This is a genomic window from Streptomyces boetiae (assembly GCF_031845405.1).
In the GTDB taxonomy this organism is placed as follows: Bacteria; Actinomycetota; Actinomycetes; order Streptomycetales; family Streptomycetaceae; genus Streptomyces; species Streptomyces boetiae.
Genome location: NZ_JAVREN010000003.1, coordinates 1 through 55,168 on the forward strand (window position 1 = coordinate 1; position 55,168 = coordinate 55,168).

At 74.5% G+C, this 55,168-nt stretch carries 57 protein-coding genes and 2 pseudogenes (1 of these 59 cut by a window edge); 28 read left to right on the plus strand and 31 right to left on the minus strand.

The genetic code is table 11. The features are described 5' to 3' along the window. Window positions 1-212: 212 nt before the first annotated feature. Window positions 213-809 carry a helix-turn-helix transcriptional regulator gene (locus RM780_RS02265; RefSeq protein ID WP_311628706.1) on the minus strand — a complete coding sequence of 199 codons (597 nt, stop codon included), beginning with the start codon at window positions 807-809 and terminating at the stop codon, window positions 213-215. Between the two features lie 136 nt (window positions 810-945). Continuing rightward, on the minus strand, window positions 946-1,713 hold the full coding sequence (locus RM780_RS02270) for a helix-turn-helix domain-containing protein (protein WP_311628707.1): 768 nt from the start codon (window positions 1,711-1,713) through the stop codon (window positions 946-948). A 211-nt stretch (window positions 1,714-1,924) separates the two neighbouring features. Here RM780_RS02270 and RM780_RS02275 point away from each other — a divergent pair, with 211 nt between their 5' ends. From RM780_RS02275 to RM780_RS02300, 6 genes are all read left to right on the plus strand, one after another. Then, the gene (locus tag RM780_RS02275) at window positions 1,925-2,245 is read left to right on the plus strand and encodes a hypothetical protein (protein WP_311628708.1); all 321 of its coding nucleotides are present in this window, start codon (window positions 1,925-1,927) and stop codon (window positions 2,243-2,245) included. 130 nt (window positions 2,246-2,375) lie between these two features. Next, a complete protein-coding gene (locus RM780_RS02280; RefSeq protein ID WP_311628709.1) occupies window positions 2,376-2,684 on the plus strand; it encodes a UTRA domain-containing protein in 309 nt (102 codons plus the stop codon). Window positions 2,685-3,034: 350 nt separating this feature from the next. Then, window positions 3,035-3,604, plus strand: a complete 570-nt coding sequence (locus RM780_RS02285; RefSeq protein WP_311628710.1) for a DUF2589 domain-containing protein — start codon at window positions 3,035-3,037, stop codon at window positions 3,602-3,604. 171 nt (window positions 3,605-3,775) lie between these two features. After that, the gene (locus tag RM780_RS02290) at window positions 3,776-4,423 is read left to right on the plus strand and encodes a hypothetical protein (protein ID WP_311628711.1); all 648 of its coding nucleotides are present in this window, start codon (window positions 3,776-3,778) and stop codon (window positions 4,421-4,423) included. A gap of 30 nt (window positions 4,424-4,453) precedes the next feature. After that, window positions 4,454-5,086: a hypothetical protein gene (locus tag RM780_RS02295; RefSeq protein ID WP_311628712.1), complete on the plus strand. Its 633-nt coding sequence runs from the start codon at window positions 4,454-4,456 to the stop codon at window positions 5,084-5,086. Then, window positions 5,083-5,655 carry a hypothetical protein gene (locus RM780_RS02300; protein ID WP_311628713.1) on the plus strand — a complete coding sequence of 191 codons (573 nt, stop codon included), beginning with the start codon at window positions 5,083-5,085 and terminating at the stop codon, window positions 5,653-5,655. Before RM780_RS02295 ends, RM780_RS02300 begins: the two co-directional genes overlap by 4 nt. A 29-nt stretch (window positions 5,656-5,684) precedes the next feature. Here the strand turns inward: RM780_RS02300 and RM780_RS02305 are convergent, their stop codons facing one another. Beyond that, window positions 5,685-6,338 carry an HAD family hydrolase gene (locus tag RM780_RS02305; protein ID WP_311628714.1) on the minus strand — a complete coding sequence of 218 codons (654 nt, stop codon included), beginning with the start codon at window positions 6,336-6,338 and terminating at the stop codon, window positions 5,685-5,687. A 22-nt stretch (window positions 6,339-6,360) separates the two neighbouring features. Here RM780_RS02305 and RM780_RS02310 point away from each other — a divergent pair, with 22 nt between their 5' ends. The 4 genes from RM780_RS02310 to RM780_RS02325 all read left to right on the plus strand — a co-directional run bounded on the left by RM780_RS02310 (window position 6,361) and on the right by RM780_RS02325 (window position 11,979). After that, window positions 6,361-6,927, plus strand: a complete 567-nt coding sequence (locus tag RM780_RS02310; protein WP_311628715.1) for an AAA family ATPase — start codon at window positions 6,361-6,363, stop codon at window positions 6,925-6,927. Window positions 6,928-7,018: 91 nt separating this feature from the next. Further along, window positions 7,019-7,390, plus strand: a complete 372-nt coding sequence (locus RM780_RS02315) for a hypothetical protein (RefSeq protein ID WP_311628716.1) — start codon at window positions 7,019-7,021, stop codon at window positions 7,388-7,390. 180 nt (window positions 7,391-7,570) lie between these two features. Further along, window positions 7,571-10,228: a rifamycin-inactivating phosphotransferase gene (gene rph / locus RM780_RS02320; protein ID WP_394812869.1), complete on the plus strand. Its 2,658-nt coding sequence runs from the start codon at window positions 7,571-7,573 to the stop codon at window positions 10,226-10,228. A 242-nt stretch (window positions 10,229-10,470) separates the two neighbouring features. Then, window positions 10,471-11,979, plus strand: a complete 1,509-nt coding sequence (locus RM780_RS02325; protein WP_311628718.1) for an FAD-dependent oxidoreductase — start codon at window positions 10,471-10,473, stop codon at window positions 11,977-11,979. A 70-nt stretch (window positions 11,980-12,049) separates the two neighbouring features. On the opposite strand, the gene RM780_RS02330 is transcribed toward RM780_RS02325, so the two are convergent. The 4 genes from RM780_RS02330 to RM780_RS02345 form a co-directional block, all read right to left on the minus strand. After that, the gene (locus RM780_RS02330; RefSeq protein WP_311628719.1) at window positions 12,050-13,006 is read right to left on the minus strand and encodes a sigma-70 family RNA polymerase sigma factor; all 957 of its coding nucleotides are present in this window, start codon (window positions 13,004-13,006) and stop codon (window positions 12,050-12,052) included. A gap of 10 nt (window positions 13,007-13,016) precedes the next feature. Further along, window positions 13,017-14,240 carry an NAD(P)/FAD-dependent oxidoreductase gene (locus RM780_RS02335; RefSeq protein ID WP_311628720.1) on the minus strand — a complete coding sequence of 408 codons (1,224 nt, stop codon included), beginning with the start codon at window positions 14,238-14,240 and terminating at the stop codon, window positions 13,017-13,019. Between the two features lie 204 nt (window positions 14,241-14,444). After that, window positions 14,445-14,702, minus strand: coding sequence for a DUF397 domain-containing protein (locus tag RM780_RS02340; RefSeq protein ID WP_311628935.1), 258 nt, complete (start codon window positions 14,700-14,702; stop codon window positions 14,445-14,447). Between the two features lie 41 nt (window positions 14,703-14,743). Beyond that, window positions 14,744-15,616, minus strand: a complete 873-nt coding sequence (locus RM780_RS02345; RefSeq protein ID WP_311628721.1) for a helix-turn-helix domain-containing protein — start codon at window positions 15,614-15,616, stop codon at window positions 14,744-14,746. Window positions 15,617-15,873: 257 nt separating this feature from the next. Here RM780_RS02345 and RM780_RS02350 point away from each other — a divergent pair, with 257 nt between their 5' ends. Together RM780_RS02350 and RM780_RS02355 are read left to right on the plus strand one after the other, a co-directional pair. After that, complete coding sequence (locus RM780_RS02350; protein ID WP_311628722.1) at window positions 15,874-16,278, plus strand: ATP-binding protein; 405 nt, start codon at window positions 15,874-15,876, stop codon at window positions 16,276-16,278. Next, a complete protein-coding gene (locus RM780_RS02355) occupies window positions 16,275-16,895 on the plus strand; it encodes a hypothetical protein (protein WP_311628723.1) in 621 nt (206 codons plus the stop codon). Before RM780_RS02350 ends, RM780_RS02355 begins: the two co-directional genes overlap by 4 nt. 66 nt (window positions 16,896-16,961) lie before the next feature. On the opposite strand, the gene RM780_RS02360 is transcribed toward RM780_RS02355, so the two are convergent. Continuing rightward, window positions 16,962-17,366, minus strand: coding sequence for a cupin domain-containing protein (locus tag RM780_RS02360; RefSeq protein WP_311628724.1), 405 nt, complete (start codon window positions 17,364-17,366; stop codon window positions 16,962-16,964). Further along, entirely contained in the window at window positions 17,363-18,811 is a 1,449-nt protein-coding gene (locus RM780_RS02365) for an MFS transporter (protein WP_311628725.1), read from the minus strand. Before RM780_RS02365 ends, RM780_RS02360 begins: the two co-directional genes overlap by 4 nt. A 57-nt stretch (window positions 18,812-18,868) precedes the next feature. Between RM780_RS02365 and RM780_RS02370 the strand changes: the two genes are divergently transcribed. The 3 genes from RM780_RS02370 (at window position 18,869) to RM780_RS02380 (ending at window position 24,588) form a co-directional block, all read left to right on the plus strand. After that, window positions 18,869-19,537, plus strand: a complete 669-nt coding sequence (locus tag RM780_RS02370) for a TetR/AcrR family transcriptional regulator (protein WP_311628726.1) — start codon at window positions 18,869-18,871, stop codon at window positions 19,535-19,537. Between the two features lie 363 nt (window positions 19,538-19,900). Next, the gene (locus tag RM780_RS02375; protein WP_311628727.1) at window positions 19,901-23,392 is read left to right on the plus strand and encodes a DNA polymerase III subunit alpha; all 3,492 of its coding nucleotides are present in this window, start codon (window positions 19,901-19,903) and stop codon (window positions 23,390-23,392) included. Then, complete coding sequence (locus tag RM780_RS02380) at window positions 23,389-24,588, plus strand: DNA polymerase Y family protein (protein ID WP_311628728.1); 1,200 nt, start codon at window positions 23,389-23,391, stop codon at window positions 24,586-24,588. The genes RM780_RS02375 and RM780_RS02380 overlap by 4 nt, the downstream gene beginning before the upstream one ends. Window positions 24,589-24,694: 106 nt before the next feature. Here RM780_RS02380 and RM780_RS02385 read toward each other — a convergent pair whose 3' ends face one another. Both RM780_RS02385 and RM780_RS02390 read right to left on the minus strand, forming a co-directional pair. Continuing rightward, window positions 24,695-24,904: a hypothetical protein gene (locus tag RM780_RS02385; RefSeq protein ID WP_311628729.1), complete on the minus strand. Its 210-nt coding sequence runs from the start codon at window positions 24,902-24,904 to the stop codon at window positions 24,695-24,697. Between the two features lie 165 nt (window positions 24,905-25,069). Then, window positions 25,070-25,597 (minus strand): hypothetical protein, encoded by a 528-nt coding sequence (locus RM780_RS02390; protein WP_311628730.1) that lies wholly within the window; start codon window positions 25,595-25,597, stop codon window positions 25,070-25,072. Between the two features lie 78 nt (window positions 25,598-25,675). On the opposite strand from RM780_RS02390, the gene RM780_RS02395 reads away from it, so the two are divergent. Next, window positions 25,676-26,068 (plus strand): GntR family transcriptional regulator, encoded by a 393-nt coding sequence (locus tag RM780_RS02395; protein WP_311628731.1) that lies wholly within the window; start codon window positions 25,676-25,678, stop codon window positions 26,066-26,068. Window positions 26,069-26,653: 585 nt separating this feature from the next. On the opposite strand, the gene RM780_RS02400 is transcribed toward RM780_RS02395, so the two are convergent. After that, complete coding sequence (locus RM780_RS02400) at window positions 26,654-28,348, minus strand: glycoside hydrolase family 13 protein (RefSeq protein ID WP_311628732.1); 1,695 nt, start codon at window positions 28,346-28,348, stop codon at window positions 26,654-26,656. Between the two features lie 54 nt (window positions 28,349-28,402). Beyond that, window positions 28,403-29,485, minus strand: a complete 1,083-nt coding sequence (locus RM780_RS02405; protein WP_311628733.1) for a LacI family DNA-binding transcriptional regulator — start codon at window positions 29,483-29,485, stop codon at window positions 28,403-28,405. 390 nt (window positions 29,486-29,875) lie between these two features. On the opposite strand from RM780_RS02405, the gene RM780_RS02410 reads away from it, so the two are divergent. Beyond that, window positions 29,876-30,145, plus strand: coding sequence for a hypothetical protein (locus RM780_RS02410; protein WP_311628734.1), 270 nt, complete (start codon window positions 29,876-29,878; stop codon window positions 30,143-30,145). Window positions 30,146-30,312: 167 nt separating this feature from the next. On the opposite strand, the gene hmgA is transcribed toward RM780_RS02410, so the two are convergent. From hmgA to RM780_RS02475, 13 genes and pseudogenes are all read right to left on the minus strand, one after another. Continuing rightward, window positions 30,313-31,614 carry a homogentisate 1,2-dioxygenase gene (hmgA, locus tag RM780_RS02415; RefSeq protein ID WP_311628735.1) on the minus strand — a complete coding sequence of 434 codons (1,302 nt, stop codon included), beginning with the start codon at window positions 31,612-31,614 and terminating at the stop codon, window positions 30,313-30,315. Window positions 31,615-31,719: 105 nt separating this feature from the next. Further along, the gene (locus tag RM780_RS02420; protein WP_311628736.1) at window positions 31,720-33,027 is read right to left on the minus strand and encodes a hypothetical protein; all 1,308 of its coding nucleotides are present in this window, start codon (window positions 33,025-33,027) and stop codon (window positions 31,720-31,722) included. 323 nt (window positions 33,028-33,350) lie between these two features. After that, window positions 33,351-33,815, minus strand: coding sequence for a MaoC family dehydratase (locus RM780_RS02425; protein ID WP_311628737.1), 465 nt, complete (start codon window positions 33,813-33,815; stop codon window positions 33,351-33,353). A 93-nt stretch (window positions 33,816-33,908) separates the two neighbouring features. After that, the gene (locus tag RM780_RS02430) at window positions 33,909-34,259 is read right to left on the minus strand and encodes a DUF202 domain-containing protein (RefSeq protein WP_311628738.1); all 351 of its coding nucleotides are present in this window, start codon (window positions 34,257-34,259) and stop codon (window positions 33,909-33,911) included. Further along, on the minus strand, window positions 34,256-34,648 hold the full coding sequence (locus RM780_RS02435) for a YidH family protein (RefSeq protein ID WP_311628739.1): 393 nt from the start codon (window positions 34,646-34,648) through the stop codon (window positions 34,256-34,258). Before RM780_RS02435 ends, RM780_RS02430 begins: the two co-directional genes overlap by 4 nt. 76 nt (window positions 34,649-34,724) lie before the next feature. Beyond that, a complete protein-coding gene (locus RM780_RS02440; RefSeq protein WP_311628740.1) occupies window positions 34,725-34,997 on the minus strand; it encodes a gas vesicle protein K in 273 nt (90 codons plus the stop codon). Next, on the minus strand, window positions 34,994-35,194 hold the full coding sequence (locus RM780_RS02445; protein WP_394812875.1) for a gas vesicle protein: 201 nt from the start codon (window positions 35,192-35,194) through the stop codon (window positions 34,994-34,996). Before RM780_RS02445 ends, RM780_RS02440 begins: the two co-directional genes overlap by 4 nt. A gap of 23 nt (window positions 35,195-35,217) precedes the next feature. Beyond that, the gene (locus RM780_RS02450; RefSeq protein WP_311628742.1) at window positions 35,218-36,054 is read right to left on the minus strand and encodes a GvpL/GvpF family gas vesicle protein; all 837 of its coding nucleotides are present in this window, start codon (window positions 36,052-36,054) and stop codon (window positions 35,218-35,220) included. Window positions 36,055-36,287: 233 nt separating this feature from the next. Further along, window positions 36,288-36,641 (minus strand): annotated as a pseudogene (locus RM780_RS02455) (gas vesicle protein); the annotation flags it as partial. Further along, entirely contained in the window at window positions 36,638-36,895 is a 258-nt protein-coding gene (locus RM780_RS02460; RefSeq protein WP_311628743.1) for a gas vesicle protein GvpG, read from the minus strand. The gene RM780_RS02460 and the pseudogene RM780_RS02455, both read right to left, overlap by 4 nt. Before the next feature lie 2 nt (window positions 36,896-36,897). Continuing rightward, window positions 36,898-37,635 carry a GvpL/GvpF family gas vesicle protein gene (locus RM780_RS02465; protein ID WP_311628744.1) on the minus strand — a complete coding sequence of 246 codons (738 nt, stop codon included), beginning with the start codon at window positions 37,633-37,635 and terminating at the stop codon, window positions 36,898-36,900. Next, on the minus strand, window positions 37,632-38,072 hold the full coding sequence (gvpJ, locus tag RM780_RS02470; protein WP_311628745.1) for a gas vesicle protein GvpJ: 441 nt from the start codon (window positions 38,070-38,072) through the stop codon (window positions 37,632-37,634). The genes RM780_RS02465 and gvpJ overlap by 4 nt, the downstream gene beginning before the upstream one ends. Next, window positions 38,069-38,362: pseudogene (locus RM780_RS02475) on the minus strand (gas vesicle protein GvpO); the annotation flags it as partial. The pseudogene RM780_RS02475 and the gene gvpJ, both read right to left, overlap by 4 nt. Window positions 38,363-38,532: 170 nt before the next feature. Here RM780_RS02475 and RM780_RS02480 point away from each other — a divergent pair. Next, window positions 38,533-39,192, plus strand: coding sequence for a GNAT family N-acetyltransferase (locus tag RM780_RS02480; protein WP_311628746.1), 660 nt, complete (start codon window positions 38,533-38,535; stop codon window positions 39,190-39,192). Window positions 39,193-39,195: 3 nt separating this feature from the next. Here the strand turns inward: RM780_RS02480 and RM780_RS02485 are convergent, their stop codons facing one another. Both RM780_RS02485 and RM780_RS02490 read right to left on the minus strand, forming a co-directional pair. Continuing rightward, on the minus strand, window positions 39,196-40,923 hold the full coding sequence (locus RM780_RS02485; protein WP_394812870.1) for a BCCT family transporter: 1,728 nt from the start codon (window positions 40,921-40,923) through the stop codon (window positions 39,196-39,198). Window positions 40,924-41,086: 163 nt separating this feature from the next. Continuing rightward, window positions 41,087-41,554, minus strand: a complete 468-nt coding sequence (locus tag RM780_RS02490) for a MarR family winged helix-turn-helix transcriptional regulator (protein ID WP_311628747.1) — start codon at window positions 41,552-41,554, stop codon at window positions 41,087-41,089. A 187-nt stretch (window positions 41,555-41,741) separates the two neighbouring features. On the opposite strand from RM780_RS02490, the gene RM780_RS02495 reads away from it, so the two are divergent. The 8 genes from RM780_RS02495 to urtE all read left to right on the plus strand — a co-directional run bounded on the left by RM780_RS02495 (window position 41,742) and on the right by urtE (window position 50,529). Further along, complete coding sequence (locus RM780_RS02495; protein WP_311628748.1) at window positions 41,742-42,848, plus strand: substrate-binding domain-containing protein; 1,107 nt, start codon at window positions 41,742-41,744, stop codon at window positions 42,846-42,848. A 109-nt stretch (window positions 42,849-42,957) separates the two neighbouring features. Continuing rightward, window positions 42,958-44,436, plus strand: a complete 1,479-nt coding sequence (locus RM780_RS02500; RefSeq protein WP_311628749.1) for an MFS transporter — start codon at window positions 42,958-42,960, stop codon at window positions 44,434-44,436. A gap of 19 nt (window positions 44,437-44,455) precedes the next feature. Continuing rightward, window positions 44,456-45,460, plus strand: coding sequence for a cyclase family protein (locus tag RM780_RS02505; protein ID WP_311628750.1), 1,005 nt, complete (start codon window positions 44,456-44,458; stop codon window positions 45,458-45,460). Between the two features lie 289 nt (window positions 45,461-45,749). Further along, window positions 45,750-47,006 carry an urea ABC transporter substrate-binding protein gene (urtA, locus tag RM780_RS02510; protein WP_394812871.1) on the plus strand — a complete coding sequence of 419 codons (1,257 nt, stop codon included), beginning with the start codon at window positions 45,750-45,752 and terminating at the stop codon, window positions 47,004-47,006. 46 nt (window positions 47,007-47,052) lie between these two features. Continuing rightward, entirely contained in the window at window positions 47,053-47,949 is an 897-nt protein-coding gene (gene urtB / locus RM780_RS02515) for an urea ABC transporter permease subunit UrtB (RefSeq protein ID WP_311628751.1), read from the plus strand. Then, the gene (gene urtC / locus RM780_RS02520; RefSeq protein ID WP_311628752.1) at window positions 47,946-49,079 is read left to right on the plus strand and encodes an urea ABC transporter permease subunit UrtC; all 1,134 of its coding nucleotides are present in this window, start codon (window positions 47,946-47,948) and stop codon (window positions 49,077-49,079) included. The genes urtB and urtC overlap by 4 nt, the downstream gene beginning before the upstream one ends. After that, window positions 49,076-49,834, plus strand: coding sequence for an urea ABC transporter ATP-binding protein UrtD (gene urtD, locus RM780_RS02525; protein WP_311628753.1), 759 nt, complete (start codon window positions 49,076-49,078; stop codon window positions 49,832-49,834). The genes urtC and urtD overlap by 4 nt, the downstream gene beginning before the upstream one ends. 2 nt (window positions 49,835-49,836) lie before the next feature. Continuing rightward, window positions 49,837-50,529, plus strand: coding sequence for an urea ABC transporter ATP-binding subunit UrtE (urtE, locus tag RM780_RS02530; protein WP_311628754.1), 693 nt, complete (start codon window positions 49,837-49,839; stop codon window positions 50,527-50,529). Window positions 50,530-50,566: 37 nt separating this feature from the next. Here the strand turns inward: urtE and RM780_RS02535 are convergent, their stop codons facing one another. Next, window positions 50,567-50,992, minus strand: a complete 426-nt coding sequence (locus tag RM780_RS02535) for an ATP-binding protein (RefSeq protein WP_311628755.1) — start codon at window positions 50,990-50,992, stop codon at window positions 50,567-50,569. Between the two features lie 288 nt (window positions 50,993-51,280). Between RM780_RS02535 and RM780_RS02540 the strand changes: the two genes are divergently transcribed. Beyond that, a complete protein-coding gene (locus RM780_RS02540; RefSeq protein WP_311628756.1) occupies window positions 51,281-52,138 on the plus strand; it encodes a helix-turn-helix domain-containing protein in 858 nt (285 codons plus the stop codon). A gap of 5 nt (window positions 52,139-52,143) precedes the next feature. Next, on the plus strand, window positions 52,144-52,386 hold the full coding sequence (locus tag RM780_RS02545) for a DUF397 domain-containing protein (protein ID WP_311628757.1): 243 nt from the start codon (window positions 52,144-52,146) through the stop codon (window positions 52,384-52,386). 35 nt (window positions 52,387-52,421) lie between these two features. Here the strand turns inward: RM780_RS02545 and RM780_RS02550 are convergent, their stop codons facing one another. Next, on the minus strand, window positions 52,422-53,912 hold the full coding sequence (locus tag RM780_RS02550) for an MDR family MFS transporter (protein WP_311628938.1): 1,491 nt from the start codon (window positions 53,910-53,912) through the stop codon (window positions 52,422-52,424). Between the two features lie 235 nt (window positions 53,913-54,147). Next, on the minus strand, window positions 54,148-55,168 hold the 3' portion of the coding sequence (locus tag RM780_RS02555) for a cation:proton antiporter domain-containing protein (protein WP_311628758.1). Its footprint extends 458 nt past the window's final position; only the last 1,021 of its 1,479 coding nucleotides appear in the window; its start codon lies off the right edge, out of view; its stop codon occupies window positions 54,148-54,150.

Consider the following 55,168-nt stretch of genomic DNA (forward strand, 5'->3'; position numbering starts at 1 on the left):
CCCCCCGCCTCCTCGCCCCGACGGCCGCCCTCACCCCCCTCCCCGGCCCCGCCGCCCTGATCACGGCCCTGGCTCCCGACGCCCTGGCCCTCCATCACCTGCTGCACGCGGGGGCGGAGGCCCTGGGCGTGGCCTGAGCCGGTTCTCGCGCGGGCCATGGCCTGCGACGTACGCGCCCCGGCGTCCCCGCCCGCACCGCCGTCGCGTCGGCGCTACAGCAACCGCCAGCCGTTCCGCGTGAACACGGCAGAGGCGCCCAGGCGGTGAAGGGCGGAACGAACGGGCGGCCGGCCGAGCGGGCCGCCCGGCACCGCGCCGCCACCACGAGCGGGCCGTGCCGTCGCGCCGCCGGCGGACGGTGGGTCAGCTCCGAGCGCCGTGGGTCCCGCGGGCGGCGGACAGGTGCAGGGGAGCGGATCTCCGGTGGTGTTCTCCGTGGTGCCCCGCCCCGCCGGCGACTCGGCGGGAGGCCGAGCGGGTGGTGTGCGCGGCGGGCGGCCCGGCTCCGGAGCCGGTGGCGTGCCGGGGCCTTCCGACGCCGGAGCGCCGAGCGGGTAGAGGCGGCCCAGTCGCTCCAGCAGGCGGGCGTAGACCTCCCGGTGGGGCGGGCGGGGCTCGGTCCGCCCCGCCTCCCAGCTCACCACCGTGGTCCGGCTCACCCTGAGCGCTCCGGCGAGGTCCGCCTGAGTCAGCCCATGAGCCTTGCGCAGCCGCGCGCGTTCGAGAGGCGGCGGCAGCACCGAGTGACGTTCGATCAGCGTATGAACGGCGTCCAGGATTCTGGCCATATCGCCATCGGCGTGGGTCATGTTCACTTTCCAGGATTTCCAGACAATATGCCCTCTTTGGTGCGTACCGTACTCAGTGGGCGCGCCCCGCGGGCGGGACGCGCCTGACGGCTGCGAGGCGGTGTGCGGGTCCTCCCGGGCCCAGGCGGACAATCCGTCAGCGGCGGACCGGGCAGCAGGGCGCCGGGCAGGCCGTTCCGCCCTCGAACGCCGGGCGGTCGGAGGCCCGTTCCCCCGGCGGTGCCGCGGTCACCGGCTGCCAGCCCTGGGTGGTGAGCTCGAAGCGCAGCGGGCGCCCCGCGGGGAGAGGCCGTTCGGCCACGGCCGCCCGGTCACCGACGGCTCCCGCCGGCAGGTTCCTGCCCCGGTCCGCTTCCCCGTGCTGATGCCCTCGCTCATGGCCGGGGAGCGGGCCACGAGTGTGCTCGCTCACCGGGGAACGCCGCGCCGACGGCTCATCGGCCCGCGCCGGGCCACAGCCGTCGGCCGTCCCGAAGGCGTGCCGCGGGCACATGACGAGCTCTCCGCGCCGCTCCCCCCGGGCTGCCGCCGGGAGCTCGGACCGTTCGGTGTCGCCACGGGGAGCGGGGGGGCGGGGCCCCTCCTCGGCCGCCGCCCGCCGGCCCTCGGTCGCGCTCCCGCCCGGAGCGTACCGGGAAGGGGCCGGATGGATATCGGCGAGCCGTTCGAGCAGATGCGCGTAGGCCTCGCGCTGCGGCGGCTCCGGCTCGGCCAGGCCGGCCTCCCAGCTCTCCACGGCGTTCTTCGTCACGAGCAGTGCGCGGGCCACGTCATCCGGCGCGAGTCCATGGGCCACGCGCAGACGCCGCCGCTCGCCGGGCGGGGGGAGGAGGACGCGGCCCTCGATCAACGCGTCGACCGCGACGAACAGAGCCGACGCCAGGCTGGTCCCGGACTCGGACATTGCGGCACTCCAGCGGGCTTCTCAATCCGGGTGAACAGGGAAGGGTCATACCGTACGGGACACGGCACGCCCGGCGGTGCACGAGGAGACTCTCGCGCGGTGACACAGAGCGTGGAAGCCGCCTCGCTGCGTAGTATTGGGCCGCCCGGCAGCGGGGTGGCAGCCGGGCGCCCCGCCCGCCCCGCCTCCCCGCACTCCCGGAGGGAGCATCGTGATCCGCCGCAGTCGGCACCGGACCGGTGCACAGCGTCCTGCCGTGGTCGTTCACCCCTTGCCCCAGGAGGAACCCGCCTCGCCGCAGGGGCCGGCGAAGGCCGGCGCCGACTGCGATCAGGCGGAGCTGGAGGAGGCGGAACTCAAGCTCTGGCTCGACGCGGACGGCTGGCCCGTGATCAACGGCCATCGCGTCACTCCCGCCTTGTGCGCCGCACTGCGCAGGCGTCATCCGTGGCAGGCGGAGCACTTCCAGTACGAGGAGATCATCGCGCTGTCCCGCAGACTCGGCCGGCCACTGCCGAGTGACGCGCCATGAGGGCGACCGCTCCGCTCAGGGGCCACCGCCGCCGGAGCGCGTTCCCCCCGGCGCCGCGACGCGCGCCGCTCCGCGTACACCCGATGTGCCCCGGTCCGGCGCGGGCGCCCCACCACCAGGAGACCCGCACGTGCTAGCCAGAAGAAAGCAGCGCTGGGCCCAGCGGGAGAAGGCCGCGTTCACGTTCCAGGACGATCAGGCTCCCTCGGGCGCCATGCGGGTCGAAGAACAGGAGAACGTCCGCTTGCCGACACCGGAGGAAGCGAAACGCTACGCCATCTCCAGGGAAACTCCGCTGATGGAGATCGAACGGGTCTATTACGACGACGCCGGCGGCGTGGTCCGGCATTCGAGGCACATCCTCATGCGCGGCTCCGTCTGGCAGCGGAGCTACATGGTGTCCCCGGATCATCCGGCGGAGGCCGAGAACTCCCGATAGTTCTCGCGCGGACCGGTCACCACCTGGGCAATGACGCCTCATTGGCGGTGCACGTCCCTGCCGCGGGCAGACGCGTCGGGTGTCGGGATGACTGCCGGGTCTCCATCCGCTCGCACATTGCGCGGTCTTTTTCCCCTAAAGGGCGGGACTGCTGCTCGGCGCTTCTCGCATTTCGGCGACATTTCCGGGTGCCTGCGGAAAGGCGGCCGGTTTCTCGCGGTCGCGGGCGCGCGAGTGAAGATCGACTTTCGCGGCCGGAATTTCGCGTGCAAGGTGGAGGTACCGGACGGGAGCGGACATCCCCCAGGTCCGGTTCGCCCTTTCGTTTCGCATGCGAGGAGTTGATAGCCATGCCGGTTGGCGACGAGCTTTCGGGTCTTGATTTCTCCGCAATGATCGGCGGTCCGCTTTCGGCGGTCGTGAAGGCGCAGGCGCAGTCCGCGCAGACCTCGGTCGAATTCATCAGGTCCGTCGGGTTCGGGCAGGACGGGCAGCCGACGACGGTTCAGTTCAGCTACGAGAAGCCGGTCGAGAAGCGGGACGACAACGGCCGCGTCTCCGGTGTCGAGGTGAAGCCGTTCAAGCTGTCGGTGCCGATTCTGACCATGCTCCCGATACCGTTCATACGGATTCAGGAGACCACGATCGATTTCAACGCGAAGATCAACTCGGTCCAGGAGTCGAGCAGTACGTCCTCGCAGGACCTCGCGGCCTCTCTCGGCGCGAGCGGCGGCTTCGGTCCGGTGTCCGCGGAGCTGAAGGTGAGCTACTCCTCCAAGCAGGGGACGAGCGAGGGCTCCAAGGTCGAACGCTCCTACTCCATGGCCGTCCAGGTGAAGGCGACGCAGGAGGAGCTGCCCGCGGGAACGGAGCGAATCCTGTCCGTACTGGAGAACTGCATCAAGGAATCCCCTGCGTGAGGAAAACTCGAAGCGCCGCCGTCGAAGGCCGACCGGTTCCCCGGGCTCACCGGCCCGGACGCGCCGATCGCTGATCTCCACATCCGGCTGGGCCGCAAGGCCCGGGAGTGTTCACGAGGCAGGCATCACATGACGGATTTCTCCCAGACACTCGGCGCTCTTCTGGCCAGTGTGGCGCGAGCCAGGCAGATCGCGGACCTGCAGACCGCGGCCATCGCCGAACAGTACCGGGACAACCCCTTGCTGGAAGGGCTCAGTGTGCCGCGCGTGCGGATACCGGAACTCCGCATCGACCTGCCCATCCTCATCGAGGGCCAGACCGGGGGCGTTCCCGGCGCCCTCCGGGACCCGGAGCTGGTCGCCCGGGAGGTGGTGTCCGCGGTCGCCGACGCCCTGGCGGTCGCGGAGGAGAAACTGCCTCCCGGGCTCCGGCAGCGCCTGCAGAACCGGCTCACCACCGAACTCACACGCGCCGCGTCCCCCAGGACCGGGGAGCCGCTCACCCGGGAATCCCTCGCCCACCACGCCCAGACGGCCACGCGCGAACTGCTCACCGGCACCGCCGTGGGCAAACGGCTCGGGGCCGGCGGCCTGCGGACGGTACTGGACGCCGTACGCCACCGCGTCGGCGACGTCGACGCGGCCGAGGCGGGCAGCCCTCCCGGCATCTCCGTCAACGTCCTCTCCGGGCAGATCAAGGAGCAGGCGTCCCCCTCCATGGTCAGCAGACTCAGTATCACCGTCAGGGAGGAGGGGCTCGAATGGGAGACCTTCCGTACCGGAGAGGGCGCTGTGCGGAGCCGGCTCGGACCGGAATGACCACCCACCGAGCCCGAACGGGAGGACACCGTGCTCAGCGCGACCCGCCACATGCTCACCGCCCACCTTCTCGACCTCCCCCGCGTCCTCGACCGCTACGCCGCCGCCGATCCCGCCTTCGTCGGCGAGGCCCTCGCCTGGCTCAGCTCCGTCGAACAGACACTCCTCAAACTCCGCCGCCCCCTGGCGGGACAGGTCGCCTCCGCACGCGGCCGCATCCTCGGCGCCAAGGACGGCTACCGCCCGAACGGCGCCGTCTCCTCCGGTACCACCCCCCGCCAGGCCCAGCGCGCCGTCACCGCCGCCGCCCTCACCGAAACGGACAACGCCCTGCGCGACATCATCACCGGAATCGACACCCGACTCGACGGGTACCGCGAGAAGATCGCACAGCTTCTGGCCGTCGCCTCCCACGCTCGGCCACTCCCCACCCCCGGCGACCAGCCCAGGGACCCCTGGCTCCGGTCACTGTGGTCCGACCTGGCCACCACCCCCGACACCGCGGGCATGCACGCCTATCTCAAGGCGGCACTCGCCCCCGGCGACGCCCTCGACCTCCTCGGCGAACTCGTCGACAACCTCCTCGGACAAACCGACGACACGCCCCTGCCCGGCACGCGCGCGGCGGGCGCAGCTCCGGAAGGAGGAAGGATCACCCGATGAAGCGCAACGAAGAATTCCGCGACATCCTCGATGATGTTCTCCGGGAATGCCCGGCCGGCAGACAGCAGGAGAATTACACGGTCGGATTGACCGAGGGCAGGGCCCTCGTCATCAGCAAGGCGGGCGGCGTGAGAGCGGAAACGGCAGGGATGGACGAGTTGAGGGACGCGATTTCGCGGGCGGAATGGTGGACCACGGGCTTCATCCGGCACGTTTACCTGGCACAGACCTTCGGCGCAGGGGGCACGAGCAATCACGGGGAAATGTGCGTTCTCGCCGCTTGCAAAGCGCTGCGCGACCCGCTGGCGCTGATTGAATGCGCCGGCCAGAATTGCTCGGCATGTTTCGCCATGGTCGAAGATGTCACCCTGAACGAGGAATCCGAACTGCCGCAGCTGGGCTGGGTGCACCCTTGCGCGCCCATAGCCATGGGCACCCAGAGACCGGGAAGCTGGCGCGCTCAGGTCGCGTCCCTGCGGATATACAACGAAAGAGGCACTCGGGATGAGAATCTTCTGCCCTTGACCGCGTCCCCCCGGGGTCGCTGCGAAGTATTCCTTTCACACTGACTCTGATCGAACGCGCCGCGCGTCTCCGGTCACCCGGCGGTCAGCAGCTCCGGGAGTTTGCGCATGTCCTCGAAGACCACCGTGTCCGGGCCCGCCAGCCAGGCCGCCGGGGTCAGGCCGCCCGCGTAGCCGAACGACCGCATCCCGGCGGCGCGCGCGGCCTGGACGCCGTACTGGCTGTCCTCGACCACCGCGCACCGCTCCGGGGCAACGCCCATCCGCTCCGCCGCGTGCAGGAACAGGTCCGGGGCGGGCTTGCCGTGCGCCACCTCGCTGGCGCTGAAGATCCGGCCCGCGAAGTGCTCGTACAGCCCCGTGCGGGCCAGGGTGCGGCGCATCTTGTCGTGGCCGCCGCTGGAGGCGATGCAGTGCGGCAGGGTCAGCGACTCCAGCACCTCGCCGATCCCGTCCACCCGCGTCAGCCCCGCGTCCACGGCCGCCTCAAGCCGCACCCGGTACAGCTCCTCCCAGCGCCCGGCCGCCTCCGCGCCCAGCCGCTCGGCGATCTGTGCCCGCACCGCGCGTTCGGAACGGCCCAGGAAACGGTCCACGATCTCGTTCTCGGTCAGCGGCCACCCCAGCTCGGCGCCCAGCTCCACGCAGATGCGCAAGGCCAGCGGCTCGGTGTCCACCAGCACGCCGTCGCAGTCGAAGATCACCAGGTCAATGGGGGGATGCGTCACCCCGGCAGCCTAACCTGTGGCCATGCGGGAAACGGATGAGCGTGCGACCGGCGAAATTCTGTTGCTGACCGGGCCGCCGGGCGCCGGCAAGACGACGGTGGCGCGGCTGCTGGCCGGGGAGGTGCTGGAGGCGCCCTGCGTGCACCTGCATGCGGACGACTTCTGGGCCTGCATCGTGCGGGGCGCGCTCCTGCCCTTCCTGCCCGAGGCCCAGCCGCAGAACGAGACGGTCATCGCCGTCCTGGCCCACGCGGCGGCCGGGTACGCGGCCGGGGGCTACCGGGTCGTGGTGGACGGCGTGGTGGGCCCTTGGTTCCTCGGCCCCTTCCGCACGGCCGCCGACGAGTCCGGCGTCCCCCTCCACTACGCGGTCCTGCGCCCCGACGAGCCCACGACCCTGACCCGAGGTACCACCCGCCCCGGCCACCCCCTGACCGACCCGGGCCCCATCAGCCTGATGCATGCCCAGTTCACCGACCTCGGCCCGTACGAGCCCCACGCCCTGGACACCTCCGCCCAGTCGCCCCGGGCCACGGCCACCACCGTCCGCACCGCACTGACGGCGGGCCGCCTGCGCCTCCCGGCCTGACCCCCCACCCCGGCCGGGAACGCGGCGGCCCGCCCCGGACGTTCCACGCACGCCGCGCGACCACACCCGCGCCCTGCGAGGTCCCCTGCCGATGAATCGACCGCCCCGCCTGGCCTGGCTTCCCCCGGTCTGCCTGAACGCGGTCCTCGGCGTCCTCGCCATCGTCCCGTTCTTCGCGCTGGCGTTGTTCCTGAGGAACTTTCCCCTGCACGACCTGGGACTGACCCGCCGGGAGCCGACCGAGAACGACGGCATCCTCGGGTGGGTGATCCTCCTGGTGCCCCTCGGAGGCACGTCTCTCGGGATCTGGTTCCTCAGCAACTATCTGGTGCGGAACACCACCCGGGCGAGGGCCCTCCCCGCCCGCCGCTACTGGTTGCTGAGCACGGCGGTGGTCTGTCTGCCGTTTCTCCTCGGCACCGGGTGGGCCGCGCTGGGCCGGCTCTGGCCTCACCTGCCGTAAGGGCCTGCACGCGCCGGGCAAAAGGCGAAGGCAAGGAGAGCGCTCTCTCCCTGCCTCTCTCAACGTATAGCGCGGCGGGGGGCTTGCCGCAAGGCCCCCGTCGTGGCGCAGAATCGGCGGCCGGTGCCGGGACCTGCGGAAACGCGGGGGTGCGGTGCGCCGGAGGGAAGGCGATCAGGGATGAGGGACGTGCGCGACAACGGGTTCGGCGGAGTGGGTTATGTGCGGGATCTGCGCGAGGTCGACGAGGCGCAGGTCGCGCTCGTCGGGGGGAAGGCCGCGCACCTGGGTGCGCTGGCGCGGATCGAGGGCGTGCGCGTGCCCGACGGCTTCTGCGTGACGACCGACGCCTTCCGGCGGGTCGTGGCGGAGGCGCCGTCGATCGGGGAGCTGCTCGACCGGTTGTCCCGCTCGCAACCGGACGACCGGGAGGCCACGAGCGCGCTCAGCGCGGAGCTGCGCCGGGCCATCGAGGGGATCGCCGTCCCGGACGGCCTCGCGGCGGCGATCACCCAGGCGGTGGTCCGGCTCGGGGAGCGGACCCCCTGCGCCGTCCGCTCCAGCGCGACGGCCGAGGACCTGCCGACGGCCTCCTTCGCCGGCCAGCAGGACACCTATCTGAACGTCCTGGGCCCGGCGGCGGTCCTCCGGCACGTCAGCCGGTGCTGGGCCTCGCTGTTCACCGAGCGGGCCGTGACCTACCGCCGGAGGAACGGCATCGACCACCGCGCGGTCCGGATGGCCGTGGTCGTGCAGCGGATGGTCCTGCCGCACGCGTCCGGCATCCTGTTCACGGCCGACCCGGTCACGGGCAACCGGAGGGTCGCCACCGTGGACGCCGGGTTCGGCCTCGGCGAGGCCCTGGTCTCCGGCCTGGTGAACCCGGACGTCTTCAAGGTGCGCGACGGCGAGGTCGTCGAGCGGTCCATCGCCGCCAAGCAGCGCGCCGTTCAGGCCCTGCCGGACGGCGGCACACGGGAGGTCCCGGTCGACGCGCGGCGGCAGGAGGAGCCCGCGCTGACGGACGCGCGGGCCGTGCGGCTCGTGGAGCTGGGGCGGCGCATCGAGGCGCACTTCGGCCGCCCGCAGGACATCGAGTGGTGCCTGGCCGACGACGGCTTCCACATCGTTCAGAGCCGTCCGATCACCACCCTGTTCCCCGTCCCCGAGACCGGCGACCGGGAGAACCACGTCTTCGTCTCGGTGGGCCACCAGCAGATGATGACCGACCCCATGCGCCCCCTGGGCCTGTCCGTGTGGCACCTGACGGCCATGGCGCCGATGCTCGAAGCCGGCGGGAGGCTGTTTGTCGACGTCACCCCGCGCCTGGCCTCGCCCGCGGCCCGCGCCGGACTCCTCGACGTCATCGGCAGGGGCGACCCGCTGATCCGGGACGCGCTGGAGACGATCCTCGACCGCGGCGACTTCGTGCCCACGCTCCCGGACACGGCCGCCCCCGGCGGCCCGCCGGCCGGGACAGCGCCCGCCCCGATCCCGACCGACCCGGCCCTCGTCACCGAGCTGATCGAGCGCAGCCGGGCCTCCGTCGCCGCCCTGGAGCGGGAGATCCGGACGAAGAGCGGGCCCGCGCTGTTCGACTTCCTGCTCGACGCCTTCGCGGAGCACAAGCGGGCCCTCGGCGATCCCCTGAGCATGCAGGCGATCATGGCCGGGATGGAGGCCACGTGGTGGCTCAACGACAGGCTGCACGAGTGGCTGGGCGAGAAGAACGCCGCCGACACGCTCACGCTCTCCGCCCCCGGCAACGTCACCTCGGAGATGGGCCTGGCGTTGCTCGACGTCGCGGACGCGATCCGCCCGCATCCGGAGGTGATCGCCTTCCTGCAACGCGCCCAGGGCGGGGACGTCCAGGGCGGGGGCGTGCGGGACGAGGACTTCCTGGACGAGCTGGCGAAGCTCCCGGGCGGGGCCGAGGCGCGCGAGGCGATCGCGGCCTACCTCGACCTGTACGGCATGCGCTGCGTCGGGGAGATCGACATCACGCGGCCACGGTGGAGCGAGCGCCCCGCCACGCTCGTTCCCGCGATCCTGGACAACGTCCGCAACTTCGGCCCCGGCGCGGCCCGGCAGCGCTTCGAGCAGGGGCGGGAGAAGGCGCGGCAGAAGGAGCGGGACGTGCTGGCGCGCCTGCGGGCCCTGCCGGACGGGGACCGCAAGGCCGACGAGACGAAGCGGATGATCGACCGGGTCAGGACCTTCATCGGGTACCGGGAGTATCCGAAGTACGGCATCGTCAGCCGCTACTTCCTCTATAAGCAGGCTCTGTTGGGGGAGGCCGAGCGCCTGGTGCGGGCCGGCGTGCTGACGGAGAGGGAGGACGCCTTCTACCTCACGTTCCAGGAACTCCACGACGCCGTGCGCTCGAAGGAGGTGGACCACCGGCTCGTCCGGCAGCGCAAGGAGGAGTTCCGCTCCTGCCACGCGCTCACGCCGCCCCGGGTGCTCACCTCCGACGGCGAGGCCGTCAACGGCGCCTACCGGCGCGAGGACGTTCCGCCCGGCGCCCTGAGCGGCCTGCCGGTCTCCGCCGGGACCGTGGAAGGAAGGGCCCGCGTCGTCCTCGACATGGCCGAGGCCGACCTCGAGGCGGGCGACATCCTCGTCACGGCCTTCACGGACCCGAGCTGGTCCCCGCTGTTCGTCGGCATCGCGGGCCTGGTGACGGAGGTGGGCGGCCTGATGACCCACGGCGCGGTGATCGCCCGCGAGTACGGCCTCCCGGCCGTCGTGGGCGTGGACCGGGCCACCCGGCTGATCCGCGACGGGCAGCGCATCCGCGTCCACGGCACCGACGGGTACGTCGAGATCCTGTCCTGAACGCGAGGGGCGACGCCGGGGACAACGCCGGTGGCCGGGGCGCGTCTTGAGCGGCCCGGAAAGGGCTGGACGGGGTGGTGGGCGCCCTTGTACCGTGCGGGGGCCGTGACGCCGACCGAGGAGGTGGGACCCATGAACGCTGTATCGACGTGGGTGCTCCTCCTTCCCGTCACGGCCGGGCGATTGACGTAGGTGTCGCCGGGAGCGCCCCCCCACCAGGGCACTCCCGAAAGGCACCACCTATGCACTCATCGCTGGACCCCGTGCCGCACGCTTCGCGGTCCACCGCCCGGCCGGGCCCCGGCGCCGCTCGCCCGCCCCTCGCGTTCGACGTGATCATCGCCGGCTGCGGCCCGGTCGGCGCGGTGCTGGCCGCCGAGCTGCGGCTGCACGGCGTGCGCGTCCTCGTGCTGGAGAAGGACACCGAGCCCACGTCGTTCGTCCGCATCGTCGGCCTGCACATGCGCAGCCTCGAACTGCTGGCCATGCGCGGCCTGTTGGACCGCCTTCTCGCCCACGGCAGGAAACGGTCGGCCGGCGGATTCTTCGCCGCGATCGACAAGCCCGCGCCCCGCGGCCTGGATTCCGCGCACGCCTACCTGCTGGGCATCCCGCAGCCCGTCCTCGTCCGCCTGCTCGAAGAGCACGCGGTCGCGCGGGGCGCGCAGATCCGGCGCGGCAGCGCGGTCGCCGACTTCGAGCAGGACGAGGAGGGCGTGACGATCGAGACGGCCCCCGGGGGCGAACGCCTGCGGGCCCGCTACCTCGTCGGCTGCGACGGCGCGCGCAGCACCGTGCGCAAGCTGCTCGGCGTCGGCTTCCCCGGCGAGCCCGCGCGGAACGAGACGCTGATGGGCGAGATGGAAGCGGGGCTGCCGCAGGAGGAGATCGCCGCCCGCGTGGCCGAACTCCGCGATGCCCCCCGGCGGTTCTGGCTGCGGCCCTTCGGCGGAGGGGTCTACAGCGTCCTGGTCCCCGCGGCGGAGGTCAGCGACCGCGCGGAGCCGCCCACCCTGGAGGACTTCCGGCGGGAGCTGCGCGCCGTCGCCGGGACCGACTTCGGCGTCCACTCCCCGCGCTGGCTCTCCCGCTTCGGGGACGCCACGCGGCTGGCCGAACGCTACCGGGCCGGCCGGGTGCTGCTGGCCGGCGACGCGGCGCACATCCACCCGCCCATCGGCGGGCAGGGGGTCAACCTCGGCATGCAGGACGCGTTCAACCTCGGCTGGAAGCTGGCCGCCCAGGTCCGCGGCTGGGCGCCGGGGACGCTGCTGGACACCTACCAGGCCGAACGCCGGCCGGTCGCCGCGGACGTGCTGGACAACACCCGGGCCCAGGAGGAACTCTCCGCCCCCGGCCCTGGCCCGCGGGCCGTGCGCAGGCTGCTCACCGAGCTGATGGACTTCGAGGAGGTGAACCGCCACCTGACCGAGAAGATCGCCGCGATCGGCATCCGCTACGACTTCGGCGAGGGCCCCGGCTTGCTCGGCCGCCGCCTGCGCGACATCGACGTGCGCCAGGGCCGCCTCTACGACCTGCTGCACGACGGCCGCGGCCTGCTGCTCGACCGCACCGGCCGCCTGACCGCCGACGGCTGGTCGGACCGGGTCGACCACCTGCCCGACCCCACCGCCGCGCTGGACGCCCCCTGCGTCCTGCTCCGCCCCGACGGCCACATCGCCTGGCTCGGCGACGACCAGCACTCCTTGAACGCCCACCTCACCCGCTGGTTCGGCACCCCGGCCGCCTGACCCCGCCGGGGCTGCCTTCCCCCGCGCCGGTCGGGGGAAGGCAGCCTCGCCCGCCGGTCCGGGCGGCCGGTCACCACTCGGTGATCGGCGCTGCGGCCTCGGGGAGTTGGCGCCAGGCTTGCGTGAGGCGGGTCAGGCGGGTGGGGGCGGCAATGCCGCGGATGGTGGTGATCCTGGGGCCGGTGAGGTCGAAGGTCACCGAGCCGGAGACCCGGTCGCCCAGGACGAAGAGGAGGGCGGGGCCGCCGTTGACCAGGGCGTAGTGGACGGTGAGGATGCCGCCGGCGAGGCGGCGCTTCGCGGCCGTGGGCTTGAAGCCGGCGCGGGCGACGGCGGCGATGCGCCGCGGCGTGTCGTACCGCAGCAGCTTCTCCGTCAGGCCGGCGCCGTCGGAGATCGCGGTCGCGTCGTCCGTGAGCAGCGCCACCAGGCGCTCGGTGCGCCCCGAGGAGGCGGCGGCGAAGAACTCCTCGACCAGCCTGCGCGCGGACGCCGGGTCCACCTCGCCGCCGCCGCCGCGGCGCGCGGCGGTGAGGTGGCGCCGGGCCCGGTGGAGGTGCTGCTGGCTCGCGGACTCGGTGAGGTCGAGCATCCCGGCGATCTCGGCGTGGCTGTAGGAGAACGCCTCCCGCAGCACGTAGACGGCCCGCTCCGCCGGGGAGAGGCGCTCCATCAGCGTCAGCACGGCCAGGGACACCATCTCGCGCTGCTCGAAGGTGTCGGCCGGCCCGAGCATCGGGTCGCCGTCGAGCAGCGGCTCGGGCAGCCAGGCCCCCGCCGTGCGCTCGCGGCGGGCCTGCGCCGAGCGGAGCCGGTCGAGGCACAGGTGGGTGACGACCTTGGCCAGCCACGCCTCCGGCACCTCGATCCGGCTCCGGTCCGCGGCCTGCCAGCGCAGGAACGCGTCCTGCACGACGTCCTCGGCGTCGGCGGCCGAGCCCAGCATGCGGTACGCCAGCGAGGCCAGCCGGTTGCGGCCGGCCTCGAACCGGTCGGCGTCGAAGCGGTCGACGTCGGTGCTCTCCACGCGGGTCACCCTAGGCGGCAACGCTGCCGCTCCTCCCGGCGGACGCCTCCGGCGCGGACGTCTCCGGCGCGGCGGCCAGGCGGCGCCTGCGCCGGGGGAGGCCGAAGGTCGGGTGCGAGGTCCCCCACAGCGACCCCTTCTCGATCACCGCCTTGATCCGCGCGGCCCTCCGCCCGCCGCTGTACGCCGGCTTCGCCCGCCCCTCGCCGTCCACCGCCTGCCAGATCCCGTCCCGCCGCCCCAGGCTGATGGCGTTGTACTGGTGGACCAGCTTGGTGCGCGCGACCTTGCGGCCGGTCAGCCGCCCCACGATCGCCTCGATGGCCTGCCGCCCGGTGTAGCCGGCCGAGCCGCAGGACATCGGCAGCGGCCGGCCGTTGTCCCCGACGGCGTGGACGCTGTCCCCGACGGCGTAGACCTCCGGGTGCGAGACCGACCGCATCGTGCGGTCCACGACGATCCGCCCCTGGTCGGTGACCTCAAGCCCGGCGGCAGCGGCGAGGGGGCCGACCGCGAACCCGGCCGTCCACACGGTGGCGTCGGACGCCAGGGCGGTGCCGCCGGCGCACAGCACCCGCGTCGCCTCGACGGCCTCGACCCTGGTGTGCTCCAGCACGGTGACGCCCAGCCGGTCGCAGGCCCGGCGCAGGTGGGCTCGGGCCCCGGCGGAGAGCCGGGCGCCCAGCTCGCCGCGGGCGATCAGCGCCACGGACAGGCCGGGCCGGGCCTCCGCGATCTCCGTGGCGGTCTCGATGCCGGTGTGCCCGTCCCCGACGACCACCACGCGCCCGCCCTCGCCCCGCCCGCCCAGCTCGTTCAGCCGCTCGCGCAGCCGCAGCGCCGAGGGCCGCGCGGCGACGTCGAAGGCGTGCTCGGCCGCGCCGGGCACGCTGTGGGCGTCGCCCTGGCTGCCCAGCGCGTACAGCAGCGTGTCGTATTCGAGCTCGCCGCCGCCGTTGTCGTCGGCCACGACGACGACCCGCCGCTCGGGGTCCAGGGCCGTGACGCGCGCCACGCGCACCCGTATCCCCGTGCCCGCGAAGACCTCGGTGAGCTGCGGCGCCTCGATCTCCCGCCCGGCCGCGAGCTGGTGCAGCCGCAGACGCTGGACGAAGTCCGGCACCGCGTTCACCACGGTGATCTCGGTATCCGCCGACGCCAGCCGACGCGCCAGGTTCCCGGCCACATAGGCCCCGGCGTACCCGGCGCCGAGGACGACGATGCGGTGCTTCATGTCTCGCTCCTGTCGTTTGCCCTGCCCTTCCGCGACTTGAGCGGAACGGCGGCCCGATTCCTGACAGGACCGAGATATGGCGTGGGTCACAGCCCGGAAGGCCGACCGCGGGACCGGATACGCGGGCGGTGGCCGGGTAGGTGTGAACGCTGCGAGGCCGCTTTCCCCCGGGTCGATCGGGAGAAAGCGGCCTCGCGCCGTCGATCAGGCCGCTCGGTCCTCGGCCCGGACGCCCGCGATGAACGCGGCGAAGTGCGCCGGGGTGAGGAGCAGCGCCGGTCCGGTCGGGTTCTTGGAGTCGCGGATGGCGATGCGGCGGTGGGGGGTGTGGGTGAGGTCGGCAACCTCGACGCAGTCCTGTCCGTTGCCGCTGTAGGAGGACTTGAACCAGTCTCCGAGGTCAGCGACTTCGACGCAGTTGGTGCCGTTGCCGCTGTAGGAAGAGGCGAACCAGTCGGCCATGCCGACCAGGTCCGGTGCGTGGGCGGTGCGAGCGTGCTGGGTCATGCGGTGATCTCTCGTGCTAGTCGTTGCAGGAACAGGGGGGTCTCTTCCGGCGGCAGGGCAGATCGCGACAGGGCCTCGAACAGCCTTGAGAAGCGCCCCACTTCCCGGGGCCTGTCACTGACGGAGACATTACGGTAGGCGGTGTCCACCTTGACCGTCGTCGGCAGCTTGCCGCCGAGGAGGAGGATGCTGAAGTCGTGCTCGAACAGGTAGCCCCGCATGCCCTGAGGGAGCACCTGGACGGTCACGTTGTCGAGCGCCGACAGCCTGGCGATCTCCTCGTACTGCTCGCACATGAGGTCGGCATCACCGACCATGTGCCTCAGTGCGGCTTCGTAGAGGATCGCCCACAGCCGCAGCGGGGACTCTGTCCGCGTCAGTGCCTCCTTTCGTTTCGCCCTGATCCGAACGCTGTCCTCGATGAATTCCGTCGTCGTCTCATCAATGGACTTGGCGATCTCGTGGCGCGTCCGTGCGTATGCCTCGGTCTGCAACAGCCCCAGAACCAGGATCGGGTGGTACGCGCGAATCTCCTGCGCCGATGACTCGATGCCGAGGAATCTCGGCATGCCCGGGTACATGCTGGTGACGCGAGGGGTCCACCATTCCTGGCTGGACGCCTCCCGCTGCGTCTCGACCAGTCGACTGACCTCCTCGTCGTCAGTGACGCCGTACCGAGTCAGGAGCTTGCGCAAGTCGCCTGCGCTGCGCAGGTCCTGAAGCCCGGTCTCGACCCGTTGCAGCTTGGTGTCGCTGAACGGCATCCCTCGCGTTGCGTCTTCGAGGCTGAGCCCGGCCTGCTTCCGCAGTTCGCGCAGCTCATGGCCGAGCGCGATGCGGCGGGCAGTTGGTCGGTGCGGAGCTGCCATCTGCTTGCCTTCCCGGCACAACTGCCTGCGAATCGCGGTGATCTGCGCGGCCTAACGCGCCAATGAATCGTCGCATCGGACGTTGCGTTCGCAGGGTCATGTGCCACTTTCTCGTGGGCGGGTGATTCAACCTCGGATTCTATTGCGATCGACTGTGCGCCACGGCACGGTGATTGAGCTGGGAAGACGAGAGACCGCGCTTTCGATGTGCGGCTGTCGGGCGTCAACTCCCCGGCTCTGAATCGGAGGTATGACACATGATCGCAGTAGCAACGCAGCCCCTCGTGGGGCCCCTCACCCTTGCCCGCGCGGCCCAAAGCGCCGCGCGGGCAAGGGAATTGGTTCATCAGGCCCTGGGAGACGGGGAGTTGGCGAAGCTGGCCGACGCCGCCGCGCTCGTCGTGTCCGAGATGGTGGCCAACTCCGTGCTCCACGGCCGTTGTTCCCGGGTTCACGTGACCGTGCAGCGCACCGGTCGCACCGGGGTGCGGGTCGTGGTGGCGGACGGGTCGCGCGCCCTTCCCGTGCTCCGCAAGCCGGGTGGGGAGGACATGGGCGGGCGCGGGCTGGTCATCGTGGAGGCGCTGGCCGTGCGGTGGGGGGCCGAGGTGCTGCCGTGGGGGAAGCGCGTGTGGGCCGAGCTGGCGGGCGGGGCCGCGTGAGGGCGCCGCTGGCGTGGGGGCCGGGCGGGCTGCCCGTGCCGTACGCCGCCGCCTGGAGCGCGGAGAAGCGGGCCCTCCCGGTGGCGAGGGCGTTGACCGTCCGGCCCGGCGGGGCCGGGCTGGCCTACCGGGACGAGCGGCCGGGGGACCGGGACCGGCACGGCGTGCTGTGGGCGCGCATGGCGGAGGCGCCGGGGGAGGGGCGCCCGGACTTCCGGGCGTTGCACAGTGTGCGGCAGCGGGAGGCGATGCTGCGGCGGCTGTGCCAGGTGTGCGGGGGGCCGGCCGAACGGACCTCGCGGGGGTGGCTGTTCCTGATGCAGCGGCCGGAGGGCGAGCCGGAGGGGATGCTGACCACCAAGCCGCCCGTCTGCCGCCCCTGCGCGGGGCTGGCCGCCCGGCACTGCCCGCGCCTGACCGACCCGGTGGCCGTCCACTGCCGCAAGCCCCGCGTGTGGGGCGTCTTCGGCGGCTTCCTCGCCCCGGCCCCCGGCGGCCGGTTCGCCTCCTCCGAGGACGGCCACATCCCCTACGGCGACCCGGCCGCGCCCTGGTTCCTCGCCTCCCAGCTCGTCATCGAACTCACGCGGTGTACGCGGGCCGCCACCCTTGCATGAGGGCCGGCCGTCCCGCCGACCCCCGTCGGGCCCGGGCGGGGCATTCCCCCCGGTCAGGCCGCCCGCTCAGCGGGTGGTGGCGCGCTTCTCGTGGCGGGTGCCGTGGCGGAGGGTGATCGTCATCAGGTCGCTGGGGGCGTCCAGTTCCAGGCGGTGCCATCGGCCGCGGGGGACGATCACGGCGGTGCCCGCCCGCAGCCGCACCACGTCCTCGGCGCCTCCGGGCGTGGTGGGACGGAAGCAGACGCGGACGCCGCCGGTCAGGCAGCACACCGCCTCCTCGGCCTCCGGGTGCACCTCCCAGTGGTCGGCGTGAACGTCGGAGTCGGTCGCCACGTGGAACGTCGCGATCTGCCAGGCCCCGGAGTCGCTGCTCGTCATCCGCCGTTCGCCGGCTCGGAGATCGCCGTCGGGATGGATGTGGAGCGCCGAGGCGAACAGGTCGATGGGCGAGGCGGGTGTCGTCGTCATGACGGGGTTCCTTCCAGTCGGTTCGCTGCGGATGCGGCGGGTTGCGGGTGCGGTGGTGCGGCCCGGCGGCGGGGCAGCACGCCGATCGCCACGACCGCCGCGAGCACGAAGAGAGCGGCGGCGACGGCGAGCCCCAGGGCGTAGCCGCCGTTGAGCGCGGCGGGGCCGGTGGACGTGCCGGTGCGGTGCGCGGCGACGGTGGCCAGAACGGCCAGGCCGACGCAGCCGCCGAGCTGGCGGGAGCTGTTGAGGAGGCCGGAGGCCATGCCGGCCTCGTGCGGGGCGATGCCGGTGGTCGCGGCGACGGCGACCGGGGCGAGGACCAGTCCGGCGCCCACGCTGGTGACGAGGGAGGGGCCGAGTACGTCGGTGAGGAAGCTGCCGCCGGGACTGATGAAGGCGAACCACCCCAGGCCCGCGGCGGCCAGGAGGGCGCCGGGCACCAGGGGCGCGCGGGGACCGCGCACCGCGGTGACGCGGGTCGCGGCAATCGTGCCCGCCACCATGCCCGCGGAGAAGGGCAGGAAGGCGGCGCCGGTCACCGCGGCACCCAGGCCGAGCACCTGCTGCATGTACAGGGACACGAAATAGAACGCCGTGAACTGCCCGGCCGCGGCCAGGAACACCAGCACGTTGGCGCCGGCGACCCAGCGGCTGCGCAGCAGACCGAGGCGCAGCAGCGGCGCGGGGGCCCTGGATTCGGCGAGGACGAAGGCTGCCAGGAGCACGAACGCGGCGGCGAGGGTCACCAGGGTGGCCGGGGAGCCCCACCCCTGGGCGTCGGTGCGGACGACGCCGAACACCAGCACGCCGATCCCGCCCGTCGCCAGGACGGCGCCGGGCGCGTCCAGCCTTTCCTGCCGGGCGGGCCGTTCTCCGGCGGGCACGCCGACGAGCGCCAGCGCGAGGGCCGCGGCCACGATGGGCAGGTTGATCAGCATCACCCAGCGCCACCCCGCGTACTCGGTCAGCAGCCCCCCTGCCAATACGCCCAGCGCCCCGCCCGCGGCGTTCATCGCGCTCCACACCCCGAGCGCGCGGACGCGCCGGGGCCCCTCGGTGAAGGTGGCGGTGAGCATCGCCAGCGCGGCAGGGGCCGCTGCGGCGGCCCCCAGGCCCTGCCCGGCACGGGCGGCGATCAGCTGCCAGGGCGTCTGGGCCAGCCCGCCGGCCAGCGAGCACAGCCCGAAGACCACCAGGCCCACCAGGAACAGCCGCCGCCGGCCGTACAGGTCGCAGGCGCGGCCGCCCAGCAGCAGGAACCCGCCGAACGTGAGCGCGTAGACGTGCACGACCCACGACAGGCCGAGGGGCGCGAATCCCAGCGCGGTGCGGATCTCGGGCAGTGCCACGTTGACCACCGACAGGTCCAGGGCGAAGACGAACTGGGCGACGGCCACCGCCGCCAGCACCGGGCCGGGTTGCCCGCGCATATTTTTATACATGTAAAGAAAGTAGCGCCGACGGGCGGCTGCTGTCGACTCCTGGGGGATGATGAGGGCATGCCGCAGCCGTCCACGCCCCGCCGAGCCCTCGGCCGGCCTCCGCGTATCTCCCGCCAGGAGGTTGTCGAGAAGGCCCGCCGGATCGTGGACGAGGAGGGTGTGGGCCGGCTGACCATGCGGCGACTGGCCGCGGAGATCGGCAGTACGCCGATGGCGCTCTACCACCACGTCCGCGACAAGGAAGAGCTGCTCGTCCTGCTGCTCGACGACTACGCCGAGCGGACGCTGCGCCGGCCCGAGCCGCCCGCCCACCCTCGCGAGCGGATCGTCACCGCCGCCGCCGCGATCCACGAGGTGCTCGCCGCCTGCCCCTGGATCGTGGAGGTGCTGGCCGCCGACGACCTGATGTCCAGATCCGCCCTGTGGTTCGTCGAGCAGATCGTCGACGGCCTCGTCGCATGCGGCCTGTCCCCCGAGCGGGCCGTCCACGGGTACCGCGCGATCTGGTACTACACGGCCGGGGAGATCGTGGTGCGGGCGACGGCGGCCCGGCGGCGCGCGGACGAGAGCCGTGCGACCTACCGGGAGCGGGTCTTCGCCGATCTCGACCCGAGTGAGCTGCCCCGCTTGGCGCAGGTCGCTGACCGCTGGGCGCCGCTGACCGCCGAGGACACCTACCTGGACGGGCTCCGGGCCCTGGTGGACGGCCTCATCGCGACCCGCTGACGGGGGCGCCGCCGCCGGTGTGCGCCAGGCCGAACGGACACGTCGGCACGGCGGCATCCGGGGGGCTGCGGCGGTTGCTGTTCGGGGGGAGTCCGGCGTGGACGCGCGGCCTTGCTCCCCGCGTCCGTCTTCCGGGGGCCGTCGGTGGTGTCCCCGCGCCACCGGGAGAGGCGCAACCTGCCCGCGTCGGCGGGGTGTTGCGGCCGTGCCGGGGGCGGCGCGTTTTCGGCCAGGTCTCGGCCCGGCGTCCCCCGGCTGACCTGGGCGTTCCCTGAGTCGCACGTGTGTTCGATGGCTGGTTTATGGTGGTGCAGGACAGCGATCGGAGGCAGGGGGGACGGGCGTGGTGGGAGGTGCGTGGGGATGGGCGGGGAGGCGGCGGCGGGGTTCGCGCATCTGCACGTGGCCTCGGGGTTTTCGATGCGGTACGGGGCCTCGCTTCCGGAGCGGCTGGTGGAGCGGGCGGGGGAGCGGGGGATGGGTGCCGTGGCGCTGACCGACCGGGACACGCTGGCCGGGGCCGTGCGGTTCAGCAAGGCGTGCGCGCGGGCCGGGGTCAGGGCGGTGTACGGGGTGGAGCTGGCCGTCGAGCCGCAGCGTCCGCGGCCCCGGGAGCGGCGGCGCACGCCGGTGCGTGGCGGGGCGTACGCGGACGAGTCCGCGCCCCGCGTGGTCTTCCTCGCCCGGGACGGCGCCGCGGGCTGGGCCGCCCTGTGCCGCCTGGTCACCGCCGCCCACGCGAGGGCAGACACAGAACGCCCCCTGCTGCCCTGGGAGGAGGCGCACGGCGAGGGGCTGACCGTCCTGCTCGGGGCGGACTCCGAGCCCGGCCGGGCCCTGGCCGCCGGGCGCCCCGACCTGGCCGCCGCCCTGCTGGAGCCCTGGCGGGAGCGGTTCGGCGGCGCGCTGCGGCTGGCGGCGGAGGCGAGCGGCCCGGAGAGGACGGCCGCCCGCACCCTGGAGCTGGCGGCCGAGCGGCGGGTGACCCCGGTGCTGACCAACGCCGTGCGCTACGCCGACCCCGGCCAGGGCCGGGTCGCGGACGTGCTGGACGCGGCCCGCCGCCTCGCCCCCATCGACCCGCGCCGCGGCCTGGACGGCGGCGAACGCTGGCTGAAGGGCCCGGCGGAGATGGCGCGGGCCGCCGAGCGGATCGCCACGGCGGCCGGCTACGGGCGTTCCGCCGCGCGCCGGCTGCTGGAGCACACCGCCGCGACCGCCGCGGCCTGCCGGGTGGACCCGGTCACCGACCTGGGCATCGGCCGGGTGCACTTCCCCGAGCCCGGCCTCGTCGGCGCGGCCCGCCGCACCGCCGACCGGGTGCTGCGCTCCCGCTGCGCCGCCGGGATGGTGGCGCGCCGCTACGACCGCGACCGCGCCCGCTGGGAGCGGCTGGAGGAGGAGCTGGCGATCATCCGGCGGCTGGGCTTCGCCTCCTACTTCCTGACCGTCGCCCAGGTGGTGGAGGACGTCCGGGGCCTGGGCATCCGGGTCGCCGCCCGCGGCTCGGGCGCCGGTTCGCTGGTCAACCACCTCCTCGGCGTCGCCCACGCCGACCCCCTGGCGCACGGCCTGCTGATGGAACGCTTCCTCTCCCCGCGCCGGGCCGCGCTGCCCGACGTGGACATCGACGTGGAGTCCGCCCGCCGCCTGGAGGCGTACCGCGCGATCTTCCGCCGGTTCGGCCCCGAGCGGGTCGCCACCGTGGCCATGCCCGAGACCTACCGGGTGCGGCACGCCATCCGGGACGTGGGCCTGGCGCTGGGCCGGGACCCGGAGGCCACCGGCGAGCTGGCCAAGGCGTTCCCCCACATCCGCGCCGGGGACGCGCGCGCCGCCCTGGCCGAGCTGCCCGAACTGCGCGGCGTGGACCCCGAGGAGCACGGCGGCGCCCGGATGTGGGAGCTGGTCGAGGCGCTGGACGGGCTGCCGCGCGGGGTCGCCATGCACCCGTGCGGGGTGCTGCTCTCCGACGCCACGCTGCTGCGGCGCACGCCCGTGGTGCCCACCAGCGGCGAGGGCTTCCCCATGTCGCAGTTCGACAAGGAGGACGTGGAGGACCTCGGGCTGCTGAAGCTGGACGTGCTGGGCGTGCGGATGCAGTCCGCGATGGCGCACGCGGTGGGCGAGATCGAGCGGGCCACCGGCGAGCGGGTGGACCTGGACGACCCCGCGCAGGTGCCGGACGGGGACCCGGCCACCTACGCGCTGATCCGCTCGACCGAGACGCTGGGCTGCTTCCAGATCGAGTCCCCCGGGCAGCGCGACCTCATCGGGCGGCTCCAGCCCGAGACGTTCCACGACCTCGTAGTCGACATCTCGCTCTTCCGGCCGGGCCCCGTCGGCGCCGACATGGTGCGGCCCTTCATCGAGGCCAGGCGCGGGCGGCGCGCGCCGCGCTACCCCCACCGGGACCTGGAGAAGGTGCTGGCCGAGACCCATGGAGTGGTGATCTTCCACGAGCAGGTCATCGGCGTGATCTCCGAAATGACCGGCTGCGACCGGGCGCTGGCCGACGAGGCCCGGCGGGCACTGTCGGACCGGGAACGCCAGGGGCGGGTGCGCGGCTGGTTCGCGGCCGAGGCGGCGCGGCGGGACTACCCGCCGGAGGTGATAGCCCGCACCTGGGACATCCTGGAGTCCTTCGGCAGCTTCGGCTTCTGCAAGGCGCACGCGGTCGCCTTCGCCGTGCCCACCTACCAGTCCGCCTGGCTGAAGGCGCACCACCCGGCCGCCTTCTACGCCGGGCTGCTGACCCACGACCCCGGCATGTACCCGAAACGGCTGCTGCTGGCCGACGCGCGGCGGCGCGGCGTTCCGGTGCTGCCGCTGGACGTCAACCGCTCGGACACCGCCTATCGAATCGAACTGGAGTCCGAGTCAGGGAGTTGGGGCGTCCGCCTCGCGCTCGGGGAGGTCCGGGGCATCTCCGAGGAGGAGGCCGAACGCATCGCCGCCGGCCGCCCCTACGCCTCCCTCACCGACCTGCTCGCGCGCGCCGCCCCCTCCCGGCCGGTCGCCGAAAGGCTCGCCCAGGTCGGGGCGTTGGACACGTTCGGCGCCAACCGGCGGGACCTGATGCTGCACATCGCGGAGCAGCACGGGCACCGGCGGCGCGGGGGCGCGGGCGCCGGGGCCGGGCGTCAGCTTCCCTTCGCGGACGGGGAGCTGACCCCGCCCGCCGGGCTGCCCGACCTGGACGGGGACGAGCGGCTCGGCGCCGAGCTGGGCGTTCTGGGCATGGAGACCTCCCGCCATCTGCTCACCGGGTACGGGGAGTTCCTCGCGGAGCTGGGCGTGCGGCCGGCCCGCGCGCTGCGCGCGGCGGAGCACGGCGAGACCGTCCTCGTCGCCGGGGCCAAGGCCGCCACCCAGACCCCGCCGATCCGGTCGGGCCGGCGCGTCATCTTCCTCACCCTGGACGACACCACGGGCCTGACCGACCTCGCGTTCTTCGAGGACAGCCACGCGGCCTGCGCGCACACGGTCTTCCACTCCTGGCTGCTGCTGGTGCGCGGCACGGTCCAGCGGCGCGGGCCGCGCACGCTGAGCGTGGTCGGGGAGGCCGCGTGGGACCTCGCGGAGCTGGCCGGACTGCGGGCCTCCGGCGGGCTCGGGGCGGTGGCGGAACGGCTGGCGGTGCGGGGCGCTCCGCGGGGCGTTTCGGAGGGCGTTCCCGGAGAGGGAGGCGACAAGGCGACGGGTGGACAAGGGGACGAAGCGACAGAGCGCCGGATCGAGATGCCGACGGGGGCCGTGCTCCACCCGTGGGCCGACCTCCGCACGGCCGGGGACCCGGCCAAGTCGCCCGCCCTGCGCAGGTTCTGGCACGCCAGCCCCGGGAGCGCGGGATGAGCGGGGGAACGCCCGGGGCGGGCGCCACGGTGCTCTACGTCCGCTACCTCGGCCTGGCGGACGGGAGCGCCGGGGGTGCCCCGGCCTCGCATGGCCGGGACACCCCGGGCGTGGAGGCGGGGGGCGGCCTGTCCCCGCGTGGCCGGGCCGGGGGGCGGCGCCCTCAGGGGCCGGGCGCCCCCGGCGCGGGAGCAGCGGGGCCGGGTGCCGCCGGGGCGGGCGTGGGGGTGGAAGCCCCGGACTCGGGCGGTCCCGGGGAAGAGGCGTACGACCGACTGCTCGGGCTGCTGCGCGAGTTCACCCCCGTCGTGCAGCCGCTGCCGCCCGCCGCCGCGCTGGCCGAACTGGGGGGCGCGTTGCGGTACTTCGGGTGCGGGGCCGGGCGGCTGGCGGAGGTGGTGCGGGTGCGGGCGCTCGCGTTGCACGGGGTGGACTGCGTCATGGGGGTCGGGCCCAATCCGGTGCTCGCGCGGATGGCCGCCGATCTGCGGGAGGGGCCCGGGGTCAGCGAGGTGCCCGACGAGCCGGGGGCCGTCGCCGCCTTTCTCGCGGAGCGGCCGGCCGCCGCCCTGCACGGGGTCGGCGCCGCCACGGCCCGGACCCTGGCCGGGTACGGCCTGACCACCGCGGGCCGGATCGCCGCCGCGCCGCCCGCCACCCTCCAGCGCATCCTGGGCCCCGCCACGGCCCGCCGCGTCCACGCCCTGGCCCGCGGCATCGACCCCACCCCCGTCACCCCCGGCGCCCCGCCCCGCTCGGCCTCGGCGGAACACCGGTACGAACACGACGAGCTGGACCACGACGCCCGCCGCCGCACCCTGCTCGCCCTGGCCGACCGGCTGGGCCACCGGCTGCGCGGCGAGGGCCGCGCCGCCCGCGTCCTCACCCTCACCGTCCACTACGCCGACCGTTCCACGACCACGCGCAGCCGGACGTTGCCCGAGGCCACCGCGCACACCCCGGCGCTGGCCGCCGCGGCCTACGCGCTGCACGACGCGCTCGGGCTCCAGCGGGCCCGGGTGCGGGCCGTGGCGCTGCGGGCGGAACGGCTCGCGGACGCCGCGCAGGCCCACCGGCAGCTCTCCCTCGACCCCGCCGACGAACGCCGCCGCCGGGCGGAAGCCGCGGCCGACCGCGCCCGCCGCCGCTTCGGCACCGGGGCGGCCGGACCCGCGGGGGCGCTGGGCGCGGCGTAGGGGCGGGCGGGGGGCCCGGGAGCCGCGACAATGGGAGGACGCCGATCCGGGGGAGTGCTCGTCCCCCGGATCGGCGCCGTCACTCAGGCCGGGGCCAGGCTGTCACTCAGGCCGGGGCCAGGCTGAAACGCCGCCGCTCGGCGTCGATCGCCAGGATCCGCACCGAGACCCGGGCCCCGACGGGCCAGGTCTCCTGGTACGCCAGGCCGTCGAAGCCGTCGCACGTCACGAACGAGCCGAACGGCGCGTTCTGGCTCACCACGCCCTCGATCACGTCACCGGTCCGGTGCCGGGCGAGAAAGTCCTGCCAGCTCATGTGTCACCTCCCTTCCGCTGCGAGTGGCATCAGGCTCAACTCGCGGGCGGGGGCGGGCCTCTGGCCCGCGCGGTGATCAAGCGGCGGCCGGGTACCCGTTCTGTGCGCGGCACATGGCCAACCCGGCAGTCATGCCGTCAGGTTAACGGACGCCCCGGACGCGTGTCACTCCCCGGCATCGCGCGCGGACCCGGCCTCACGCGGGGCCTCCTCGTCCGCCGGGGCGCGGCGTCTGAGGATCGCGACCGTGGTGATCGCGGCCACCGCGAGGAGGAGCGGGCCGCCGACCAGCAGCACCGGCCAGGCGAGGGGGGCGCGGTCCTGGTACGCCCAGTCGCCGCCCGCGAAGACGGCCGACCCCGGGCGTTCCCCGGTGCCGCCCTCGACCCGGCCGCGGCCGGTGTCCCCGTCCGGGAAACGCCAGGTGCCCTCGCAGACCGTCTGCGCCACGCCGCCGCCCTCGGGGCGCTCCTCGCGGCAGCTCAGCTCGGTCAGGACGGCGTCCTCGCCGGTCAGCAGGCGGCCGGCGGAGTCCGCGGGCAGCCAGACCAGCACCCCGATGCCGCACAGCAGGAACAGCCACCGCACCGGGCGCGGCAGGCGCCGGCGGCGCCCGAAGCGGGGGGCGGGGGGCTCGTCGGGGGACCCGGCGCGGGCCGTGCCCGGCGCCTGCGGCGCGTCGTCGGCGGTCACGGCTGCATCACAGCAGCCATGGTGCCCCAGGGTTCGGCGCGGGAGAAACCCGCCTCCCGCTGGGGCAGAATCGGCCGGGTGAGTGTCACCTTGCGGGTCGTGATCGACCCGGGCGCGCCGGCCGCCCCCTACGAGCAGCTTCGGGCCCAGATCGCCGGGCAGGCCAGGGCGGGGACGCTGCCGGCCGGGTACCGGCTGCCGACCGTCCGGGGGCTCGCCGAGGAACTGGGGCTCGCGGCGAACACCGTGGCCAAGGCGTACCGGGCGCTGGAGGCCGACGGGGTCGTCGAGACCCGGGGCCGCCACGGCACGTTCGTCGCGGCGGCGGGGGACGCGGCGGCCCGCGAGGCCGCGGCGGCGGCCCGCGCCTACGCCGAACGGGCCCACCGCCTCGGCCTGGACCACGCGACGGCCCTGACCACGGCCCGGGAGGCGCTCCGCGCCGCGTACGAGGGCCCTGCGGGCGGCTGACGCACGCTGCCCGCGGGTCCGCGCACTGCGCCGAACGCCCGGCCGCGCGCCGGCGCCACGACGACGCCCGCCGCGGGCCGCGCAGGGCTGCTTTGGGGTGTGCCCCCTGGCCTGCGCGGCGGTCCGGCGCGTTTCCCTGCCGGGTCGGCCGGGGTGAACGCCCCGTGCGCGGGGCCACGGTGCGTGTCCCCTGCCGGGCCGCCGAGGTGAGAACGCCCCGTGTGCAGGGCACGGCGCGTGCCCCGGGCGCGCGGGGACAGCCCCCGGGCGCGAAGCGAGGGGCGTTCCCGCCCAGGTGGCGGAGGAGGTCCCGGGCCCGTCGGCGCGCGCCGTGTCCGGGCCTGCCGCCCGGGGGTAGGGGGCGGCAGGCCCGGGGCCCGGCCCGGCGTGGAGGCCCGGCCCCGTGAGCGGGGCAGGGTGCGGGCCGGGCCGGACCGGGGGCGTGCGGGCCCTGGCGGACCGGGCCGGCCCGCGGGGGAGCCCGGTCCCGGCCGGGGTGCGGGGCCCCGTCGGGTTCGGTCCTCCGGGGTCGGCAGGCCGCGCCGGTTCCCGGCCGGGGCGCGGGCCCCGGCCGGGACGTGCGGGTCAGCTCCGGGGGCGGGTGGGGCGGGCCGCCGGGCCGCCGCCCCAGAGCCAGACGGCCGTGTCGGGGGGCACCAGGCCCCCGGTGACCCGGTCGCTGGTCAGCAGCACGCCCCAGTTGCGCGGCAGCGCGTACGGCTTCTCCGAGAGGTTCACCACGCAGCGCAGCACCGGCGAGCGCTCGAAGGCCAGCACGCCCTCGGGGGCGTCCAGCCAGCGCAGGCCCTCACCCCGGAAGCCGGGCTGCTCCTGCCGCAGCCGCAGCGCCGCGCGGTACAGCTCCAGCATCGAGCCGGGCGTTCCCGACTGCGTCTGGGCGCTGACGCCCTCCCAGCCCGCCGGCTGCGGCAGCCACGGCTTGCTGCCCTTGGGGCCGAAGCCGAACGGGCTGTCCGACCCGGACCAGGGCAGCGGAACGCGGCAGCCGTCCCGGCCGCGCACGGTGTGCCCCGAGCGCTCCCACGTCGGGTCCTGGAGCGCCTCCTCCGGCAGGTCCTCCACCTCCCACAGGCCCAGCTCCTCGCCCTGGTACACGTAGGCGCTGCCGGGCAGGGCCAGCATTAACAGGGCGGCGGCCCGCGCGCGGCGCAGACCCAGCTCGCGGTCCGAGGGGCCGGCGCCCTCGTCGTGCTCGCGGGTGACCGTCACGGTCCGGCCGTAGCGGGTGACGTGCCGGGGCACGTCGTGGTTGGAGAGCACCCACGTGGAGGGCGCGCCGACCTCCCCGAGCGAGGTGACGCTGCGGTCGATCACCGCGCGTAGCTCCGCCGGGTCCCACGCGGCCTTCAGGAACGAGAAGTTGAACGCCGTGTGCAGCTCGTCCTGGCGCACGTACAGCGGGAGGCGGTCCGGGGCGACGTGCGCCTCGGCCACGAACACCCGGTCGCCGCCGTAGGACTCGGCGATCTTCCGCCAGGTGCGGTAGATCTCGTGCACCTCGTCCTGGTCCCAGTGGGGGTGGCTGTCGCGGTGCCGCTCGTTCTCGAAGACCAGGTCCTCGGGGATGCCCAGGTCCGGCAGGGCCGGGTCCTTGGCCAGCCCGTGCGCCACGTCGATGCGGAAGCCGTCCACGCCCCGGTCGAACCAGAAGCGCAGGATCGACTCGAACTCCGCCCGCACCTCCCGGCTGGCCCAGTTGAGGTCGGGCTGCTCGGGCGCGAACAGGTGGAGGTACCACTGGCCGGGGCTGCCGTCCGGCTCCGTGACCCGCGTCCAGGCGCGCCCGCCGAAGCGGCTGCGCCAGTCGTTGGGCGGCAGGGACCCGTCCGGGCCGCGGCCGTCGCGGAAGACGTACCGGTCGCGCTCGGGGGAGCCGGGGGGCGCCTGAAGGGCCTCGGTGAACCAGCGGTGCTGGTCGGAGGTGTGGTTGGGGACGATGTCCAGGACGACGCGGATGCCCAGGCCGTGGGCCTCCGCGATCATCTCCTCGGCCTCGGCGAGCGTGCCGAAGCCCGGGTCGATGGCGCGGTAGTCGGCGACGTCGTACCCGCCGTCGGCCATCGGGGAGGGGTACCAGGGGTTGATCCAGACGGCGTCGACGCCCAGTTCCTCCAGGTAGGGAAGGCGGGCGCGGAGCCCGGCGATGTCACCTATGCCGTCGCCGTTTCCGTCGGCGAAACTGCGGATGTAGACCTGATAGATGACGGCCGAGCGCCACCAGGGCGTGGCCGTGTTCTGGCGGATGCGGGTGCGGGGCACGTATCTTCCATTCCTCTTGCGAGTTGACCCTGGAAAATGCGCGGTTGGGGCGGCTCACCGCGCAGTAGTGCGGCTGTTCTGGTCCGGTTCGGGTCCCGGCCGGGGTGAGAGGTGTTGGTGTCGTGGACGCGCGGCGCTGGCCGCGCCTGTGGTGCTCCGGACAACGAGCCGGGTGGGCACCACCACCTGGGTCGGCTCCTCGCACGCCCCGGACAGCGCGTCCAGGATCTGGCGGGCGAGCAGCTCCCCCTGGTGAGCAACGGGTTGTGCGACGGTGGTCAGGCCGAGCAGCTCGGCGGTCTCGTGGTTGTCGAACCCGACCACCGAGACGTCGTCGGGGGCGCGCAGCCCCATGCGATTGAGGGTGCGCAGCGCGCCGAAGGCCATCTGGTCCGACTCCGCGAAGACGGCGGTGGGCGGGTCGGGCAGGCTCAGCAGCTTGGCCATGGCGGAGGCGCCCTCGTCGATGCCGAAGTTCCCCGGGGCCTCCAGGTCGGGGTCGTAGGGGATGTCGGCCTCGGAGAGCACCGTGCGGTACGCGTGCTGGCGCACGATCGGGGTGGTGAATCCCCGCGGGTCGCCCAGGGCGCCGGTGATCATCCCGATCCGGCGGTGGCCGAGGTTGATGAGGTGGCGGACTGCCGTGCTCGCCCCCTCCGCGTTGTCGATGGAGACGTGCCAGCAGCCGGGGATGCGGGTGCCGAGAACGGCCACCGGCACCTCCATCGACACCAGCGCCTCGCACTCGGCCGCGGACAGCGGCAGGTTGAGCACGATCAGCGCGTCCACGCGGCGGCGGAGCGGCATGCGCGAGAAGAAGCGCTCGTGCACCCGCTCGTCGCCGAGGTTGTACAGCAACAGGTCCAGGTCGTGCGCCCGGAGGACCGAGTCGATGCCGGCCACCACCTGGCTGTAGAACCACCGGTTGACGAACGGCAGGATGACGCCCACCGTCCCCGTCCGGCCGGAGGCGAGGGAGGAGGCATGCGGGGAGACCGCGTACTGCAGCTCCTCCGCCGCGCGCAGCACTCGCTCACGGGTCGCCTCGGACACGTTCGGCAACCCCCGCAGGGCGCGCGAGACGGTGGCGGTGGACACCTCCGCGCGCCGCGCGACGTCGATGATGCTGGCGGCCATAACCCTCCGATCACGGCAGTGAGCCGAACGTACTGCCGACCGGAGGGTAATGCAATCGTTTACATGAAAAGATCTTGATATCGCGGGCCGTTGGCGTGGCCGGCCGCGGAACTGACGGGGAATCCGCAGTTCAGAAGCGGGAAACGGCCGATGTAAACGTGTACATGAGTGCGCGTCCTGTCCGGGGCAACGGCCGCCTCCCATGATCGGGCAGGGGGGAGGGGGGCGTACAGCCCGCGCACGGGTGACCGGGGGGAACGCGTATCCCGCGGTGTTCGTCAACCCCGTTGCGGGGAAAGGTGAAAGGTGGGCCCGGGATACCCATGCGCGGTCGTGGGGCGTTAGGGTTACCCTGCCCGGACCGGGTGCCGTAGGACGGGTGGGAGAGGCATGAAGCAGATAACAGCGCGCAGCAGGCCGCCGCGGGTGCCTGCGATCAACTGCGGGACCAGTGCCAGCAGCACGCGTCTCGACCGCCACTTGAGCGTGCTCTCCGGCCCGGCCGTGCCCCAGCGCGAGGCCGAGGAGGCCACCACGCTGATGCGCGAGCTGACGAGGCGGGACGAGCGGCCCGCCGCGCGCGGCAACCGCGGAGCCCGCGTCCTGCTGGTCTCGCCGCTGCGGCGGCTGCGCCGCACCTTCTTCGGCGGACGCGGCTGACAGGCCGTCGGCCGGGGTCCCGGCCGACGGCCCGCTCCGGTGTCTCCCCCCGACCCACGGCACGCACCCGGGGAGGCGCCCCTTCAGAGCGGCCGGACGCCGACCGGCCGGCATCCCCGGTCACGGCCGGGGTGGTGTCGGGCCCGGCGGGGCCCAGCGCGGAGCGCTCATGGCCGGTCTTTCCCGAGAGGCCCTGGGAAGTGGCGGGGGAAACCCTTCCAGGCCGCGTCGTAGTCCCGCTGCCTGAGCGCGGTGCCGGCCGCCTGCGCGGTCAGCGTCACCGGCCAGGGGGTCTCGAACATGAACGCCAGGCCCTCGTCCGCCTTGCGCGGGGTCAGCTCCGCCTCCGTGGCCGCCTCGAAGGTCTCCCGGTCGGGGCCGTGCGCGGACATCATCGGGTGCAGCGAGCCGCCGCCGGGCAGGAATCCGGACGCCTTGGCGTCGTAGGCCCCCTCGATCAGGCCCATGTACTCGCTCATCACGTTCCGGTGGAAGTACGGCGGCCGGAAGGTGTCCTCGGCCACCAGCCATCGCGGGGCGAAGACCGCGAAGTCGGCCGCCGGGCAGGTCAGCACGGTGAAGAGCGACGGGTCGGGATGGTCGAAGCTGACCGAGCCCAGGACGTTGAACCGCCGCAGCGGGTAGACGTACGGCACGTGGCTGCCGTGCCAGGCCACCACGTCCAGCGGCGAGTGGTCCCAGGCCGAGGCCCACAGGTTCCCGCAGTACTTGGCAATCACCTCCACCGGCCGGTCCGCGTCCTCCTCGTACGCCGCGTGCGGGGCCACGAAGTCCCTCGGTGCGGCAAGGCCGTTGGCCCCCACGGGGCCCAGCTCGGGCAGGGCCAGCGGCGGGCCGTGGTTCTCCAGCACGTACCCCGCCGCCGGGCCGTCCGGCAGCTCGGCCAGGAAGCGCACTCCGCGCGGGATCAGCGCCACGTCGCCCGGGCCGGCCCGCAGTGGCCCGAACTCCGTGCGCAGCAGCAGCGTTCCGCGCTGGGGAACGATCAGCAGCTCGCCGTCCGCGTCGCCGAAGACCCGGTCGCGCATCGGGACGTCCGCCCGGTACAGGTGGATCGCCATGCCGGTGCGGCGCGCGGGGTCGCCGTTCCCGCCCAGGGTCCACAGGCCCGCGACGAAGTCGGTGCCCGGCGGCGGGTCGGGCAGCGGGTCCCAGCGCTGCCGGTTGGGGTCGGGGACGGTCTCGGTGAACGGCCCGCCGCGCAGCGTGCCGTTGTCCGTCCTGCGGAACGGCGGGTGCGCGGCCGAGGGGCGCATCCGGTACAGCCACGAGCGCCGGTTGCGCGCCCGCGGCTCGGTGAAGGCCGTCCCGCTCAGCTGCTCGGCGTACAGGCCGAACGGGGGCCGCTGCGGGGCGTTCCTGCCCTGCGGCAGCGCGCCCGGCACCGCCTCGCTGCTGTGCTCGTTGCCGAAGCCCCGGTTGGCCGGGGCCGTGGTGCCCGTGTCCATCGCGCTCTCCCGCGGCGGGCCGCACGCGTCCCGCCGCGTCCGGCGTCCCAGCGGCCCCAGCCTCGTGCGACCGCAGGTCGACCGTAGGAACGCGCCGGGCGCGCGTCAACGACCGTGCGCCGAGCGCGTGAGCAGGTCCGCCACCGGCTTGCGGTTGCGGAAGGGCAGCAGCGCCTGCCGCATGTCCCGCAGGGCCCGCTCCGCGTCGCCCGAGCGCAGGCGCTCGCGCGCGGTAAGGAACGCCTCCCAGGAGGCGCAGGCCTCGTCCAGGTGCCCGCCGCGCAGCAGCAGCCCGGCGAAGCGGGCCTGGGTCAGCGCAAGGCCCCGCACGTCCGCGGCCGGCCGCTCCCCGGCCGCCCGCCGCAGCGCGGCCAGCGCCCCGGACAGGTCGCCCAGCGCCTCCAGCACCGACGCGGCCTGGAAGTGCAGGGCCGCGGCCGGGTAGCTGTCGAACGGGTCGGAGGCGGCGCCCGCCCGATCCGCCGCCCGCTCGGCGCGCCCCAGCGCCGACAGCGCCCCGCGCCGGTCCCCGGTCAGGGCCAGCGTCACCGCGAACTGCGCCTGCGCGTACGCCTGGTGGGCCTGGGGGGCGGCGCGCGCCGCGCGCCCGGCGGCCTCGGCGAGCTGGAGCGCGGAGGGCAGGTGACCCAGGCGCTGCGCCTGCGCGCTCATCGCCCGCACCACCACGCTCCAGGCGGTGCGGTCCCCGGCCTCCCCGGCCAGGCGGTGGGCGTAGGTGTAGTACCGCTGGGCCACGCCGTGCAGCAGCCCGTCCTCGTACATCCGGGCCAGGAGGAACGCCAGCCGCGAGGCCGCCACCAGCAGCTCGGCCCTGGCCCGGCCGGCGGGCCTGGTGGCCAGCAGTGGGGCGACGTCGTCGGCCAGGTACGCGGACAGGGCGCTGCGCGCGTGGCGCCCGCCGTGGGCGTCGATGGAGGCGGCGAAGAAGGTCACCGCGTCGTGCAGCGCCGGGCCGGCCTCGGGGCGCCCGCCCGGCGGCCTGCCGGGCGAGGCGGGCCCCGGCGGGGTGGGCACGACCGCGTCGGCCACCCGGTAGGGCCGCTGGTGCAGGCCCACCCGCCGCTCGGCGTCCGCGTCGGAGCGGCACAGCGCGGTGAACCCGGCGACCGGGTCGGCGGGCCGCGCGTCCCTGGGGCGGCCCGGGAAGCCGGCGGCCTCGGGGGTGACGGCGCGGCCGATCCGGCGGGAGAGGGCCTCGGCCGCGAGCTGGGGGACCGGGTGGCGCGGCTGGGTGCCGGCGAGCCAGTGGGCGACGGCCGTCCGGTCGTAGCGCAGGGCGGCCCCTATCTCGGCGCCCAGGGCGTTGACGGCCCGCGCCAGCGCCTCCTGGGTCCAGCCCGCCTCGGTCAGCAGCGCCCGCAGCTGGTGGTTCGGGCCGCGCGGGTTCGTCATGGATCTGTGGTCTCACGGACACGGGACGTGAGGGCAGGGGCGCACGGGGGCATCCCGGCCGGGGCGGCGAGCCTCACGATCACACGATCGGGTGGGCCGCGCGGCCGGCCGGTCCAGCGTGGCGCGACGGCGGCCGGGTGCCCGCCCGACCGTGGGGCCATGAACGATCCGTACGCCTACGCCGACGTCGTCCGCCCGCCCCGCGCCCCGGCGCGTGGGGCGCTTCCGCCGCGCGCGGGAGGCCCGCCGGGCGTGGGCCCTGAGCGGGGCGCCGCCGGGGCAGGCGCGTGCCGCGCGGTACGCGCCCCCGGAGCGGCCCGGCCTCAGTAGGAGTAGCGGGTGACGGTCTGCGCGACGCAGACCGGCTTGTCGCCGCCCTCGCGCTCGATGGTCACCGTCAGGACCACCTGGAGGCCCCCGCCGGGCACGTCCGTGACCTCGGTGATCGTCCCGGTCGCGCGCAGCCGCGAGCCCGAGGGCACGGGCGCGGGGAAGCGCACCTTGTTCAGGCCGTAGTTGACGGCCATGGTGATGCCGTCGGGGATCATCAGCTGCGGAATCAGCTGGGGCAGCAGGGACAGCGTGAGATAGCCGTGCGCGATGGTCGTGCCGAACGGGCCGGTCGCGGCGCGCTCGGGGTCCACGTGAATCCACTGGTGGTCGCCGGTCGCCTCGGCGAAGAGGTCGATCCGCTTCTGCTCGACGGTCAGCCAGTCGCTGTAACCCAACTGCTCGCCGACCGCCGACCGCACGTCGTCGGGGGTCGCGAAGATCCGTGGCTCTGCCATCCGGCCAGCATACTCGCGGGTAGCCGGGCCGGGGCCCCCGGGCCGCGTGGTCCTCGTCCGGCCCCGGCGGTTGTCGCCCCGCCCCGGCGGTCCTCACTCGGGCCCGGGCGCCAGCAGCGCCGCCGCCCCCAGCAGCGCGGCGGCCCCCACCACCCCGGCCGCCCCCAGGACCGTGCGGGCCCCGGCGGCGCGCGGCCTGGCGTTCGCCAGCGCCCGGATGCGCCCGTGCGCCAGCAGCAGGAAGCCCACCCACAGCAGGGCCGCCCCGGCCACCGCGGCCCAGGCCGCCGGGCCGCCGCCGTGCCCCGCGCCGTCCCCGGTGGCCGCCCCGCGCACCGCGAGGACCACGACCAGGGCGAACGCCAGCGTCGTGCGCCGCCAGGCCAGCCGGGTCCGCTCCGGCTGGGCGCCGGGGTCCCGGGCCTGGGCGCCCTCGTCCCTCACGCCCCGCCCGCCAGCACCACGGCGATCACGAGCAGCGCGGCCACGGCCGTTCCCACCGCGAGCAGCGCCGGGAACCTGCTGGGCGGCAGGTCCTCGCCGCGCCGCATCGCCCGCTCCGAGCGGGCCCAGTGGTTGACCGCCCGCACCGCGCACAGCGCGCCGCCCGCGAGCAGCAGCACCGCCACGGAGGTGCGCACGGCCCAGCGCAGGTCGGTCAGGAACTGGTCCACCGCGATCCCGCCCGCCAGCAGGGCCAGCGCGGTCCGCAGCCAGGCCAGGAAGGTCCGCTCGTTGGCCAGTGAAAACCGGTAGTCCGGCGTTGCGCCCTCGGCCCTGACGCGCTGGGGGGAAAACCACAGCAGCACCGCGTCCCGGGCTCTTCGGATCATGTGACAAAGCCTAGGCGCCGGGGGCGCGCGCGGCCCGTGGCGGGCGTCACCCCGGCCGAGCCAGCCCTGCCGGTCCTCACCGGGGGAGCAGGGAGCCGAGGGGGCCCAGGTCGAGGTTCAGCTCCTCGGGGGCCACCCCGTACCGCTCGCACAGCTCTTCCATCCGCTCGGCCAGCAGCATCAGCGTCAGCCCGATCCGCTCCTCCTGCTCCGGGGTGAGGTCGCCGTGCTCGACGCGGCGCAGCGCCTGGCGTTCCATCAGCTCGCGCAGCAGCTCCACCACGGTCAGCACCAGGCGCATCAGGTCCCGCTCGACCGTGTCCCGGTCCAGCTCCACGCGGCGGCTCACGGCGCCTCCCCGGGGGCCACAGAGGTGATCAGCGCCCGCAGGTCGATCCGGACCAGGTCCACGTCCGCGATGCGCAGGGTCAGGTGGCCGGCCAGGACCACGCCCCCGGCCAGCAGCCGGTCCAGCAGGTCCACCAGGGCCGGCTCGCGGGCGCAGGCGCCGCCCTCCTCCCGCCAGACGCTCCTCGCGCTCGCCACCTCGGGCAGCCGGCCCGCCGCGCTCACGGGGCCGCCCCCGGGCTTCCCGCGAGGCCGGCGAAGGAGTAGGGGACCCAGGGGCCGGTCAGGCTCAGGCGCACGCCCGGGAGCGTGCCGGCCAGCTCGGCGACCAGGGCGCGGAAGGGGTCCTCGCGGGTGCGGGGGACCAGGTAGGCGCCGTTGAGGAGGTTCTGGCCGCTCTCGCCCGAGAGGCGCGGGTCCTGCGGCGGGTGCAGCCGGCAGCGTTCGGCGGCGCCGGCCAGCGCCGTGTGCGCCTCGTGGGCGCGCGCCCTGACCTCGCGCCAGCCCTCCTCGGCGGAGCGGCGCTGCCGCGCCCGGCGTCGCAGGTAGTCGCGGCCGGAGGGGACGTTGCCCGTCCCGGGCGGGTCTTCGGGCTGCTCCGCCTGCGGGGCCGCCGCGTAGATCTTCACGCCCCACTCCGCGCGGCCGTCCAGGCGCTCGACGGCGGCGGCGAAACGCTCGCGGTGCTCGGCCAGCAGGCGGCGCACGCCGTCGGGGTCGAGGCAGACGGTGGCCAGGCGCAGCGGCACCACGCACCGTCCCGAGGCGGCCAGGGCGTTCACCACCCGCTGGTGGCCGCGGGCCGTGCGCTCCAGCCACGCCAGGTCCTCCAGGCGCTCGCGCAGCGGCCCCTCCCCGAACTCGGCCGCGGGGACGGGGCTCGCCAGCGCGGCGAGCCCGGCCTCGGTCACGGCCGTCAGCCCCGGCGGCCCGTCCGGCGGCGGCGCGGGGGCCTCCTCGGCCCGGGAGACGGCGTAGACGTACCACAGCTCCCCGGCGGCGCCCTCGGGCCGACGCCCCGGGCGCGGGCCGCTCTCGTCGCTTCCCTGTCGGATCACGGTCGCTCCTCCCGCTCGGGGGGCTCGTCCCTCGGGGGAGACGCCCCCTGCCCGTCACGTTCCGCGGGCGCGGGCGTCTCCCGGGCGGAGGTTCCGGGGCGCGCCGCCCCGGGCCCGCGCGCCTCGCGTTCCGCCCAGGGCCCGCGCCCGTCGCGTTCCACGCGCGGTCCGTGTTCCGCGTGCGCCTCGCCGGTCTCCCCGTCTGTCGCGCGTCCGTCGCGTTCCCCGCCGGTCTCGACGCCCTTCCTGCGTGGCTCGCGCGCGGAGCCGCCCTCCAGCGCCGAAAGGCGCTCGCGCAGGCGGGCGTTCTCCTCGGTCAGTTCGCGGCGGCGGGCGGCGGTGGAGAGGGCGGGGTCGTCCTCCCACCAGTCGATGCCCATCTCCTTGGCCTTGTCCACGGAGGCCACCACCAGCCGCAGCTTGATGGTCAGCAGCTCGATGTCCAGCAGGTTGATCCGGATGTCCCCGGCGATCACCACGCCCCGGTCGAGCACCCGCTCCAGGATGTCCGCCAGGTTCGCGCCGCCGCCCGCGGCGTACGGGCCGGGGACGCCGCCCGCGCGGCCCTCCAGGAAGGAGTCCGTCATGAGCGCCCCCTCGCCGCCGCCTCGTCCAGCCGGTCCAGCAGCTCCTCCTCCAGGCGCTCGAACTCGGCCTCGCCGATCCCGCCCGCCTCCAGCCGCTCGTACAGCGCGGCCAGCGCGGCGCGCACGGCCTCCGGGTCGTAGTACTGCCGCTCGGCCTCGGCCACCACCTGCGCCACCACCCAGCCCGCGCCGCGCGCCGGGGCCAGCGGCAGCAGCGCCACCTCCCTGAGCAGACCGCCCACCAGCCCGAGCACGGTCAGGCCGCCTGGGCGGGCTCGGTGCGCACGAAGCTGTACGCCGGCAGCGGCCCCGTCACGCGGACGTCCATCTGCGGGCTGGCCGCGCTCAGGACCTCCACCGCCGTCAGGAAGGCCTCGGCGCGGTCCTTCTCCACCAGGAAGGAGAGGTTGGCCACCCGGCCCGCGCCGCCGGGGCCCGCCACGTGCCGCTCGGCGTGCGGGGCCAAAGCCTCCACCACCTCGCGCGCGTCGCGCTCCTCGTGCCCCCGCAGCGCGTCGGCCACCAGCCGCCCCAGCCGCAGGCGTTCGGCGTAGGCGGCGCGCCCGCCCGTGCGGGTGGCCTCGTTCAGCGTGCGGATCTCGGGATGTTCCTCGATCACCCGGCGCAGCACGCGCTCCTCGCGGTGCATGGCCTTGACGTTGTACTCCGAGCGCCCGGTCACGGCGTCCAACTGCTCGCGGTACAGCTCCGCGTGCTCGGCCAGAGCGGCGCGCACCGCCGCGTCGTCCTGGGAGACGGCGCCGAAGCGCAGCGGCAGCACCGGCCCGCGCTCCGCCGCGGCCGAGAGCACCCGCTGGTGCGCGAACAGGTCGCGCCGCCGGGGCCGCAGCCCCGCCGGGCAGTCGCTGACGAGCGCCGCGGCCGGGCCCCGGCGCACCACCCGCACGGGCAGCGGCGGTTCGCCGATTCCCGTCAGGCCCTCCGGCAGGCGGGTGCCGGTGGCGCGGGTGATGCCGTAGACGTACGTGCTCACTCCGCGGCCTCCTTCTCCTGCTTCTCCTGCTTCTCCTGCTGCTCCTCGTCCTTCTCCCTGCCGCGCCGCGAGCCGCCGGTGGCGCGGCGGGTGGCCTTGGTCACGGCCTCGGCGGCCCCGGTCAGGGCGCCCTTGGCCTTCCCGTGCGCCCCCGACTCGCTCATGGAGCCGACCAGTTCGGGAACGCCCGGGTCCTTGCGCGGGCCGGCCTCCAGGTCGAGCCGGTTGCACGCCTCGGCGAACCGCAGGTAGGTGTCCACGCTGGCCACCACGACCCGGACGTCGATCTTGAGGATCTCGATGCCCACCAGCGAGACCCGGACGAACGCGTCGATCACCAGGCCCCGGTCGAGGATGAGTTCGAGCACGTCGTAGAGCGTCCCGGAGCGGGAGCCCGCCGTGTCGCGGGCCACCGGCGAGGCGACTGCCGTGGTCATGGTCCGTACCCTCCAGCCTCCTGCTGGCGCGTCCCGGAGCGGCCCCGCTCGTAGCGGTCCACCCGCCGGTAGCCGGTGATTCCCCCGTCGGCGCCGACGTTGATCCGGTAGGCGGCCATCAGGCTCATGGTGTCGGGGACGCGCGGGATCTCGGTGACCTCCGCCTCCAGGAGCCAGCCGTCCCCGTCCCGTTCGAGCCGGGTGACGGCCTCGGCCCGCAGGCCGGTCAGCTCGGCGAACTGGGCGCCCGCCGTCCGTATTACCTCTGCCGCGTCCATGGTCATGGCAGCAGCGGGTTCCTCACGGCGGGGTGGCGAAACGTCCGGACTCCGGGGGAGTCCCGGGCGGTCCTCGGGCGCCCCGGTGGCCGGTCCGCCGTGGCGGGCAGCATCAGGGCATGGGGGACAGGGGAGCGGGGGGCGGGAACGCGAGCCCCGCGCCGGAGGTGAACGCGCCGCCCGTGCGCGGGTGTTCGGCCGCGGAGGCGGCGCTGGAGGCGCGGGGGCTCGCGGTGCGGGTGGAGGAGGATCCGGCGGGGTGGGTGCGGCATCTGCGGGCCGCGCCGGGCGGGTGCGGGGTCAATCCCGCCTTCGACCCGGGGCGGGCGGGCTTCGGGGCCGGAGAGGGCTTCTGGCTGGCGGCCGTGGCGGCGGACGGCGGCCTGGCCGGGTGCTGCGCCTGCCGGCTGCTGCCGCCGGGGCCGTTCCTCGGCCTGCTGCGCACCGGGCGGCTGTGGGCGCGGGAGCCGCGGGCCGGGGACCCCGGGCCCGCCCTGTGCCTGGACCCCGGCCGCCTGCCGGGGTTCCGCGGCGCCGTCGGGCACATCGGCGGCCTGTGGGTCCACCCGGCGCGCCGCCGCTCGGGCCTGGCCGGGCTGCTGCTCCAGGCCACCCGGGCGCAGGCCCTGGCCCGCTGGGACCCGCTGGACTGGGAGACGGCCCTGTCCTTCGCCGCGGTCGCCGAGAGCCCCGGGCTGCGCGCGGCGTACCGGTTCGAGCACACGGTTCCGTGCGTGGACGGCTGGTTCCCGCCGACCGGGCGCGCCGAGCGCGTGCACCTCAACTACAGCTCCCGCCGCCACCTCCTGGCGCGGCTGGGGGAGTGCGGCGCCCCGGGCTGAGGGTCAACGGCCGCCTGTCGGCGGGGCGTCCGCCGCGGGGGCCGTGGGGCCCTCGCCCTCGCCGGGGCCGATGCGCAGGCGGAAGTCGCCGTTGTAGCGCTCGTCGCCCGCGATGACGGCCAGCTCCACGGCCTCCTCGCCGCGCTCGCCCCGCACGATCAGCTCGTCCCGCCGCAGGTCGCGCATCAGCGCCGCGCACAGCCCCACCATCACCAGGGCGAAGGGGACCGCGGCCAGGATGGTGAGGTTCTGCAGGCCGTCCAGCGCGGTCGTTCCGCCGTCCCCGATGAGCAGCATCACGGCCGCGACCGCCCCGGTCAGCATGCCCCAGAAGACGACGACGAGGCGGTGCGGCTCCAGCGTTCCGCGCTGCGAGAGCGTTCCCATGACGATGGAGGCCGCGTCCGCGCCCGAGACGAAGAAGATGCCGACCAGGACCATCACCAGCAGGGTGGTGGCCCCCGCCACGGGGTAGTCGCGCAGCACGGCGAAGAGCTGCCCCTCGGTGGTGGACTCCTCGGTCAGCCCCGCGCCCCGCTCCTCCAGCCGCATCGCCGTGCCGCCGAAGACCGCGAACCACACCAGGCTCACCGTGCTGGGCACCAGGATGACGCCGCCCACGAACTGCCGGATGGTCCGCCCCCGGCTGATGCGCGCGATGAACATGCCCACGAACGGCGTCCAGGAGATCCACCAGGCCCAGTAGAAGACCGTCCACCCCGACAGCCAGTCGGCCACGCCCTCCCCGCCGCTGGCCTCCGTGCGGGCGGCCATCTCCGGCAGGTCGTTGAGGAAGGAGCCCACGGAGGTGGGCAGCAGGTCCAGGATCAGCACGGTGGGCCCGGCCACGAAGACGAAGGCGGCGAGCAGGGCCGCGAGGACCATGTTGATGTTGGACAGCCACTGGATGCCGCGCTCCACCCCGGAGACCGCCGAGACCACGAACGCCGCGGTCAGCACCGCGATGATCGTCACCAGCAGGCCGGTGCCGACGTCCGAGAGCCAGTCCAGCTCCTCCACCCCGCTGCCGATCTGGAGCGCGCCCAGGCCGAGGGAGGCCGCCGAGCCGAAGAGCGTGGCGATGATGGCCAGCCCGTCGATGACCCGGCCCGTGCCGCCGTTGGCGCGGCGGGCGCCGATCAGGGGCTCGAACACGGCGGAGATCGTCTGCCGGCGCCGCCGCCTGAAGGTGCTGTAGGCGATGGCCATCCCGACCACGGCGTAGATCGCCCACGGGTGCAGCGTCCAGTGGAAGAGGGTGGTGGCCATGGCGGTCGCCATCGCGTCGCCGCCGTCCTGCGGGGAGGTGCCCGGCGGCGGGGTGGCGAAGTGGCTCAGCGGCTCGCTGACCCCGAAGAACATCAGCCCGATACCCATCCCGGCGCTGAACATCATCGCCACCCAGGAGACCGTCCGGAACTCCGGCTCCTCGCCTTCCTGGCCCAGCGTGATCCGCCCGTACCTGCTGACGGCCAGCCACAGCGCGAAGACCACGAAGCCGGAGGCGGCCAGGACGAACGCCCAGCCGGCGTTGTGGATCACGCTGCCCAGCGCGTCGCTGGTCACCTCGCCGAGCGAGTCGGTGGCCACCGCGCCCCAGACGACGAACGCCAGGGTCAGGGTTGCCGCCGCTCCGAAGACCACCCAGTCGGTGCGATGCCGCAGCCGTGAGGGCCGAAGGTCCCCGGTCGTCGTCCTCGGCCCCTGCGCACTCGGCCCCGCAAGCGACACGTGCCGTCCCCTTCCTGGTCGAACGGATTCCTGCCGAACGGTTCACAGCCCGCCGCGGGCCCCTGCCGCCGGACGGGGGAAGGGGGTCTACCGGGCGAACGCCGCAATTCCTATCGCAGCGCCCGTACCGTACCAAGCATGTGCCGTCCCGCCCGGGGCGCGCTCAGCGGCCGTTCGCCCCCCGTGAGGGGGCCGTGGCCGGGGCGCCCTCCAGGGCCGCGACCAGCCGCCGCAGCAGCGCGGCCAGCAGCTCCTCGTCCCCGCCGCCCGGCAGCTCCGGCCACGCCCCGCGCACCCGCTGATCCAGCCGCTGCCACAACTGGCGCCCGCGCGGGGTGAGATGAACCAGGATGCGGCGGCGGTCCAGCGGGTCGACCGTCCGGTGGACGACCCCGTCGTCCGTGAGCTGGTCCACCAGCCGCGTCAGGGTGGGCGGGGGCAGCACCACGTGCTCGGCCATCGCGGTCATCCCGTGGCCGCGGCCGTCCGCCAGCAGCGCCATCACCCGCCAGGCGTCCGCCGAACAGCCCGCCTCCTCCAGCGCGGCGCGCAGCCGGCGCACGGACAGCCGCTCCGCGCGGGTCAGCAGCGCGACCAGTTCCTCGACGGGGCGGTCGGGCGTGTCGGTCATCGCGGCGCTCCTCGGGCTCCGTTCCCCGGCGCACGCCGAGGGGGTGGCCCCACCATCGTACAAACCGACCGGTGGCGGCCGTTGGGCCGACGGCGGGGGTACGGTTTTTGGGCCCCAGGGTCCCGGCCCGGTCTCGATGGCCGGGACAACGGCCACAGCCGGGGCCCGCCCGCGCCATCATGTCCGGATGAGGGGCATACGCGCCGAGCACTCCGGGCCGCTGGCGGCCGACCCGGGGACGCTGGGCGTTGCCCTGGTGGTGCCCCGGCAGGGCCCCGCGGGGATCTTCGGCCCGGCCTGCGAGCTGTGCGCGCGCCTGGCGGCCGACGAGGTCAACGCGGCCGGCGGCGTGCTGGGCCGGGAGCTGCGGCTGGTGACGGTGGACGGCGGCGCCCCGCCGCCCCGGGTGGCCGCCGAGGTGGAGGCCCTGGTCGACTCGGGCATCGTGCGCGGCGTCACCGGCTGGCACATCTCCTCGGTGCGGCAGGCCCTGGCCCCGCGCGTGGCCCACCGGGTGCCCTACGTCTACACGGCGCTGTACGAGGGCGGGGAGAACTCCGAGGGCGTCTACCTCACCAGCGAGACGCCCGAGGGCCAACTGCGCCCGGCCATGCGCCTGCTGGCCGCCGAGCGGCGGGTGCGCCGCTGGTACGTGGTGGGCAACGACTACATCTGGCCGCGCCGCACCGCGCGCGCCGCCCACGCCTACGCCGCCGAGAGCGGCGGGCGGATCTGCGGGGAGAGCTATCTGCCGCTGGGCACCCACGACTTCGCGGCCGTGCTGCGCCGGATCGAGCGGCTGGACGCGGACGCGGTGCTGATGCTGCTGGTGGGCAGCGACGCGGTGCGCTTCAACCGGGCGTTCGCCGCCCGGGGCCTGGACGCGCGCAGCCTGCGGCTGAGCACGCTGATGGACGAGAACATGCTGGTGGCCAGCGGCGCCGAGGCCACCCGGGGCCTGAGCGCCACGGCCGGGTTCTTCGGGTCCCTGGCCACCGCCGACACCCTCGACTTCCACGGCCGCTACGGCGCGCGGTTCGGGGTGGACGCGCCGGCGCCCAGCGCGCTGGGGGAGTCCTGCTACGAGGGCGTGCTGCTGCTGGCGGCGCTGATCGGCCGGGCGCGCTCCTGGGAGGTGGCGGCCATCGAGGGCGCGGCGGCCGGGGTCAGCTACGAGGGCGCCCGGGGCGTTCTGCGGCTGCGCGGGCGGCACGTGCGCCAGCGGATCTACCTGGCCGAGGCGGACGGGCTCGACTTCGCGGTGACGGCCGACCTGGACGGCTGGAGCGGATAGACCGGGACCCCGTGCGGGGTGTCCCGGCGGCTACCCCACTTGACGCGGTGCGTGCCCCAAACGATAAGATCTCTTATATGGGCAAGACTTCTTATCTGGGGTGCCTACCATGACTACGACCGACGCCTCGCCGGTTCCCACCGCCGCCGTCACCTCCGCACGCGGGCCATGGCCGGTGGCCCTCGTGGTCTGCCTCGCCGCCTCGCTGCTGCCGATCTCCCTGACCGGGGGCTCGCTCGCCGCGCCGCGGGTCGGCTCCCACTTCGACGCCGGTGTCGCCGCCACCCAGTGGGTGGCCAACGCCTACATGCTGACCTTCGCCGGGTTCATGGCCATCACCGGCTCGCTCGCCGACCGGGCCGGGCGCCGCAAGGTCTTCCTCGCCGGCCTGACCGCCTTCGCCGTGGCCGGGTTCGTGGCCGCGGCCGGGCCCGCCATCCTCGTCGTGGACCTCGCGCGGGCCGTGGCCGGCGCGGGCGCGGCCAGCGTGGTGACCTCCGGCAGCGCGATCCTGGCCGACCGGTTCACCGGGGAGGCCAAGAACCGCGTCTTCGCCCTGTTCGGCACGTCCTTCGGCCTGGGCCTGGCCCTGGGCCCGGTGATCGGCGGCGCGCTGATCTCGCTGGGCGGCTGGCGGCTGCTGTTCGGCGTCATCGCCGGCGTGGCCACCGTGCTGGTGGTGGTCAGCCCGCTGGTGATCCGCGAGTCCCGAGGTCCTGGCGGAACGATCGACTGGGCCGGAGGGCTGACGTTCACCGCCGCGCTCTCGGCGCTGATCTTCGCGCTGGTGGAGGCCCAGCAACGCGGCTTCGGGCACCCGGTGGTGCTCGCCGGGGCCGTCGCGGGCGTGGGGCTGATGGTGGCCTTCGGCGCGATCGAACGCCGCCGCCCCGAGCCGCTGTTCGACGTCTCGCTGCTGGCGCTGCCCAAGTTCCTGGCCGTGTGCGTGGTCCCGACCGTGCTGGCCTTCGGCTTCGTGGCCCTCCTGGTGGTGCTCCCGCCCTACCTGGAGTCCGTGGAGGGCGCCGACTCCGGCGAACTCGGCCTGCTGCTGGCGGTGATGACGGTCCCGGCCCTGATCGTTCCCGCCTTCGCCGGGCTGCTGGCGCGGCGGCTGGCCCCCCGCACCATCCTGGTGCTGTCCCTGCTGGTGCAGGGAGCCGGGGCCGCGTGGCTGGCGACGGACTTCCACCCCGTCGGACTCGCCCTGGTGGGCGCCGGGTTCGGCCTCTCGCTGGCCGTGCTGGACGGCACCGCCGTCTCCGTGGTCGAGCCGTCCCGCAGCGGCATGGCCGCCGGCCTGTTCAACACCGTCCGGCTGACCGGCGAGGCCGTGGGCATCGCCGCGGTGGGCGCCGCCGTCTCCGCCCTGCTGCACGACCGCATCGGCGCGGACGCCGCCGCGGATCTGCTCACCGGCGAAACCGCGGGCGGCCTCTCCGGCGACTACACCAGTGCGTTGTCCGTCGTCCTGTGGACGGTCACCGTGCTCTCCCTCGCCGGTGCCGCCGTCGTGTGGCGCCTGCTGTCCCAGCCCGAGCCCGAGCCCGAGCCCGCGCCGGCCACGGAGCCGGCCGTGCTCACGTAACTCACGTAAGGAAAGCTCCATGTGCGGTCCTGGCCTGATGCGCCACGTCCAGATGCCCGAGCACACCCACGTCGGCGGCAACGCGTCCCCCGGCACCCAGCACGCCCACGCGCACGGCCCCGAGCACGGCCACGACCACGCGCACGCACACGACCACGCACACGGGCACGACGCCGCGGCCGAGGGCGGCAGAGGCCGCCGGCCCCGCGGCGAGCGCGGCGTGGGGCGGCGGGCCCTGTTCCGGCTCTCCGCCCTGAGCACCGCGGGCATCGCCGCCAGCGCCGCCATGGGCGGGGTCGCCAGCGCCGAGACCGTCAGCGCGGCGCTGAGCTGCAACCCCCGCGTGGCCGACCTCACCCACCTGCTGGGGGAGGACTTCCCCGTCTTCTACCCGCTGGTCCAGCAGCCCGTGATCGAGCAGGTCCGCCGCATCGAGGTGGACGGCTTCAACGCCAACCAGCTCACGATCAACGAGCACGCCGGCACCCACATCGACGTCCCAGGCCACTTCCGCGAAGGCGCCCCCACCGTCGAGCAGCTCCCGGCCGAGTGGCTGGTCTCCCAGCTCGTCGTCATCCGCATCCGCCAGCGCGCCTCCCGTGACCCCGAGACGCTGCTGACGGTGCAGGACATCCGCAAGCACGAGAGCCGCTACGGCCGCCTGCCGCGACGCTCCTTCGTCGCGGTGGACTCCGGCTGGTGGCCGCGGGTCAACACCCCCGGGGCGTTCCTCAACGAGGGCAGCGACGGCGTCTTCCGCTTCCCCGGCATCAGCCCGGAGGCGGCGGCCTTCCTCGTGGAGGAGCGGGACGTCATCGGCGCCGGCACGGACACCACCAGCCTCGACGGCGGCGTGGCGGCCGTGCCCGAGACCCACCGCATCCTGCTGCCCTCGGGCAAGTACGGCATCGAGGGCCTGGCGGGCCTGGACTCCGCGCCCAACCGCGGCGCCCTGCTCGTCGTCGGCGCGCCCAAGCACCGCGGCGGCTTCGGCGGCCAGATCCGCGCCCTCGCGCTGTACTGAGGCCCCCCGCCGGGCGCCCCCGCGGCGCCCGCTCAACGCCCCCACCCGCCGCCCGGTTCGTATCCCGGCGGCACCGCGGCGGCCGGCCCCCACGGGCCGGCCGCCGCTTCGGCATGCGGCGACCCGCGTGGAGGTCCGCCGGGAGCGGTACTTCCGAACGGAAGTATTCATGTGTGTGAAATCCCGGTGAAACAGCGCCCTTTGAAGCTGTGGCATGCCCACGCCGGGCGCAGCGGCCCGGCCTTCCCTCTTCATCTCCCCGCCCCGCAAGGGGACTAGGAGGACGGTCATGCCCAGAACCAGGGGCCGCCGCCTGCCCGCGATCCTGCTGGCGATGCTCACCGCCATCGCGCTCGCGGCCTGCGGAGCCCGCACCGGCGAGGAGTCCGCCCGGTCCGCCGAGGTGGACACCTCCGGCGACACCATCAAGGTCGGCCTGCTCAACTCCCTCTCCGGCACGATGGCCATCAGCGAGGTCACCGTCCGCGACGCGCTGATGCTGGCCATCGAGGAGATCAACGCGGCCGGCGGCGTGCTCGGCCGGCAGATCGAGCCCATCAGCCAGGACGGCGCCTCCGATCCGGCCACCTTCGCCGAACGCTCCCAGCGGCTGATCCAGGAGGACCAGGTCGCCGCGGTCTTCGGCTGCTGGACCTCCGCCAGCCGCAAGGCCGTGCTCCCCGTCTTCGAGCAGAACGGCTCGCTGCTGTTCTACCCCGTGCAGTACGAGGGGCTTGAGCAGTCGCCGAACATCTTCTACACCGGCGCCACCACCAATCAGCAGATCATCCCGGCGCTGGACTACCTCCGCGAGGAGGGCGTCGAGTCCCTCTACCTGGTCGGCAGCGATTACGTCTTCCCGCGCACCGCGAACCGCATCATCCGCGCGTACGCCGAGGAGTACGGCATCGAGATCGCCGGCGAGGACTACGCGCCGCTGGGCTCCACCGAGTTCGCCACCATCGCCAACAAGGTGGAGGACTCGGGCGCCGACGCGGTCTTCAACACCCTCAACGGCGACAGCAACGTCTCCTTCTTCCGCGAGTACCAGGCGGTGGGCCTGACGGCCGAGGAGATGCCCGTGCTCTCCGTCTCCATCGCCGAGGAGGAGGTCGCCGGCATCGGCGCCGAGACGCTGGAGGGCCAGCTGACGGCCTGGAACTACTACCAGACCACCGAGGGCGAGGCCAACGAGCGGTTCGTCGAGGCCTTCCAGGAGCGCTACGGCAGCGACCGGCCCACCTCCGACCCGATGGAGGCCGCCTACACCTCCGTCTACCTGTGGGCCGCGATGGTCGAGGAGGCCGGCTCCTTCCAGCCCGACGACGTGCGCGCCGCCGCCGACGGCATCACCTTCGACGCCCCCGAGGGCACGGTCACCGTGGACGGCGAGACCCAGCACGTGCACAAGACCGCCCGCATCGGCCGCATCGGCGCCGACGGCCAGATCACCGAGGTCTGGAGCTCCGACGGGCCCATCGCCCCCGACCCGTACCTGCGCGCCTACCCCTGGGCCGAGGGACTGGCCGAGGAAGCCGCCGAGTGAGCGGGGGCCGCACCAGCGGAGGCCGGAAGAGCGGGGACCGGCCCGCATGACCGTCCTCCTCAACCAGTCCATCACCGGCGTCAGCATCGGTGCGGTCCTGCTGCTGATCGCCCTGGGCCTGTCCCTGACCTTCGGTCAGATGGGCGTGATCAACATGGCCCACGGCGAGTTCATCATGGCCGGCGCCTACACGGTGTACCTGCTCCAGGGGCCCATCGCCTCGGCGGGGGTCTCCCTGGTGCTGGCCCTGCCGGTGGCGTTCCTGGTGGCCGGCGCGATGGGGGTGCTGCTCGAATGGCTCCTCATCCGCCGGCTGTACGCCAGGCCCCTGGACACGCTGCTGGTCACCTGGGGCGTCTCCCTGATGCTCCAGCAGCTTGCCCGCGACCTGTTCGGCGCGCCCAACGTGCACACCGAGAGCCCCGGCTGGCTCACCGGCCGCCTCACGCTGACCGGCGGCGAGGACCCGCTGACCATCCCCTACGCCCGGCTGTTCATCCTCGGCCTGGCCCTGGCCGCCGTCCTGGCCCTCACCCTGACCCTGCGGCTGACGCCGCTGGGCCGCCGGGTGAGGGCGGTGGTCCAGCACCGCGACCTGGCCGAGGCCTCCGGCATCGCCACCGCGCGCGTGGACCGGCTCACGTTCTTCATCGGCTCGGGCCTGGCCGGGCTGGCCGGGGTCGCGCTCACGCTGGTCGGGCCGATCGGCCCGACCATGGGCACCAACATCATCATCGACGCCTTCCTCGTGGTCGTCGTCGGCGGCATCGGCCAGCTGCGCGGCGCGGTGATCGCCGCCTTCGCCCTGGGCGTCCTCCAGGCGGTCATGGAGTACTCCACCACCGTCAGCGTCGCCGAGGTCACCGTGCTCATCGCCATCGTCGCCTTCCTGCAGTGGCGGCCCCAGGGCATCTACACCCTCCGCACCCGGAGCCTGCTATGACACCCTCCCGCGCACCGGCCGCCCCCGCCCCGCCGGCGCCCCCGGCCCCGCCGTCCCGCCCCGCGGGCACCGCGCGCCTGGCGCGCTGGCGGGCCCCGGCCGGCTACGCCCTTGGCGCCGCGCTGCTGTTCGCCGTCGCCCCCGCCGTCCTGTCCGAATTCCGCCTCGACCAGCTCGCCCGCTACCTGTGCCTGGCCATCGTCGCGGTGGGCATCGGCCTGGCCTGGGGGCGCGGCGGCATGCTCGTCCTGGGCCAGGGCCTGTTCTTCGGCCTGGGCGGCTACGCCATGGCCATGCACCTGAAGCTGGCCGACGCCGGGCCCGGCCGCCTGCCCGACTTCATGCTGCTCTACGGCTCCACCGACACCCTGCCGTGGTGGTGGGAACCCTTCCGCTCCCCGGCGTTCGCGCTGGCCGCCGTCCTGGTACTGCCGATGGGCCTGGCCGCGGTCATCGGCCTGCTGGTCTTCCGGCGGCGGGTGCGCGGCGCCTACTTCGCCATCCTCAGCCAGGCCCTGGCCGCCGCCTTCGCCATCCTGCTGATCGGCCAGCAGGGCACCACGGGCGGCACCAACGGGCTGACCAACTTCCAGGGCTTCTTCGGCTTCTCGCTGAATGACCCGCTCAACCGCCGCACCGTCTACTTCCTCATCGCCGGGGCCCTGCTGGCGGTGATGCTGCTGGCGCGGCAGCTCTTCAACAGCCGCTACGGCGAACTGCTGGTCGCCGTGCGGGACTCCGAGGAGCGGGTGCGTTTCCTGGGCTACGACCCGGCGCTGGTGAAGCTGACCGCCTACGTCATCTCCGCCGGCATGGCCGGGCTGGCCGGTGCGCTGTTCGTCCCGGCGGTGGGCATCATCTCGCCCGCGCTGATAGGCATCGTGCCCTCCATCCAGTTCCTCATCGGCGCGGCCATCGGCGGGCGGACCTCCGTGGTGGGCGTGGTGCTGGGTGCCGTGGCGGTGGCCTGGGCCCAGACCACGCTCTCCGAGGAATTCCCCGCCGCCTGGACCTACTTCCAGGGCGCGCTGTTCGTCGTGGTCGTCGCCTTCCTGCCCGGCGGGCTGGCCTCGGTGGCCTCGCTGGTGCGCCGCAGGAGGCGCCCCGCCCCCGAGGCGGTGGGCGCATGAGCGGCACGCTGCGCGAGCTGCGGGTGGAGGACCTGCGCGTGACCTTCGACGGCTTCACCGCCGTGGACGGCGTGCACCTGCGCGTGGGCCCCGGCGACCTGCGTTTCCTCATCGGCCCCAACGGGGCGGGCAAGACCACGCTGGTGGACGCCGTCACCGGCCTGGTCCCGGCCACCGGCTCGGTCACCTTCGGCTCCACCCCGCTGCTGGGCCGCCCCGTCCACCGCATCGTCCGGCTCGGCATCGGCCGGACGTTCCAGACCGCGGCCGTCTTCGAGAACCTGACCGTCCTGCAGAACCTCGACATCGCCGCCGGGGCCGGCCGGCGCCCGCACACCCTGCTGCGCCGACGCCGCGGCGTTCCCGAGGAGGTGGCCGCCGCGCTGGAGACCGTGGGACTGGCGGGCGAACGCGACCGCCAGGCCGGGGAGTTGGCGCACGGGCAGAAGCAGTGGCTGGAGATCGGCATGCTGCTGGTGCAGGATGTCCAACTCCTGCTGCTGGACGAGCCGGTGGCAGGCATGAGCCACGAGGAGCGCGACGCCACGGGGGAGTTGCTGCACCGCATCGGCGGGGAGCGCACCGTCGTGGTCATCGAGCACGACATGGACTTCATGCGGGCCTTCGCCAGCAGCGTCACCGTGCTGCACGCCGGGCGGGTGCTCAGCGAGGGCACGGTCGCGCAGGTGCAGGCGGACCCGCGCGTGCAGGAGGTCTACCTCGGGCACGCGCCCGACCGGCCGGTGGAGGCGTGAGCATGCTGGAGATCACCGGCCTGGTCGCCGGATACGACCGCACCACCGTCCTGCACGGGGTGTCCCTGACCGTGCCCGAGGACGGCGTGGCCACCGTCCTGGGCCACAACGGGGCGGGCAAGTCCACGCTGCTGCGCGCCGCCCTCGGGCTAATCAGGCCGCGCGGCGGCCGGGTCCTGCTCGGCGGCGAGGACGTCACGCGCCTGCCCGCGCACCAGCGGGTGCGGCGCGGCATGGCGTACGTGCCGCAGGGCCAGCAGAGCTTCCCGCAGCTCACCGCGATGGAGAACCTCCGGCTGATCGCGGACGGGCGGCGCGACGGGCGGGCGGCGCTGGAGGAGGCGCTGGCCCTCTTCCCCGCGCTGCGCGAGGCCGCCTCCCGCCGCGCCGGCCTGCTCTCGGGCGGCCAGCGCCAGCAACTGGCCATCGCCCGCGCCCTGATCACCCGGCCGCGGCTGCTGCTGCTGGACGAACCCACCGAGGGCATCCAGCCCTCCGTGGTGGCGGAGATCCAGCGCACCATCCTCCAACTGAGCGCCCGCGGCGGCCTGTCGGTGCTGCTGGTCGAGCAGCACATCGGCTTCGCCCTGCGGGCCGCGCAGCGCTACCACGTGCTGGAGGCCGGCCGGGTCACGGGCTCGGGCGAGGGGGGCGAGGCGGCGGAGCCGGCCGTCCGCCGGGCCTTGAGCGTCTAGCCGCCGCCCGCGCCGCCCCGTGTCCGCGGGCCGCCGCTCAGGCGGGGTGGCGCGGGTGCAGCTCGGCCCAGACCGTGCAGCCGGGCGCGGCGGGGGAGTGGACACCCCAGCGGGCCGTCAGCGCGTCCAGCAGCATCAGGCCGCGGCCGTGCTCGGCCCGGGCGTCGGCCGATGCGGCACGGGCGGGCACGGCGGGCAGCCCCGGGCCCTCGTCGGCCACCTCGATCCGCAGCCGGTGCCCCGTGCCGTCGAGGCGGCAGACCACCGTGCGGCTGTCGGTGTGCAGAACGACGTTGGTGACCAGCTCGGAGATGACCAGCTCCGCGGTGTCCCGGACGGCCTCCGGCAGCCCCCAGCGGTGCAGGCGGCGGCCGACGCGGTGCCGGGCGGTGGCCACCGAGGCGGCCAGCGCGGGCAGTTGGAACCACTCGCGGCGAGGATCGGGGGAGGCGAACGGTGTCACCGTCGGTCGCCTCCCTCGTGCTCGCCCGCCCCTGCCGGGGCAAGCTCGTGCTCCTGGCCCCTGCCGGGGCAAGCTCGTGCTCCTGGCCCCTGCCGGGGCAAGAAACGACCCGGCCTCGCCGGACCGGGCGGACCCACTATGCGGGGCGAGTGGCCGGGTGCGCAAGCGTTGTTCTGCGAATCGCAGAAAGCGAAGAGACATCTGTGGATGCCACTACCCCGTGTGGCAGACTGCTTCTTCACACCGGTGAGGACCGGCGGGGGTGGACGCGGCGGCGCGGGAGGCGAAGTGGCGGAGGCACGGACAGGTCCGACGGTGGGGCAGATCGTTCTCGGCCTGCGTTTGCGGGATTTGCGCGAACGGGCGGGCTGCTCGTTCGCGGACGCGGCCGAGACACTGAGCGTGAACAGCACGACCGTTCGCCGGATGGAGAAGGCCGAGGTCGGGCTCAAGCCACTCTACGTCCGAGCGCTGCTGGCCCGTTACGGGGTGCCCGCCGACGAGGCCGAGTCCTTCCTGCGGCTGGTGGAGGAGGCCAACCGCCCCGGCTGGTGGCACCGCTTCCGCGACGTCCTGCCCGACTGGTTCAGCCTCTACGTCAGCCTGGAGAACGAGGCCTCCCTCATCCGCGCCTACGAACCCCACTGCGTCCCGGGCCTGTTGCAGACCCGCGACTACGCGGCGGCGCTGCTGCGCACCGGCTTCCCCTCCGCCACCGAGCAGGAGATCGAGCGGCGGGTGGCCCTGCGGACGCAGCGCCAGGAGCTGCTGACCCGGCCGCGCTCGCCGCTGCTGTGGGCCGTCATCGAGGAGGGGGTGCTGCGTCGGCGGGTGGGCGACCCCGCCGTGATGCGCGCGCAGATCGACCGGCTGATCGAGGCGACGACCCTCCCGAACGTCACCCTTCAGGTCATGCCGTTCTCCGCCGGTCCCCATCCGGGCATGTTCGGCCCTTTTCAGCTGTTCCGGTTCGACATACCGGAACTGCCGGACATCATCTACGCCGAGAGCCTGACCGGCGCGGTCTACCTCGACGAACGCCCCGACACCGTGGCCTTCCTGGAGGTGCTGGACCGCATGGGCGCGCAGGCCGCGCCCGTTCACACCACCGAGGCCATCCTCGGGGCGATTCGCAAGGAGCTGTAGGGCGCATGAGCGACGGACGCATATACAACGGCATGCCGGCCCGGGACCTGGGGACCGAGGGCTGGCGAAAGCCGTGGAGCGGGACCAACGGCGGCAGTTGCGTGGAGGCGCTGAAGCTCGCCGACGGCCGGGTCGCGCTGCGCCAGTCCACCGATCCCGACGGCCCCGCGCTCATCTACACGCTCCATGAGATCGAGACGTTCATCCGGGGGGCGAAGCGCGGGGACGCGGACTTCCTGCTGGCCTGAGAGGGGCGCGGGGGCGAGGGGCGTCGACCGGGGGGCTACAGGCGGGTCCTGAGGGCCGTCTCCTTGATGCCGAGGATGATCAGCAGAGCCAGCAGGGCGGTGGGCGCCGCGTACAGGAAGATGTCGCCGATGCCGTGCCCGTAGGCGTTCTCGATCACCGCGCGCAGGGGCGCCGGCAGCCGCTCCGGGTCGGGTATGGAGCCCTCGGGGGCCTGCGCGGCCCCGCCCGCTCCGGCGCCGAGCCCGGCGACGCCCTCGCGCGTGTAGTCCGCGACCCGCGCCGCCAGCAGGGCGCCCAGCGCCGAGACGCCGAGGGCGCCGCCGAAGGAGCGGAAGAACGCCACGACCGAGCTGGCCGCGCCCAGGTCCCGGGGGCCGACGCGGTTCTGCGTGGCCAGCACGAGGTTCTGCAGGAGGGCGCCCAGGCCCAGGCCCATCAGGGCCATGAACAAGGCCAGCCGAACGTACGGGGTGTCGTGCCGGGTGGTGCCCAGCAGGCCCATGCCGGCCGTCACCAGCACCCCGCCGGCCACCAGCCAGTTCTTCCACCGGCCGGTGCGGGTGATGAACTGGCCCGAGACGGTGGAGGACAGGACCAGGCCCGCGATCAGCGGGATGGTCAGCACGCCCGACATCGTGGCGCTGTCCCCGCGCGCGAGCTGGAAGTACTGGCTGAAGAAGACCGTTCCGCTGAACATCGCGACGCCCACCAGCAGGGAGGCGCCCGAGGCCAGGGCGATCGTCGGGTCACGGAAGAGGCGCAGCGGGATGATCGGGTCGCTCGCCCGCGCCTCGACGGCGAGGAACAGCGCGGCCAGGGCCAGCGAGCCGCCGACCATGGCGGCGGTCTGCCAGGAGGCCCAGGCGTAGCGGTCGCCGGCCAGGGTGACCCAGACCAGCAGCAGCGAGACGGCGGCGCTGACCAGGAGCGCGCCGGGCCAGTCGATGCGGACCTCGCGGCGGGTCACCGGCAGGCGCAGCGTCCGCTGCAGGACCACGAGTGCGGCCAGGGCCACGGGGACGCCGATGTAGAAGCACCAGCGCCAGCCCAGGCCGTCGGTGAGCAGGCCGCCGATCAGCGGGCCGCTGACGGTGGCCGCCGCGAAGGTGGCGCCGAGGTAGCCGCTGTACCGGCCGCGCTCGCGCGGGGGGATCATCGCGGCGAGCACGATCTGCGACAGGCCGACCAGGCCGCCGACGCCCAGGCCCTGCACGACGCGGACCGCGATCAGCATCGCGGGGCTCTGCGCCAGCCCGGCGACCAGGGAGCCGGCGATGTAGATCACCAGGGAGGTCTGGATCAGCAGCTTCTTGCTGTAGAGGTCGGCGAGCTTGCCCCACAGGGGCATGGAGGCGGTCATCGCCAGCAGGGTGGCGGTGACGACCCAGGTGTAGGCGGACTGGCCGCCGCCGAGGTCCGCGATGATCCGGGGCAGGGCGTTGGTGACGATCGTGGAGGACAGGATCGCGGTGAACATCCCGAGCAGCAGGCCCGAGAGGGCCCGCATGATCTCCGGATGCGACATCGCCGGAGCGACGGGGCCGCCGCCCGGCGGCTCCGGTATCGCGCCCTCGGCGTCGGCCTGGACGGCGTCCCTCTCCTGGGCTGGCTGCGCGGTCAAGCGGTCTCCCTGGCGTGTGCGGGGTACGCACTCGACCCTACGACAAGATGTTTAGTACACGTAACTAATTGACGAAACCTTTAGCCACCACAGGGCGAACCGCCCGCCCGTGCCGCCGCGCGGGCCGTCGCCGGGCGCGCTAGCGGTCCGCGCTCATCGGGGCGCGGACGAGGGTCTCGTCGGGGAAGCACCAGCGCCAGTCCTCGCCGGGCTGGAGGGACTGGATGATGGGGTGGCCGGTGCGGGCCGCGTGGCGGCTGGCGTGGTGGTGGGGGGAGTCGTCGCAGCAGCCGACGTGTCCGCAGGTGACGCACAGGCGCAGCTCCACCCAGTCGTCGCCCCGGACCACGCACTCGGGGCACTCGCGGACGCCGGTCTCGGTGACCTTGATCTGGTCCAGGTGGGTGCAGGAGGTGGAGATCGTCTCCTCGCGGACGTAGCGCCAGCCCGGCCGCAGCAGCCAGTCCGGCAGGACGCGCGCCAGGTAGCGGGAGTGCGTGGCGGCCAGCGGGCTGAGCACCGCCAGGACCAGCACGTACAGCGCGACGAACGGCCCCAGCCGCTCGTCCAGCCCGGCCGTCAGCGCCAGCGTGGCGAGGATCAGGGAGAACTCGCCGCGGCCCAGCACGGTCAGGCCGATGTTCGCCGCCGCGCGCTGGTTGAACCCGAAGAGGCGGGCGGTGATCAGTCCGGCGCCGACGTTGGCCACCAGCGTCACGCAGACGGCGGCGGCCACGGGCACGGCGACGGGCCCCAGCGCGGAGACGTCGATGGTCAGCCCGAACGCCACGAAGAAGACGGCCGCGAACACGTCCCGCAGTGGCGTGACCAGGCGCTGCACGCGCTCGCGCACCTCCGTCCTGGAGATCACCAGGCCGATCATCAGCGCCCCGATCGCATCCGAGACCCCCACGTCCTGCGAGACCCCGGCCACGGCCACGGTCAGCCCGACCGTCAGCACCGCCAGCAGCTCGTCCTCCCGGGAGCCGATCAGCGCCGCCACCGCCCGCGCCCCGAACCGGGCCACGGCGAAGAGGAGCACCAGGAAGCCGAAACTCACCCCCACCTTCTCGGCCAGCTCCGCCGGGGAGGAGGCGTCCGCCAGCACGGGGGAGAGGGCGGCCAGGTAGAAGGCGAGGAAGAGGTCCTCCAGCACGATG

Bases quoted from the DNA above. Each gene is read 5' to 3' on its own strand.
- RM780_RS02265 (WP_311628706.1), bottom strand. From the start codon at position 809: ATGACCCACGCCGATGGCGATATGGCCAGAATCCTGGACGCCGTTCAT.
- RM780_RS02270 (WP_311628707.1), bottom strand. From the start codon at position 1,713: ATGTCCGAGTCCGGGACCAGCCTGGCGTCGGCTCTGTTCGTCGCGGTC.
- RM780_RS02285 (WP_311628710.1), top strand. From the start codon at position 3,035: ATGCCGGTTGGCGACGAGCTTTCGGGTCTTGATTTCTCCGCAATGATC.
- RM780_RS02300 (WP_311628713.1), top strand. From the start codon at position 5,083: ATGAAGCGCAACGAAGAATTCCGCGACATCCTCGATGATGTTCTCCGG.
- RM780_RS02310 (WP_311628715.1), top strand. From the start codon at position 6,361: ATGCGGGAAACGGATGAGCGTGCGACCGGCGAAATTCTGTTGCTGACC.
- RM780_RS02315 (WP_311628716.1), top strand. From the start codon at position 7,019: ATGAATCGACCGCCCCGCCTGGCCTGGCTTCCCCCGGTCTGCCTGAAC.
- rph (WP_394812869.1), top strand. From the start codon at position 7,571: ATGAGGGACGTGCGCGACAACGGGTTCGGCGGAGTGGGTTATGTGCGG.
- RM780_RS02325 (WP_311628718.1), top strand. From the start codon at position 10,471: ATGCACTCATCGCTGGACCCCGTGCCGCACGCTTCGCGGTCCACCGCC.
- RM780_RS02335 (WP_311628720.1), bottom strand. From the start codon at position 14,240: ATGAAGCACCGCATCGTCGTCCTCGGCGCCGGGTACGCCGGGGCCTAT.
- RM780_RS02340 (WP_311628935.1), bottom strand. From the start codon at position 14,702: ATGGCCGACTGGTTCGCCTCTTCCTACAGCGGCAACGGCACCAACTGC.
- RM780_RS02345 (WP_311628721.1), bottom strand. From the start codon at position 15,616: ATGGCAGCTCCGCACCGACCAACTGCCCGCCGCATCGCGCTCGGCCAT.
- RM780_RS02350 (WP_311628722.1), top strand. From the start codon at position 15,874: ATGATCGCAGTAGCAACGCAGCCCCTCGTGGGGCCCCTCACCCTTGCC.
- RM780_RS02360 (WP_311628724.1), bottom strand. From the start codon at position 17,366: ATGACGACGACACCCGCCTCGCCCATCGACCTGTTCGCCTCGGCGCTC.
- RM780_RS02365 (WP_311628725.1), bottom strand. From the start codon at position 18,811: ATGTATAAAAATATGCGCGGGCAACCCGGCCCGGTGCTGGCGGCGGTG.
- RM780_RS02370 (WP_311628726.1), top strand. From the start codon at position 18,869: ATGCCGCAGCCGTCCACGCCCCGCCGAGCCCTCGGCCGGCCTCCGCGT.
- RM780_RS02375 (WP_311628727.1), top strand. From the start codon at position 19,901: ATGGGCGGGGAGGCGGCGGCGGGGTTCGCGCATCTGCACGTGGCCTCG.
- RM780_RS02380 (WP_311628728.1), top strand. From the start codon at position 23,389: ATGAGCGGGGGAACGCCCGGGGCGGGCGCCACGGTGCTCTACGTCCGC.
- RM780_RS02385 (WP_311628729.1), bottom strand. From the start codon at position 24,904: ATGAGCTGGCAGGACTTTCTCGCCCGGCACCGGACCGGTGACGTGATC.
- RM780_RS02405 (WP_311628733.1), bottom strand. From the start codon at position 29,485: ATGGCCGCCAGCATCATCGACGTCGCGCGGCGCGCGGAGGTGTCCACC.
- RM780_RS02410 (WP_311628734.1), top strand. From the start codon at position 29,876: ATGAAGCAGATAACAGCGCGCAGCAGGCCGCCGCGGGTGCCTGCGATC.
- hmgA (WP_311628735.1), bottom strand. From the start codon at position 31,614: ATGGACACGGGCACCACGGCCCCGGCCAACCGGGGCTTCGGCAACGAG.
- RM780_RS02420 (WP_311628736.1), bottom strand. From the start codon at position 33,027: ATGACGAACCCGCGCGGCCCGAACCACCAGCTGCGGGCGCTGCTGACC.
- RM780_RS02425 (WP_311628737.1), bottom strand. From the start codon at position 33,815: ATGGCAGAGCCACGGATCTTCGCGACCCCCGACGACGTGCGGTCGGCG.
- RM780_RS02435 (WP_311628739.1), bottom strand. From the start codon at position 34,648: ATGATCCGAAGAGCCCGGGACGCGGTGCTGCTGTGGTTTTCCCCCCAG.
- gvpJ (WP_311628745.1), bottom strand. From the start codon at position 38,072: ATGACCACGGCAGTCGCCTCGCCGGTGGCCCGCGACACGGCGGGCTCC.
- RM780_RS02490 (WP_311628747.1), bottom strand. From the start codon at position 41,554: ATGACCGACACGCCCGACCGCCCCGTCGAGGAACTGGTCGCGCTGCTG.
- RM780_RS02495 (WP_311628748.1), top strand. From the start codon at position 41,742: ATGAGGGGCATACGCGCCGAGCACTCCGGGCCGCTGGCGGCCGACCCG.
- RM780_RS02500 (WP_311628749.1), top strand. From the start codon at position 42,958: ATGACTACGACCGACGCCTCGCCGGTTCCCACCGCCGCCGTCACCTCC.
- RM780_RS02505 (WP_311628750.1), top strand. From the start codon at position 44,456: ATGTGCGGTCCTGGCCTGATGCGCCACGTCCAGATGCCCGAGCACACC.
- urtA (WP_394812871.1), top strand. From the start codon at position 45,750: ATGCCCAGAACCAGGGGCCGCCGCCTGCCCGCGATCCTGCTGGCGATG.
- urtB (WP_311628751.1), top strand. From the start codon at position 47,053: ATGACCGTCCTCCTCAACCAGTCCATCACCGGCGTCAGCATCGGTGCG.
- urtC (WP_311628752.1), top strand. From the start codon at position 47,946: ATGACACCCTCCCGCGCACCGGCCGCCCCCGCCCCGCCGGCGCCCCCG.
- urtD (WP_311628753.1), top strand. From the start codon at position 49,076: ATGAGCGGCACGCTGCGCGAGCTGCGGGTGGAGGACCTGCGCGTGACC.
- urtE (WP_311628754.1), top strand. From the start codon at position 49,837: ATGCTGGAGATCACCGGCCTGGTCGCCGGATACGACCGCACCACCGTC.
- RM780_RS02545 (WP_311628757.1), top strand. From the start codon at position 52,144: ATGAGCGACGGACGCATATACAACGGCATGCCGGCCCGGGACCTGGGG.
- RM780_RS02550 (WP_311628938.1), bottom strand. From the start codon at position 53,912: ATGTCGCATCCGGAGATCATGCGGGCCCTCTCGGGCCTGCTGCTCGGG.